Origin of the sequence: Bacillus sp. G1(2015b) (assembly GCF_001482475.1) — a bacterium.
In the GTDB taxonomy this organism is placed as follows: domain Bacteria; phylum Bacillota; class Bacilli; order Bacillales; family Bacillaceae; genus Bacillus; species Bacillus safensis.
This window is the reverse complement of the sequence record NZ_LKIC01000026.1, coordinates 1-57,671: the sequence shown is the minus strand read 5'-3', so window position 1 is coordinate 57,671 and position 57,671 is coordinate 1. Positions and strand designations below refer to the sequence as shown.

Annotated in this window: 51 protein-coding genes, 4 tRNA genes and 1 other annotated feature (1 of these 56 running past the window's edge); of the genes, 18 read left to right on the top strand and 37 right to left on the bottom strand. The window is 41.9% G+C overall.

Annotated features, from left to right (window positions below; translation table 11 throughout):
• From AMR95_RS11875 to AMR95_RS11850, 7 genes are all read right to left on the bottom strand, one after another.
• Nucleotides 1–2,024 carry the 5' portion of an ATP-binding protein gene (locus AMR95_RS11875; RefSeq protein WP_058838364.1) on the bottom strand. 103 nt of this gene lie to the left of the window's left edge, so the window shows 2,024 of its 2,127 coding nt (coding positions 1–2,024); it begins with the start codon at nucleotides 2,022–2,024; its stop codon lies beyond the left edge, outside the window.
• A 44-nt stretch (nucleotides 2,025–2,068) separates the two neighbouring features.
• On the bottom strand, nucleotides 2,069–2,548 hold the full coding sequence (rlmH, locus tag AMR95_RS11870) for a 23S rRNA (pseudouridine(1915)-N(3))-methyltransferase RlmH (protein WP_056766716.1): 480 nt from the start codon (nucleotides 2,546–2,548) through the stop codon (nucleotides 2,069–2,071).
• A gap of 80 nt (nucleotides 2,549–2,628) precedes the next feature.
• The gene (locus tag AMR95_RS18905; protein WP_008360116.1) at nucleotides 2,629–2,799 is read right to left on the bottom strand and encodes a CxxH/CxxC protein; all 171 of its coding nucleotides are present in this window, start codon (nucleotides 2,797–2,799) and stop codon (nucleotides 2,629–2,631) included.
• Between the two features lie 162 nt (nucleotides 2,800–2,961).
• Nucleotides 2,962–3,792: an energy-coupling factor transporter transmembrane component T family protein gene (locus tag AMR95_RS11865; protein ID WP_058838363.1), complete on the bottom strand. Its 831-nt coding sequence runs from the start codon at nucleotides 3,790–3,792 to the stop codon at nucleotides 2,962–2,964.
• A complete protein-coding gene (locus AMR95_RS11860) occupies nucleotides 3,783–5,498 on the bottom strand; it encodes an ABC transporter ATP-binding protein (protein WP_058838362.1) in 1,716 nt (571 codons plus the stop codon). The genes AMR95_RS11865 and AMR95_RS11860 overlap by 10 nt, the downstream gene beginning before the upstream one ends.
• Before the next feature lie 19 nt (nucleotides 5,499–5,517).
• A complete protein-coding gene (locus AMR95_RS11855; protein WP_024424020.1) occupies nucleotides 5,518–6,075 on the bottom strand; it encodes an ECF-type riboflavin transporter substrate-binding protein in 558 nt (185 codons plus the stop codon).
• A gap of 14 nt (nucleotides 6,076–6,089) precedes the next feature.
• Nucleotides 6,090–6,950, bottom strand: coding sequence for an SAM hydrolase/SAM-dependent halogenase family protein (locus tag AMR95_RS11850; RefSeq protein ID WP_024427616.1), 861 nt, complete (start codon nucleotides 6,948–6,950; stop codon nucleotides 6,090–6,092).
• A gap of 111 nt (nucleotides 6,951–7,061) precedes the next feature.
• Nucleotides 7,062–7,332: a binding site (T-box leader), on the bottom strand.
• A 192-nt stretch (nucleotides 7,333–7,524) separates the two neighbouring features.
• Here AMR95_RS11850 and AMR95_RS11845 point away from each other — a divergent pair.
• Both AMR95_RS11845 and AMR95_RS11840 read left to right on the top strand, forming a co-directional pair.
• Nucleotides 7,525–8,214 (top strand): ABC transporter permease subunit, encoded by a 690-nt coding sequence (locus AMR95_RS11845; RefSeq protein WP_058838361.1) that lies wholly within the window; start codon nucleotides 7,525–7,527, stop codon nucleotides 8,212–8,214.
• Nucleotides 8,215–9,096, top strand: a complete 882-nt coding sequence (locus AMR95_RS11840; protein WP_058838360.1) for an ABC transporter ATP-binding protein — start codon at nucleotides 8,215–8,217, stop codon at nucleotides 9,094–9,096. It begins immediately after the preceding gene.
• A 75-nt stretch (nucleotides 9,097–9,171) separates the two neighbouring features.
• Here the strand turns inward: AMR95_RS11840 and AMR95_RS11835 are convergent, their stop codons facing one another.
• The 12 genes from AMR95_RS11835 to AMR95_RS11780 all read right to left on the bottom strand — a co-directional run bounded on the left by AMR95_RS11835 (nucleotide 9,172) and on the right by AMR95_RS11780 (nucleotide 17,746).
• Nucleotides 9,172–9,480: a hypothetical protein gene (locus AMR95_RS11835; protein WP_052196541.1), complete on the bottom strand. Its 309-nt coding sequence runs from the start codon at nucleotides 9,478–9,480 to the stop codon at nucleotides 9,172–9,174.
• Nucleotides 9,481–9,610: 130 nt separating this feature from the next.
• Nucleotides 9,611–10,075, bottom strand: coding sequence for a GNAT family N-acetyltransferase (locus tag AMR95_RS11830; protein ID WP_058838359.1), 465 nt, complete (start codon nucleotides 10,073–10,075; stop codon nucleotides 9,611–9,613).
• Between the two features lie 68 nt (nucleotides 10,076–10,143).
• Nucleotides 10,144–11,334, bottom strand: a complete 1,191-nt coding sequence (locus AMR95_RS11825; protein WP_442854364.1) for a S1C family serine protease — start codon at nucleotides 11,332–11,334, stop codon at nucleotides 10,144–10,146.
• 78 nt (nucleotides 11,335–11,412) lie between these two features.
• Nucleotides 11,413–12,207, bottom strand: a complete 795-nt coding sequence (locus tag AMR95_RS11820) for an MBL fold metallo-hydrolase (protein WP_058838357.1) — start codon at nucleotides 12,205–12,207, stop codon at nucleotides 11,413–11,415.
• A 6-nt stretch (nucleotides 12,208–12,213) separates the two neighbouring features.
• Nucleotides 12,214–13,077: a two-component system regulatory protein YycI gene (locus AMR95_RS11815; RefSeq protein ID WP_058838356.1), complete on the bottom strand. Its 864-nt coding sequence runs from the start codon at nucleotides 13,075–13,077 to the stop codon at nucleotides 12,214–12,216.
• A complete protein-coding gene (yycH, locus tag AMR95_RS11810) occupies nucleotides 13,064–14,443 on the bottom strand; it encodes a two-component system activity regulator YycH (protein WP_058838355.1) in 1,380 nt (459 codons plus the stop codon). Before yycH ends, AMR95_RS11815 begins: the two co-directional genes overlap by 14 nt.
• Nucleotides 14,433–16,271: a cell wall metabolism sensor histidine kinase WalK gene (walK, locus tag AMR95_RS11805; protein WP_024424029.1), complete on the bottom strand. Its 1,839-nt coding sequence runs from the start codon at nucleotides 16,269–16,271 to the stop codon at nucleotides 14,433–14,435. The genes yycH and walK overlap by 11 nt, the downstream gene beginning before the upstream one ends.
• Before the next feature lie 7 nt (nucleotides 16,272–16,278).
• Nucleotides 16,279–16,986: a response regulator YycF gene (yycF, locus tag AMR95_RS11800; protein ID WP_024424030.1), complete on the bottom strand. Its 708-nt coding sequence runs from the start codon at nucleotides 16,984–16,986 to the stop codon at nucleotides 16,279–16,281.
• A 347-nt stretch (nucleotides 16,987–17,333) separates the two neighbouring features.
• Nucleotides 17,334–17,406, bottom strand: a tRNA-Phe gene (locus AMR95_RS11795).
• A gap of 27 nt (nucleotides 17,407–17,433) precedes the next feature.
• Nucleotides 17,434–17,510 (bottom strand) — tRNA-Asp (locus AMR95_RS11790).
• Between the two features lie 82 nt (nucleotides 17,511–17,592).
• Nucleotides 17,593–17,664: transfer RNA gene (locus tag AMR95_RS11785), tRNA-Glu, on the bottom strand.
• 6 nt (nucleotides 17,665–17,670) lie between these two features.
• A tRNA-Lys gene (locus AMR95_RS11780) sits at nucleotides 17,671–17,746 on the bottom strand.
• Nucleotides 17,747–18,088: 342 nt separating this feature from the next.
• Between AMR95_RS11780 and AMR95_RS11775 the strand changes: the two genes are divergently transcribed.
• The gene (locus AMR95_RS11775) at nucleotides 18,089–18,613 is read left to right on the top strand and encodes a peroxiredoxin family protein (protein WP_024424031.1); all 525 of its coding nucleotides are present in this window, start codon (nucleotides 18,089–18,091) and stop codon (nucleotides 18,611–18,613) included.
• A 29-nt stretch (nucleotides 18,614–18,642) separates the two neighbouring features.
• Here the strand turns inward: AMR95_RS11775 and AMR95_RS11770 are convergent, their stop codons facing one another.
• The 7 genes from AMR95_RS11770 to AMR95_RS11740 form a co-directional block, all read right to left on the bottom strand.
• Nucleotides 18,643–18,852: a hypothetical protein gene (locus tag AMR95_RS11770; protein WP_058838354.1), complete on the bottom strand. Its 210-nt coding sequence runs from the start codon at nucleotides 18,850–18,852 to the stop codon at nucleotides 18,643–18,645.
• 14 nt (nucleotides 18,853–18,866) lie between these two features.
• Complete coding sequence (locus tag AMR95_RS11765) at nucleotides 18,867–20,000, bottom strand: DUF418 domain-containing protein (RefSeq protein ID WP_058838353.1); 1,134 nt, start codon at nucleotides 19,998–20,000, stop codon at nucleotides 18,867–18,869.
• A gap of 136 nt (nucleotides 20,001–20,136) precedes the next feature.
• The gene (locus AMR95_RS11760) at nucleotides 20,137–21,426 is read right to left on the bottom strand and encodes an adenylosuccinate synthase (protein ID WP_024424032.1); all 1,290 of its coding nucleotides are present in this window, start codon (nucleotides 21,424–21,426) and stop codon (nucleotides 20,137–20,139) included.
• Between the two features lie 254 nt (nucleotides 21,427–21,680).
• Nucleotides 21,681–22,094 (bottom strand): VOC family protein, encoded by a 414-nt coding sequence (locus AMR95_RS11755; protein ID WP_047203210.1) that lies wholly within the window; start codon nucleotides 22,092–22,094, stop codon nucleotides 21,681–21,683.
• 131 nt (nucleotides 22,095–22,225) lie between these two features.
• Nucleotides 22,226–23,590 (bottom strand): replicative DNA helicase, encoded by a 1,365-nt coding sequence (dnaB, locus tag AMR95_RS11750; protein WP_024424034.1) that lies wholly within the window; start codon nucleotides 23,588–23,590, stop codon nucleotides 22,226–22,228.
• Nucleotides 23,591–23,995: 405 nt separating this feature from the next.
• Nucleotides 23,996–24,532: a hypothetical protein gene (locus AMR95_RS11745; protein ID WP_058838352.1), complete on the bottom strand. Its 537-nt coding sequence runs from the start codon at nucleotides 24,530–24,532 to the stop codon at nucleotides 23,996–23,998.
• Nucleotides 24,533–24,733: 201 nt separating this feature from the next.
• On the bottom strand, nucleotides 24,734–25,687 hold the full coding sequence (locus AMR95_RS11740; protein ID WP_058838351.1) for a DUF4885 family protein: 954 nt from the start codon (nucleotides 25,685–25,687) through the stop codon (nucleotides 24,734–24,736).
• 108 nt (nucleotides 25,688–25,795) lie between these two features.
• On the opposite strand from AMR95_RS11740, the gene AMR95_RS11735 reads away from it, so the two are divergent.
• Nucleotides 25,796–26,653 carry a hypothetical protein gene (locus AMR95_RS11735; RefSeq protein ID WP_058838350.1) on the top strand — a complete coding sequence of 286 codons (858 nt, stop codon included), beginning with the start codon at nucleotides 25,796–25,798 and terminating at the stop codon, nucleotides 26,651–26,653.
• A 144-nt stretch (nucleotides 26,654–26,797) separates the two neighbouring features.
• Here AMR95_RS11735 and AMR95_RS11730 read toward each other — a convergent pair whose 3' ends face one another.
• Nucleotides 26,798–27,016: a hypothetical protein gene (locus AMR95_RS11730; RefSeq protein WP_058838349.1), complete on the bottom strand. Its 219-nt coding sequence runs from the start codon at nucleotides 27,014–27,016 to the stop codon at nucleotides 26,798–26,800.
• Between the two features lie 524 nt (nucleotides 27,017–27,540).
• Here AMR95_RS11730 and AMR95_RS11725 point away from each other — a divergent pair.
• From AMR95_RS11725 to AMR95_RS11675, 12 genes are all read left to right on the top strand, one after another.
• Nucleotides 27,541–28,425 (top strand): alpha/beta hydrolase, encoded by an 885-nt coding sequence (locus tag AMR95_RS11725; RefSeq protein ID WP_058838348.1) that lies wholly within the window; start codon nucleotides 27,541–27,543, stop codon nucleotides 28,423–28,425.
• Between the two features lie 4 nt (nucleotides 28,426–28,429).
• Nucleotides 28,430–29,215: a 2,3-dihydro-2,3-dihydroxybenzoate dehydrogenase gene (locus AMR95_RS11720; RefSeq protein WP_058838347.1), complete on the top strand. Its 786-nt coding sequence runs from the start codon at nucleotides 28,430–28,432 to the stop codon at nucleotides 29,213–29,215.
• 26 nt (nucleotides 29,216–29,241) lie between these two features.
• The gene (gene dhbC / locus AMR95_RS11715) at nucleotides 29,242–30,423 is read left to right on the top strand and encodes an isochorismate synthase DhbC (protein WP_058838346.1); all 1,182 of its coding nucleotides are present in this window, start codon (nucleotides 29,242–29,244) and stop codon (nucleotides 30,421–30,423) included.
• 24 nt (nucleotides 30,424–30,447) lie between these two features.
• Complete coding sequence (locus AMR95_RS11710) at nucleotides 30,448–32,067, top strand: (2,3-dihydroxybenzoyl)adenylate synthase (RefSeq protein ID WP_058838345.1); 1,620 nt, start codon at nucleotides 30,448–30,450, stop codon at nucleotides 32,065–32,067.
• A gap of 18 nt (nucleotides 32,068–32,085) precedes the next feature.
• The gene (locus tag AMR95_RS11705) at nucleotides 32,086–32,994 is read left to right on the top strand and encodes an isochorismatase family protein (protein ID WP_039182873.1); all 909 of its coding nucleotides are present in this window, start codon (nucleotides 32,086–32,088) and stop codon (nucleotides 32,992–32,994) included.
• A 15-nt stretch (nucleotides 32,995–33,009) separates the two neighbouring features.
• Nucleotides 33,010–40,158 carry an amino acid adenylation domain-containing protein gene (locus tag AMR95_RS11700; protein WP_058838344.1) on the top strand — a complete coding sequence of 2,383 codons (7,149 nt, stop codon included), beginning with the start codon at nucleotides 33,010–33,012 and terminating at the stop codon, nucleotides 40,156–40,158.
• A gap of 20 nt (nucleotides 40,159–40,178) precedes the next feature.
• The gene (locus tag AMR95_RS11695; RefSeq protein WP_025093680.1) at nucleotides 40,179–40,406 is read left to right on the top strand and encodes an MbtH family protein; all 228 of its coding nucleotides are present in this window, start codon (nucleotides 40,179–40,181) and stop codon (nucleotides 40,404–40,406) included.
• A gap of 123 nt (nucleotides 40,407–40,529) precedes the next feature.
• Nucleotides 40,530–42,155, top strand: a complete 1,626-nt coding sequence (locus AMR95_RS11690) for an AraC family transcriptional regulator (RefSeq protein WP_058838343.1) — start codon at nucleotides 40,530–40,532, stop codon at nucleotides 42,153–42,155.
• Between the two features lie 98 nt (nucleotides 42,156–42,253).
• Nucleotides 42,254–43,219 (top strand): iron-hydroxamate ABC transporter substrate-binding protein, encoded by a 966-nt coding sequence (locus AMR95_RS11685; protein WP_058838342.1) that lies wholly within the window; start codon nucleotides 42,254–42,256, stop codon nucleotides 43,217–43,219.
• A 98-nt stretch (nucleotides 43,220–43,317) separates the two neighbouring features.
• On the top strand, nucleotides 43,318–44,052 hold the full coding sequence (locus tag AMR95_RS11680) for an alpha/beta hydrolase (protein ID WP_058838341.1): 735 nt from the start codon (nucleotides 43,318–43,320) through the stop codon (nucleotides 44,050–44,052).
• A gap of 72 nt (nucleotides 44,053–44,124) precedes the next feature.
• A complete protein-coding gene (locus tag AMR95_RS18900; protein WP_082672233.1) occupies nucleotides 44,125–44,271 on the top strand; it encodes a YycC family protein in 147 nt (48 codons plus the stop codon).
• 22 nt (nucleotides 44,272–44,293) lie between these two features.
• Nucleotides 44,294–45,508, top strand: a complete 1,215-nt coding sequence (locus tag AMR95_RS11675; protein WP_058838340.1) for a CynX/NimT family MFS transporter — start codon at nucleotides 44,294–44,296, stop codon at nucleotides 45,506–45,508.
• Nucleotides 45,509–45,547: 39 nt separating this feature from the next.
• Here the strand turns inward: AMR95_RS11675 and rplI are convergent, their stop codons facing one another.
• Genes rplI through AMR95_RS11660 form a run of 3 tightly spaced genes read right to left on the bottom strand, consistent with a single transcriptional unit; the run spans nucleotide 45,548 to nucleotide 48,942 of the window.
• Nucleotides 45,548–45,997, bottom strand: a complete 450-nt coding sequence (gene rplI / locus AMR95_RS11670; protein ID WP_008359128.1) for a 50S ribosomal protein L9 — start codon at nucleotides 45,995–45,997, stop codon at nucleotides 45,548–45,550.
• Nucleotides 45,994–47,973: a DHH family phosphoesterase gene (locus AMR95_RS11665; RefSeq protein ID WP_039182890.1), complete on the bottom strand. Its 1,980-nt coding sequence runs from the start codon at nucleotides 47,971–47,973 to the stop codon at nucleotides 45,994–45,996. The genes rplI and AMR95_RS11665 overlap by 4 nt, the downstream gene beginning before the upstream one ends.
• Nucleotides 47,974–48,003: 30 nt before the next feature.
• Complete coding sequence (locus AMR95_RS11660) at nucleotides 48,004–48,942, bottom strand: YybS family protein (protein WP_156414541.1); 939 nt, start codon at nucleotides 48,940–48,942, stop codon at nucleotides 48,004–48,006.
• A 303-nt stretch (nucleotides 48,943–49,245) separates the two neighbouring features.
• Between AMR95_RS11660 and AMR95_RS11655 the strand changes: the two genes are divergently transcribed.
• Nucleotides 49,246–50,172 carry a manganese-dependent inorganic pyrophosphatase gene (locus tag AMR95_RS11655; protein WP_024424048.1) on the top strand — a complete coding sequence of 309 codons (927 nt, stop codon included), beginning with the start codon at nucleotides 49,246–49,248 and terminating at the stop codon, nucleotides 50,170–50,172.
• A 55-nt stretch (nucleotides 50,173–50,227) separates the two neighbouring features.
• Here the strand turns inward: AMR95_RS11655 and AMR95_RS11650 are convergent, their stop codons facing one another.
• The 3 genes from AMR95_RS11650 to AMR95_RS11640 all read right to left on the bottom strand — a co-directional run bounded on the left by AMR95_RS11650 (nucleotide 50,228) and on the right by AMR95_RS11640 (nucleotide 52,389).
• Nucleotides 50,228–51,085, bottom strand: coding sequence for a DUF3298 and DUF4163 domain-containing protein (locus AMR95_RS11650; RefSeq protein WP_058838339.1), 858 nt, complete (start codon nucleotides 51,083–51,085; stop codon nucleotides 50,228–50,230).
• The gene (locus tag AMR95_RS11645) at nucleotides 51,086–51,580 is read right to left on the bottom strand and encodes an RNA polymerase sigma factor (protein WP_039182900.1); all 495 of its coding nucleotides are present in this window, start codon (nucleotides 51,578–51,580) and stop codon (nucleotides 51,086–51,088) included.
• 149 nt (nucleotides 51,581–51,729) lie between these two features.
• Nucleotides 51,730–52,389: an aspartate/glutamate racemase family protein gene (locus tag AMR95_RS11640; RefSeq protein WP_039182903.1), complete on the bottom strand. Its 660-nt coding sequence runs from the start codon at nucleotides 52,387–52,389 to the stop codon at nucleotides 51,730–51,732.
• Nucleotides 52,390–52,473: 84 nt separating this feature from the next.
• On the opposite strand from AMR95_RS11640, the gene katX reads away from it, so the two are divergent.
• Nucleotides 52,474–54,084: a catalase KatX gene (gene katX, locus AMR95_RS11635; protein WP_411264195.1), complete on the top strand. Its 1,611-nt coding sequence runs from the start codon at nucleotides 52,474–52,476 to the stop codon at nucleotides 54,082–54,084.
• 49 nt (nucleotides 54,085–54,133) lie between these two features.
• On the opposite strand, the gene wrbA is transcribed toward katX, so the two are convergent.
• The 4 genes from wrbA to AMR95_RS11615 all read right to left on the bottom strand — a co-directional run.
• On the bottom strand, nucleotides 54,134–54,748 hold the full coding sequence (gene wrbA / locus AMR95_RS11630; protein WP_034283654.1) for an NAD(P)H:quinone oxidoreductase: 615 nt from the start codon (nucleotides 54,746–54,748) through the stop codon (nucleotides 54,134–54,136).
• A gap of 72 nt (nucleotides 54,749–54,820) precedes the next feature.
• Nucleotides 54,821–55,429: an alpha/beta hydrolase gene (locus AMR95_RS11625; protein ID WP_039182909.1), complete on the bottom strand. Its 609-nt coding sequence runs from the start codon at nucleotides 55,427–55,429 to the stop codon at nucleotides 54,821–54,823.
• Nucleotides 55,426–56,397 (bottom strand): ring-cleaving dioxygenase, encoded by a 972-nt coding sequence (locus tag AMR95_RS11620; protein WP_058838337.1) that lies wholly within the window; start codon nucleotides 56,395–56,397, stop codon nucleotides 55,426–55,428. The genes AMR95_RS11625 and AMR95_RS11620 overlap by 4 nt, the downstream gene beginning before the upstream one ends.
• Nucleotides 56,398–56,589: 192 nt before the next feature.
• On the bottom strand, nucleotides 56,590–57,671 hold a 1,082-nt coding region (locus AMR95_RS11615), incomplete at its 5' end, for a glycine betaine ABC transporter substrate-binding protein (protein WP_058838336.1).

Below are 57,671 nucleotides of genomic sequence, written 5' to 3'. Positions count from 1 at the left end.
AATCCGTGTCCGTCAGCCCTAGAAGTTTCATGAACGTCTAAAATTCTTCTAGCATCTTCTTTATATTTAGGATGTAAACCAATTCCATTATCTTTGTATTCAACAATAATTTTTTCTCTTTCAATTTTAAAGACTATATTAATTTTAAGTTTACCCTCTAATTCATTATGCTGAATACTATTCAAGATCAGATTGTCTAGAATAACCTCAATTACATCCTCTGAAAATTTAAATTCCCTTTCATGATTATAAATTAAATCAAATTTAATTAAAACCCAGTCATATTGTTTATTCCATACTTTCACAGTGTTACTTATCGTCTCTTCAATATCCTCTACTTTGGATTTAAATTTTCTTTTTTCTATTTTATTTAGAATTATATCTAGAAATACTAATAATTTATGATTAATCTTATTTAAATTATTAAGTGTTAATGGGACATTTTTGTAAGATACTTTTGTATACTCATCTGATAGTAACTCTTCCCAAAATCCATATTCTTTTAGTGCGTCAACAATATCCCTGTATCCTGAACTTAAATTATTTCTATTGTTATGTAATTCATGAGCAATAGCACTTGCTCTTAACCCTTGGGTAGCAAGAACATTTAATATCCTAACATCATATTTATATTTTTGTTCACTTTCTTTGAAAACTTTAGATTTTTCATTTGCTTCCTTCTGAAACCCTTTAATTTCACTTGCCAAAGAGGTCACTTTTTCTTCCGACATTTCCTTTACACTTAACGGTTTATTAAGAAACTCCTTCAGAACCTCATTTTTAGCCGTCCTCTTTTCATCACCTCTATATTGTACTATTTTTCTAATGATGCTCTGTCGTTGCTTCTCAAATCTACCCAGACCAAAATGTATAATCTTGCAGAATATATCATAATAATCATCTTCTTCTATTCCTTGTCTATTAGCTAGATCTTTCAAATTCTTATTATTTATTTTATCAATTTGAACAAATCCAGATATCTGATTTAGCCTAACTCTCCAACTTCCTGTTAAATGGCTAGCAGCTGCTGGCGATTTCCTAGCTCTTGAAGAAATAGATAACCAATCTTTTTTTCCCTCTAGAGATGATATACTGAAATCATTTCTATATAAAGCGATATCCACATCTATTAATTCGAGTCCGTTATACTTATACATATAATGTTTAGCCATATCTTTTTGTTGTTTTGACAAGCCAAAATAAAACTCAGCACTAAAATCTCCTAAATAAGTCAGCAAATTTTCTAAATCTTCATTAGAATCGAATATATTTACTTCATATTGCATATTAAATGTCTCTTGATATACCTTAATTTTGTTAATATCTATAATACTTGCAATTTCATCTGTAAATTCGTCAGATTCAATTAGTACTACTAATTTCATTTCATCACTTTTATAATCTAGAGTGATTTTACTTGAACAGTTAACACCTAACTTAATGTTTTTGAAAATTGGTGTTATTTGTATTGGATTTTCCTGTTTATAATGAATAATAACTTTCATTTCCTCATTTTTGTAGGCTCTCATAAGAAAATTTTCTAGCTTCTTTATATCATTGGGACGCCACGTATCTCTAAGATCTGTTATCTCTATATTTGTCCCTTGTAATAAATCATCTTGTATCTTTTTAAAACTTGAAAACTCCCAATTTGTCTCCCACAGTATTGGGTCATTATTTTCTTTCTTCGAAAGAATTTTGACACTATTCCCAAGTCGTGCTGTTGCAAATCTACCTACACCCTTAGAGCCTGTCAGAACTCGATTACTTTTATTATCAATATACCCTTTACTACTTTTTCCGACATGCATCCAATCCTTTTTAATATTTTCATAATTCATTCCTATTCCATCGTCAAATATTCTAATAGAGTCATTGTCGATATATATATTACAGAATTTTGCCCCTGCATCATAACAGTTCTTTATTAATTCATAGATTGCAGAGTCCTTTGTCGTGAAGTTTTGCCTACCTAATAATTCCGCGATTTCACTATCTTCAATCGTAAATTTTCCGCTTTCCATATTATCACTATCACTCCATTATATATTAATAAATATCAACCTTTTCACTTATGGTACGGCTCCCCCCGAACAATCCGAAACGCCCGATAAACCTGCTCCACCAACACCAACCTCATCAACTGATGCGGAAACGTCATCCTCGAAAACGATAACTTCTCATTCGCACGCTGCATGACAGCATCGCTTAAGCCAAGAGATCCGCCTATGACGAAACATACTTTGCTTTTTCCGTATGTTGCCAGCTTATCTATTGTATCGGCTAATTCTTCGGAAGTTTTCATTTTTCCTTCGATGGCGAGGGCGATGACGTGGGCGTCTGGGTTGATTTTGCTTAGGATGCGTTCGCCTTCTTTGTCTTTGATGATTTTCATGTCTTGATCGCTGAGATTCTCTGGCGCTTTTTCGTCCGCGAGCTCAATGATTTCGATTTTTGCATAGGCTTGTAATCGTTTTGTGTATTCGGCTATGCCTTGCTTTAAATATTTCTCTTTTAATTTTCCTACTGTGATAATTGATATATTCACAGGTCATCCCCACCTTAAGAACAAGTTATTCATATAAGTTATCAACAATTGTGGATAAAATTTGTGTATTTTGTGTCCGATCATTCGTTCCCCACTATATATATTGCAGGTTCATCGCACAATTCACAGGTTGTGGATAAGCTGTGTGTATGTTCGATTTTTCTGAATTCTGGTGGCGTTTCATGGTCATCTATGTACATGTCTAATACGGTTTCTATGTGTTCTGCACAAGCATAAAGTGATTTGTTCATAAGTTTCTGATTCCTCCAATATATTGTCTCGTTATTCACAAGTGTTTCGCTCATTGTTCAATATAACCGATTTATTCACATGTTAATAGTCTTTTACCATTTCCTCCACCTTTTATCCACAAACCAAACAAAAAAAGCCTCCACTCCTGTGAAGGCTTCTTTCTATAAAAACGGATTATAAAATCTCGTTCCTCTAACAAATGTAATCACTAACGAAACAATCAGTACCACACCAACAAATATGAACGCCACATAATCTGCTTTTTGAAAGTCTTTTGCCGTAAACCATGTACGCTTTTTATGTTTCCCAAAACCACGCAGCTCCATTGCATTGCTGATCGTTTCAATCCGCTCCAAGCTGGAGAAAATCAGCGGCATGACAATAGACAACGCATTTTTGATTCGTTTCCCCAGTTTTTCATTCTTCGATAAATCAATCCCTCTTGCTTGCTGAGAAATCGCGATCGTGCGAAAATCCCGCTGAATATCTGGAATATAGCGCAAGGCAATCGCTACCGCATAGGAAATCCTGTAGCTGACCCCAATTCTGCTGAGCGATGAGGCGAATTCACTTGGATTTGTTGTCACAATAAATAAAAGCGCTGCTGGCATCACGGTCACGTATTTTAGCGTAATGTTCAACTGATAGAAAAGCTGTTCAAGTGTGACGTTGTACCAGCCGGCAATATGAAACAGCTCATGCTTTGCTCCGTAGATGGCGACACCTTGCTGAGGCGCAAAGATGTAAATGGCGATGTTATTAATCACTAGGAAAATCGCCAGGACGATCACCACGAAGGAAATATCACGAAATCGTACGTTTGATAGCTGAAAGAATACGATACTGGCGGCTAACATAAACACTAAAACGCCTGTATCATACGTGAGCATCGCTGCGGATGACCAGAGGATAAAGCAAATGAGTTTGGTTGCACCTGTCAGCCGGTGAATCGGCGACGGGCGGTCGATATAGGACAGCATGTCTACAGCCATGTCATTCGTTCCTTTCTGTCAACCTCAATGAAGCGATCTACGAGTTCATTTGGATTCGGCCAATCAGCTTTCAGCGCCAGTTCATACAGCGATGTTTCCTTTAAACTCGCCTTTTGGACAAGCAGCTGATCTGTCAGTACTTTGGCCGGGGTATCATCTGCGATTTTTTCTCCATCTGAAATGACAATGGTTCTTGTTGTGTATTCGAGCATCAAGTGCATATCATGAGTAATCATGAAAATCGTGACACCCTGCTGATTTAATTGTTCTAAAAACGTCATCATCTCTGTGTAATGTTTAAAGTCCTGTCCTGCGGTTGGTTCATCTAGGATGAGGATTTCTGGCTCTAATACAAGAATTGACGCAATGGTGACGCGTTTTTTCTGTCCAAAGCTGAGCGCTGAGACCGGCCAGTTCCGAAATGGATACAGCCCACACACTTTCAGGACCCGCTCCACCCGTTCTTTGATCTCTTCTTCCTTTACCCCTCTTAAAACGAGACCGAGTGCGACTTCATCAAAGATCATTTGTTTTGAAATCATTTGATTGGGGTTTTGCATGACGACGCCGATTCGTTCGGAGCGCTGTTTGATCGTATCTCCTGTGATGTCATCACCATTTAAAAGAATTGAGCCTTTCGTTGGCTTTTCAAACGCACAGAGCACCTTAGATAATGTTGTCTTGCCTGCGCCATTGGCTCCTGCGATGCTGATCATTTCTCCCTTTTTGACGGTAAAAGAGATGTTGCTCAGCGTGTTTGGTCTTGTTGGATAATCAAAGCTCAGATCGCGCACTTCTAGTAAATCCTGTGCTGCAATCTGATCTACTGATGGCTCAGATGCTTCCATCCATTGCTCGATTTTCTCTTTTGCTTCGTCGTTTAGAGTGAGACGCTGTAAATCAGCGATCTGATCCCCCGGTGCAACCGGAATGCCTGCGTATTTCATCGCCTTTACATATAAAGGCTCACGCAAATACGCCGCTTCTAATACGTTTGAGGCGAGCAATTCATCTGGTGTCATATCTGCTACAATCGTTCCTTCATTGACAACGATGATGCGGTCCACATGACGGAAGAGGACGTCTTCTAATCGGTGCTCAACCATCACAATGGTTTTTTTCGTTTGTTTTTGCAGCCGGTCAATGAGGTCGATGACTTCTTTACCTGTTGCGGGATCAAGGCTTGCAAGTGGTTCATCAAACAGTAAAATATCGACATCGTTGACCAGTACGCCTGCAATGGCGACACGTTGTTTTTGTCCGCCTGACAGCTCATGCACGGACGATGCCAGCTTGCCGTCTACCTCTGTTAATCTTGCCGCTTCCTCGACACGTGTTTTCATTTCTTCGCGTATGACTTGATCATTTTCAAGTGTAAATGCAATGTCTTCTCCAACGGTCAACCCTATGAATTGTCCATCAGGGTCCTGAAGCACCGTTCCGACAAGCTGGGAGAGGGTGAAAATGTTCTCTTTCTCTGCATTTTTCCCGCCGATGTGAAGACTTCCTTCCATAGAACCTTTATAAGACGCAGGAACTAGCCCATTGATACAATGGGCTAGTGTGCTTTTTCCCGATCCAGACGGGCCTGCGATGAGAACTTTTTCTCCTTCATAGATGGTCAGGTTGATATCCTTTAATGTTGGTTCTGCCTGACTGCGATACTTGAATCCGAAATGTTCGAATTGAATCATCGGTTTCTTCATTTATGTGTTCCACCTTGCTTCATGATGTTTCTTTCGATAGACTGCCGCTTTTGCTTCTCGTTTTTGCATAGGCTGCAATGATGATGGTTCCTAGTACACCAACTGTGATGATGTTCGAAATCCCTGCCACGATGCCTTGAACAAATACTTTGTTCGCAGGTTCTGCATAGATCACAATGTCGAGCACAGGAGCAATGATAAACCAGCCTAATGCCTGTGCGCCTGCTTGTACGGCGTTGAAGAGCGTGATTTTCTTCCAGCCGAAGTCTCCCTCTTCTACTTTTAAACGGTTAGAAATAAAGCCGATCAATAAACCAACGACACCCGAAACAATAATCCAGCTCCACCAAGGGCCAAATGTGGTCGCATCTTTAATGAGATGGCCAATAAAACCAATCAATGCGCCTGCAACAGGACCAAATAGCACGGCCATTAATGCAAGGAATGCGTATGAGGTTTCAATTTGTGTATTCGGAATTCCAGTTGGAATGGAGACAAATCGTCCTAAAATCACAAAGACGGCTGCGCCAATTCCAATAGCAACGACAGTTTTCGTTGAAAGTTGTTTTCCTGCCATGATGTATCCTCCTCTTATTCGTATATAATGCGCGGAGCTTTGCGAATCGAAAGGCGCCAGCCTGTGCCTGTACCGATGTTATAAGCCTTTGCAAATGACCCTTGATTGATCGCCACGCCTAAATGGTCGAGTGAATTGACATATACGAGTGGTTCGCCTACCTTTAAGTCGGCAAAAGATCGTCCATAGGTCATGATATTTTTATACACATTTTTCGGCCCGTTGGCAATGGTAACTTCTATTGCATCCCCATAATTAATTGAAAGCTGTTCAAATAGCGTGTGATGAATGTTTGTCCATAGGTTTCCGAATCTCACATCTAAAATATCAATCGTCCCTGTGATCACATCTTCTTCTGCATATGCCTGTACGACTGGAAGATGGATAATATCATCAATATTCGCCTTTGGCCCAACCTCTTCAAAAGAAATGACACCTGATGCAATTCTTGCTCCTGTATAAGCGTAAATATCTCTCCCATGGAATGTATGTGATTTTCCCGACTTTGGCAGCCGGTTAATGGTTTCATCTAAATAACGGGCTTCCACAATGCCAATATCCTGCGCGACGTGCGTGAGTGTCCCGTTATCTGGGGTAATGATATAGTGTGAGCTTGTCGTTTTGACAACAAGACTTTTTCTCTCTGACCCAACTCCTGGGTCAACGACGGAAACGAATACCGTCTCTTCCGGCCAGTATGTGACGGTTTGAAGCAGACGATAAGAAGCTTCCCAAATGTCATACTGCGGAATATTGTGTGTTAAATCAAAAATGCGGATGCTGCTGCTGACCGTATTTGCCACTCCGTACATCGCACTGACAGCTCCATCATCAATGCCGAAATCTGATTGTAAAACCAATGCATGTTCACTCATGTCAATCTCCCTTTCATGTGAAAAAATGGATGTGGTGTTTCACGTGGAACATTTGAACAATTGTATGAAAAAAAGTGGACAATAAAAAATACCCCATCCTTATCTTTGAATCATAAGGACGAGGTATTTGTCTCGTGGTACCACCTTTATTTACTGTTTGCTCGCGCTAAACAGCCTCTACAAGTACAAAGCTCCAATCTGGCTCATATACTGTGGTTTTGATAACGAGTACCAACTCTCGTCGTCACCTACTAATATCATAGATATGTTCAGCACGAGGCTCAGAGACCATTTTTCGAATCATTATTTTTGCTTCTTTTCAGCTGCCGAAGCTCTCTGTGGAAAAATTGATGATTGTACTTTCTCTCGTCATTGCCTGTATAATTATCTTGAATTAAAGCTATCATACATGATGTTTTTTCATAAATCAAGATATTTTTCTGAACATTTTTAAAAATGAGTCAACTGGTGCTGGAAGAGTCTTCTTTTTATGAAATTTAAACAAATGTTAAAGAGCAAGATATGGTGTCTTTCTATTCTAGGGGTATAATAAAGGTGAAGGGAGGTACAGCGTGTGTGGACCATCTGTATGAATGAGTTTAAGCAGCTCTTCAAAAGCACAAAATCTATTTTAACAATTGTTATTATTTTCATTTTATCTACTTTTGTTTCAAGTCTTCCATTTATCGCTGCTCATCAGGAACAATGGGAACTGGCAAAGGATCCTTATTCTATTGGGAATGAACTGGTGATTTCTTTATTTGGTTTTTTCCTTATTTTTTTGTTGTCTCATGATATTTTAAGCCGCGAAATTCATTTGAAAACCATTCGTTTTCTCGTCAGTAAAACAACCCGTTTGAACATCATCATCGGGAAATATCTTGGACTGATGCTGTTTTGGCTTAGCTGTATTATGACGACATATGTCCTGAATATGATGATTTCACACCGTTTTTTGTTCTCTGATGCGTTAAAAATCTTAACCTTTATCAGTGTCGGTATCTCATGTGCTTTATTTTTATCCATGCTCTTTCCAACACCGCAGAAATCAATGTTTGTCGGCATGTTATTTTCCTTTCTTTTCCCAATCGTCAGTATGATTTCTGTTCTTTCTTCAGAACGAATGATTCATTGGTTCCAATATATGACGCCTTATTATTATGCGCGCTGGAGTGAACCGCTGACCTACGTCCTAATGAACACGGCATTGACCGTTATCTTACTCATTGGAACTGCACTGCTGTTTCAAAGGAGGGATGTGTAGATGCTTCATACAAAAGGGCTTACAAAAAAATATCGTACAAAAGTCGCAATAGATGATATTAATCTTGATGTCAATCAAGGCGATATCTTCGGACTCATTGGACCAAAGGGATCTGGTAAGACGACGTTTTTCAATATTATTACCGGAATCTCCCGCCCTACCTCTGGTACGTTTACAGTGATGAATAAGCCTTCGCTAAAAAAAGTGAGGCAGCATATCGGTGTTCTGCCTGAATATACGGATTTATATGAAGGTCTTACGGCTCTTGAGCATATTGCCTATTTATCAAAAATCACCGGAACACGCCAGAAAACGAGTGATTATGAAGAACTGCTCGAATTTGTCGGCTTACATCATGATCATCAGGAGAAGGTCGGTGCCTTCACACCTGGTATGAAAAAGCGGCTTGGAATGGCGCAGGCCATCGCCCATCAGCCGGAATTTATTTTACTCGACGAGCCTTTTGCCGATATTGATGCAGATTCGATCTTGCACATCCAGCGGGTCATTGAAGCATTAAAGGATGAAGGAAAAACCGTCTTTTTAACAGCTGACCGCCCAAGGTTCACCAATAGTATTTGTACCAAAACTGCATTCATTTCTGAAGGAAAATTAGTGTCCCCACATACTCATCCTCAAGAGAAAACCATCACATCCTCAAACATACGTGCAACCTTCAAGCATGCATGGATTGATGATGAGGTGAAACCTGTTCTCACGCAGTACCTACAAACTGTCGGAACAGATCTTGTGATCAGTGATGACGAGACCTCATTGTTAATTCGTTCAGAAGCTCAAGTTCCAGCGATCATTCGCGCTTTCGTGAAGTGTAAAGTCGATTTATACAGAGTCACGGCTCAGGATGCCATGATGTCCTCATAAAAAAGTACCGTACGCTTTCTGCACGGTACTTCTTCTTTTTTTTGGCTCTGTTTAGTGTTGATCATTAACACATATTTAGTAAAACTCGGATACATTTTTACAATGTTCCTCCAATTCAACTATTGTAAGTAACTGTGTTTTTGGATATTGGCTTGTGTTTTCTGCGGAATACGTTAAATGAACTAAGGCGAATTTTTTTAGTTCACTTATCCAATAAACTACATCGTCGTTATCTTCCCTTTTCGCAACTGCGATAGCCTTTTTTCCGTAGAGAATGTGATTTGGATGAACTTCTTTCTTTAATTCCGCATTTAAAAATTCCGACATAATATCATTGATTATCCACCAAGGTTCATCCATAAATTTTTCAAGAACACTTATCATATCATGAATCACTTCCCTAAAATACCGTTTCCGATCCTTATACTTTCCGAACCGAACAACGTGTTCCGATGAACAATGAGGGCTCTCGAATCCGTCCTTGAGTGGTATTAGGAATTCAAAAAGCTCTTTTTTATAAAGGTTTACTCATATAGATCCCAGTTTCTTCAAATCCTGTTTTTTCGTACAGCGAACGGGCGATTTGATTGTGAGCAAAGACATGGAGCGAGAGTTTTTGCACACCTAATGACTTTGCCTCCTCTTCTAATGCAGCAATAGCCTGCTTTGCAAAGCCTTTTCCTCGATAAGCTTCAAACAAAATAAAGTTATAAATAAATCCTTCGTGCTGCGGGTGATTCGGGTCATAGCAAAGCCAAACCCAGCCAATCGCTTCATCTCCGTTTAAGAAATTCCACAGCTCATGATGCTCTGTCTGAAGTCCTTCTGGAAGGAGTCTGTCAAATTGTTCTTCTGCGTTCGCAAGTGATTCTTCCTTTTCCCATGTCCCTGCGAGTACCTTTTCTTCCGCGTACCGCTGAATGGCCTTCTTTATCAATACATCGTAATCGGTTTGTGACATCCGTTGTAGTGTAACCAATCGTACAACCCCCTTTTCTTCATCATATGTCAGTCATGCCAAAAAAACCAGTCCCTTACTGGAACTGGTTAGCTGCCATATCGGTCGGTTTGAGAAAGTTTAATCTCTGCTGATTTTTTCTTCCCGCTTCGGTAAAATTGCATTCTTACCTTGTCGCCGACCTTCTTTTGATATAAGTATTTACGAAGATCTACGATATTCTGTACACTTTTGCCATCAAAGGAGGTCACGACATCCAGCTCTTTTAGTCCTGCTTTTCCTGCTGGAGATAAAGGCTCAACACTCATGACAACAACCCCAGATGTGACCTTGGATGGCAGCTTCAATGTTTCCTGCCAGTGGTAACTCGCAATATCCGCTAATGATTTCATGCCGACGCCAAGATACGGACGCTTCACCTCTCCATAGCGCTCTAAATCCTCTATGACAGGGATAACCAAATTCGCTGGAATAGATAGCCCGATTCCTTCTACCTCTGATTCAGCAACCTTCATTGAGTTGATGCCGATCACTTTTCCGTCCATATTGATCAAGGCACCACCGCTGTTTCCAGGATTGATGGCGGCGTCTGTTTGCAGTACTTCTGCATTCCAATCCGTTTGTCCGTCTCCATTTGAGTCGACAGGGATCGCTCGCTCCGTGCCCGAAATGACCCCTTGTGTGACAGAGCCTGCGAATTCAAGCCCTAATGGATTTCCAATGGCGATGACTGGCTCACCCGGCTTCACATGATCTGAGTTACCGAAGGCTGCCGTTTTCTTGATTTTATCACTTTTGACAGTGAGAACCGCTAAATCCATGAGCTGATCACTGCCGACAAGATTGGCACCAATTCTTGTCCCATCATGAAGGCTCACTTCAAGCTGGTTGGCGCCTTTGATGACGTGATGGTTTGTGACAATATAAAACGTGTCACCCTTTTTTTTATAGATCACACCTGACCCGCTGCCTGCTTCTCCGCCTTCCTCCCAAAAGCTCGACTTTTGAATATTAATGACGCCGACTACCGTATCTGACATATTAGACACCACTTTCGTGACAGCATCATTGACGTTTACATTCACAGTTTTTAAAGGGCCCTGAGATGTTTGTCCATCACCGTTTTGCTGCCATCCAAAGGGACTGCCGCTCTGTCCAGATACATAGGGGAAAAAGAATCCCATTAAAAAAGCTCCTACCAATACACCGATCAAACCAGAAAGAAAATATCCTTTTCTGCTTCGTCTCGGCTTCCACTCTACATCGCGATAATCCACTATGTTTCCTTCCTTTCAGTGAATAGATGATGTATATAGTGTTGGTAAGAAGCTCTTATCTTAATCATACGATTGTAAAAATCATACGGCGCAAAGCGGGGTTGCTTTTTTCGGGTCCGTATCAAATAAATCAAAGCCGTCCCCGACAACAAAGCCCTTCATTTCAAGCGTCTGCTGGACCGCCATACGGGCTAAATCCTTCATGTTGTTGTCTTGACTCAAGTGAGCCAAATAAATGCGTGAGGTGGCATCTCCAATGACATCTGTCATCGCAAGAGCAGCATCTTCATTTGATACATGTCCGACATCGCTCAGAATTCTACGCTTAATGCTCCATGGGTATCGGCCCATTTGCAGCATACCGACATCATGATTGCTCTCAAACACAAACGTATTGGCTGACTTAATAATGCCTTTCATGCGGTCACTCACATAGCCGGTATCTGTCATGAGCGCAAGTTTGCGCCCTCCATAATGGAATACGTAAAACATAGGCTCTGCCGCATCGTGTGAGACGCCAAATGACTCGACATCAAGACCGCCAAAGGATTGAATGGTCTCCATATCAAAATGGAATTTCTGCTCTGTATCGATTTTTCCGATATGAGATTCCATCGCCTTCCATGTTTTCGCATTTGCATAGACAGGAAGCTTGTACTTTCTTGCCATGACACCAAGCCCTTTAATATGATCGGAGTGCTCGTGTGTCACAAAAATGCCGTCCAAGTCTTCAGGCTTGCGGTCGATTTGGCCAAGCAGCTCGACCATCTGTTTGCCGCTTAAACCAGCATCGACCAAAAAGGCATGCTCGTCTGTTTCTAAATAAAAAGCGTTCCCCGTACTTCCGCTCGCTAGTACACTGAACTGCAAGCTCATGTTCTCTCACTCCATTGAAGATTTGTCATCTTTCTCTATATGATCAAGTGTTGAGCCATCGATGGCATTGATCAAATATTCTTCCTCTGTCTTTTTCTTTGAACCTGCTGATACGCCTTCAAGCTCCACACGCCATACAGGAACCATGACTTGCGTGCTTGCCCCCGGGTATTGCGTATAGTAACCAAGCTCTACCTTTTTCACGGTCGTGTTTTGGCTCAGCAAATTTTGCGTATATAAGTCCTTCACGGTTTCAAGTGCTGGGACAAGTGTTTCTTTTCTCACTTCATTAATCGACGTCACCATTGACTGCTGATAAGAGACAACTTCGTTTTGATCGTTAAGATCTAAGGTGATTTTCCCGATGGTTTCGGTGTCATCAAGGCCTTCTTGGAAGATGTATTTCCCTTTATACGTTTGAAAAAAGACGATTTCCCCTGTCTCTTCATCTATATTCCACAGCTTATAATTCTTCCCATCCAGCAAACGCTGGTTCACAAGGTTCGTCGCCGCTGTTTTGATATCCTTTTTCGGCAAGGCAACTGGTTTGTTGAAGGTCATTTCAAGCAGCGTGACAGGATCATCTTTGTCTGTTTTCGGGAATGTGCTTTTCGCCTTTTGATCAGCTAATCCGTCGACATCCTTTTTCGTATATTGTTTCTTTTCAGCTGTAATGCGGTATCCAATCTTCGCTTCATCTGATAGATTGCCATATTTGATCCCGTCTGCCTTCATTTCTTCCAGCGTATCCGTTTTTTCGATAATCGCAAAATGATCGGTTGACCGTTTTTCAAAGTATTGAAAACCTAGAAAGATATCGAGAACGAGAAAGGCTAGGATAAAGATCGTTTTGGTCTTATTCCACTCCATGATTCTCGCTCCCCTCTGTCAAAAGATCATTCGATAGAATCACGGTTTTGCCGTTATACTTCATACACCATACAGGCTCCAGCCAGACAAACATCCCTTGATCTTGGTCTGATGGAGTTGAAGCAGCTTGATATGCCGGGAAAATCTGTTCAATTTTCTCCAGATCATCATATTTCGTCTGCTTGATGATCAAGTCCTTCAGCTCTGTCCCGTTCATCAGCTTGACCTGTTCACTTTGACTCGCTTTATTGCCAAGAATATAATTTGGACGCTTGTAATTCAAAATGTCATCATTCGCCCATTGGACTTCAAGGGAGGTCATCCCAAATGGATGCTTTGTACTGTTCACAATCGGCAGACCGTCCATAAACATATTGAAGGACAGCTGCTGGTTGCTGTTGATGCCAAAGTATTGGTAGTCATCAGTAAAGCTTCCCGTATCATTGAAATATTTCACGCTTCGCTTGATCAAATCCCCCGTTTGGAAAACAGTGCTGGAATTGATATTGCGATGCTGATATTGAATGCGGTGGTCTTTTTGATTGGCTTCAAGGCGGCTTGTGCCATCTGTGTATACCGTCCGGTTTAAATTAGATTCCTCACCGACAAGACTCGGGTCCGTAAACAAAGCGTCTTTGAACTTGTTTGTCTTAATCGTTTCGATAAAGAACATTTTCGCTTCAAGCTGCTTTTGCTTTCTCGGAAGAAGGAAATCTCGTTTAGAATTCGTAGAGAATGTATAAAGATCATAGCGCGGCATCTCGTTTTGAGCGGCAGCGATACTGTCCATTAGATTACGGTAGTTGGCGGACTCAATTGTCAGCTCAAGCACCGTTTCCTTGCTGTATGAGACCAAGTACACTTTCTTATTGGCCTTATCCTGCTGAGCGAACGGCACGATCATCCGATCAAACGAGTTGTATTCAATGGACTTGTTCGGCCATTTAAAAAGCGCTTGGAAAATATCAATCGGAATCGGATCATTGAACACAAGATCCAATGTCTTTCCTTGCCCTTCGCGTCCATAGAAGAAATTCTTAAATTTCTGCTCGGAATATTGATCCGACACATCATTAATCTCTTTGACATCCCAAAGGCTCACATCATTCCAAAAGTTTTGAAAGAGTTCCTTTTGATCTACTTTAAAATGCTCCCCATTTGAATGGATAAACATCTCGCGCGGCTTCACGACATCAATGAGACTTCTAGGCTCGTCGCTTGAAATCTTCTTCGTTTCCACGACTTTTGTGCCTGTATCTGCCTGATCCTGCATGACGGGCTGGAACATCCAGATATTCCACGTAAATACTAGACTGATCGCAATTAGGATTGTCAATATTATGGTTTTAAAGGTCTCACGCTTCATCCCAATCATCCTCTTGTTCTTCATTGTACGGAAGGGTAAAGGTCACCGTTGTCCCTTTTCCTTCAATGCTGTCAGCCCAAATATCTCCGCCATGAGCCTGAACCATTTCTTTTGCAATCGCAAGACCTAGGCCGGTTCCGCCCAGCTTCCTTGTTCTTGCTTTATCCACTCGATAAAAACGTTCAAAGATTTTATCCATATCCTTCTTCGGAATACCGATTCCTTCATCTTTCACGCTGAATAACACAAGGCCTTTCTCTTCATCCAGATCAACGGTAAACGTGATGTGTCCACCCTCTGGCGAGTATTTCATGGCATTGGAAATGATATTATCGAGCACCTGTGTAATTTTATCTTGATCGATTTCCACATATACTTCACGCTGCGGCAGGTTGCGGATAAAATCGACATGCTGCTCCTTCGTCATTTCAAAACGATCAATGACGAGCGAGATAAACCTGATAAAGTTCGTCCACTCACGGTTGAATTGATAATCCTTGCTGTCGAACTTAGACAGCTGCAGCAGGTCATTGACAAGCCGGATCATGCGCTCAGTTTCATTTTGTGTGACACTAAGGAATCTTGGCGCAAGCTCCTTATCACCAATCGCACCTTCAGCCAGCGCCTCAAGGTAGCTTCGCATCGTCGTCAGCGGTGTGCGCAGCTCATGCGATACGTTCGCGACGAATTCACGACGTTCCGCATCAATTTTCTCCTGCTCAGTGACATCATAAATGACCGCAATTAAGCCATCAATTTTCCCATGCTCTTTCTGAATAACGGAGAAATTTACACGCAATACAGACAGCTGGTCTTCGCGTTCAATTTCGATCAGCATGGAATCTTGATTTTCGACTAAATCTTCAAATGTATGAGTTTCCTCTAAGCCAAGTAAAGACGTAATCGGCATCTCTAATGCTGTTTCACGTGAAACATTCAACAGCTCTAATGCGGGGCTGTTTAATAGAATAATTGCACCGTTTTGATTCGTTGCGATGACGCCGTCCGTCATATAGGCAATAACAGAAGAAAGCTTTTTCCGCTCACCCTCCGTCATCAGCTGAGCTTCCTCCAGCTCTCTCGTCAGATGGTTAAAGGTTGTCGCAAGCTGCCCAATCTCATCATGCCCATACTTCCGGACCTTCCTGGAGAAGTTCCCTTTGGCAAGCTCGATCGCTTGCTTTCTCATATCTGAAATAGGATGAGTGATCGTTCTGAAGATGAAGATACCAAGTAGAGCAGTCGTCCCAAGTGCAATCAGTGTTCCAGTCGCCAAAATGGTGTTAATGGTTCGCATTTGGTTAAACACACTTTCCATTGAAGACACAACATAAATCACACCAACGGTCTCTTGGTTCTCATTTTTTACGGCTGTCGCAGAAATACGCACCCTTTTATTTGATTCAGGGTCATAGAATTTTTTCTCATAGTCTTTGCCAACCGCGAAAATACGGCTAATGATTTGATCAGTGATTTTCTTGCCGGCAATCTCTTGGCTGCCGTTATTGACAGAGGCAATGACCTCTCTGCTTTCGTCAATATAGCTGACTTCAGAGATTTCATTAGACTCATCTTTGTTGTTAAAATCGTTTAATATCTTTTGAGCATCCTCTTTTAATTCTGCCTTGCTTTTCGATGAATCTTGTTCTAGGTAATACGATAACGAGTAGATTCGCTGATTCAAGGAATTATCATATGAATTAATTAAGGACTGCTCTAGCTGCTTCACAAAGTACACGCCAATGATCTGCATGGCGACGATGATCAGCAGCACGTAAATCAAGGTCAATTTGAAGTGAATCGAGCGAAAAAAACCTACTTTACTCATAAGAATCTTAGTCCTGCTCTGGGTTTCTTAAATAGTAGCCGACGCCTCGTCTTGTCACGATCCAGCTCGGATGGCTAGGGTTGTCTTCAATCTTTTCACGAAGACGGCGGACTGTAACGTCTACTGTACGGACATCTCCGAAGTAATCGTAGCCCCATACGGTTTGCAGCAAGTGCTCACGTGTCATGACTTGTCCGATATGTTTCGCTAAGTAATGAAGCAGTTCGAACTCACGGTGCGTCAATTCAATCGTTTCCTCACGCTTAGACACCACATACGCATCTGGATAAATGACGAGTGATCCAACCTCAATATCATTTGATTCAGATTCTTCCTCCGTCTGCGGAGCAGCGGTTTGTCTTCTCAAATTCGCTTTCACGCGGGCAAGCAGCTCACGCGTACTGAAAGGCTTTGTCACATAATCATCTGCGCCAAGCTCAAGGCCGATGACTTTATCAATTTCAGAGTCTTTTGCTGTCAGCATGATAATGGGCATGTCGTATTTCTTTCTCACTTCACGGCATACTTCAACACCATCTTTATTCGGCAGCATAATGTCGAGCAGAATAATGTCCGGCTTAATTTCTTCTACCATTTCAAGGGCTTCGTTTCCATCATATGCACAATGAACCTCATAGCCCTCTTTCCTTAAATTAAATTCCAATATATCAGCAATCGGTTTTTCATCATCTACGACAAGAATCTTTTTTTCCATTGTGATTTCCTCCTGCATTTTTAGCATCTATGTCATTCCATTTTGCATGTATCATTACGCCTTTTCCGTTTACGAAAAAAAGGCTCACTGTCTATTATAACGTTTTACGAGGCAAAGATAAAAATAATAACGGCTTTCTTTTCTAGTAAACGTTGGATAGGAAGGCGCCGCTCAAAAAAATTGATGACTTTTTCCTTTTTTATTGAAACTTTTCCAATCACCAGCCGTCTATATAGATGTAACGTCTTCTTCTTATGGAGCCGGGCCCTACCTAGGTCCGGCTTCTCCCTTTTTATGCCTTCTTTTCATAATAAAAACGCACCTGCGATTGCAGATGCGTTTGGAAGTGGCTCGGGACGGAATCGAACCGCCGACACACGGATTTTCAGTCCGTTGCTCTACCAACTGAGCTACCGAGCCATCATCAAAAAGATGAATATGTATAAATGGCGGTCCGGACGGGACTCGAACCCGCGACCTCCTGCGTGACAGGCAGGCATTCTAACCAACTGAACTACCGGACCTCAGTAACTTGCCCGAAAAAGCAATCGTGGTGCTCCTTCAAGCAAGTGAGGAAAAAATTAGCTTAACGCTAAAGTAAATCAATGACCCGTACGGGATTCGAACCCGTGTTACCGCCGTGAAAGGGCGGTGTCTTAACCGCTTGACCAACGGGCCAATACATGGTGAGCCATGAAGGACTCGAACCTTCGACCCTCTGATTAAAAGTCAGATGCTCTACCAACTGAGCTAATGGCTCTCGGTTTATGAAAAGTAAATCTGAAGAAGTTGTATTGCGTCAAACCAATCGCTTTAAAAAAGCTGGAACATCGCATCCTAACAAGTTTCAGAGACCTTTGCAACAACGAGATTTATAATATCATAGAATAATTACATATGGCAATACGTTTTTCGACATTTTTTTAAAAAAAGTGTCGGATGTCAAATCTACTTTCAAAGCCTCCACTTCTGCAACCGCCTTCATTTTACACGTCTTTTCGGATGATTTCTGCCTATTCAAACACATAGACACGTTTCAGGCCGCTCAAAAATGGCTATACATGAAACAAGTGACATTGTCATTGAAAAAGGAGGAAGCAGTATGAGTTCATTCAAATTAGGAGATAAAATGCCCAACTTTTCACTTCCAACAATACAGGGCGATCACATTGATTTCGACAAACATTTAGAGGAGCATCAAAGCTGGCACCTGATCGTTTTCTTTAGAGGATCTTGGTGTCCGGTATGTGTAGAAGAATTAAAAGAGCTCGAACAGCAGCAGTCCTATTTTCAGGACAAGGATATTCACTTGATGGCGATTTCAACCGATAACCCTGATGATTTGAAGGCATTTGCGGATAAAGAGGGACTGTCCTTCCCGATCATGTATGACCATGACCTCACGTCTTTAAAAGCATATGAAGTCCACTATCACGGGGAAGATGCCCCATATGAAGACCACGGGGTGCATGGTGAACCCGCCTATTTCTTATTAAATGAAAAAGGGCAAGTGCTCTATCAGCAAAGACAAACAAGTCCGTTTGGCAGACCGCATGCCAACGAATTACGCAAAATCATTCAGTACATCCGTAAAAATTTAAAAGGCCAATATAAAAGCCTGAAGTAAGAAAAAAGCCCTCGTGATGAGGGCTTTTTTTATGAATGTTTTTTGTTAAATAACCAGTCGGCGGAGAAAAAAACAAGGAGTCCCGCCATTAAAATGACAAAAGTAACCGGTGGCCTTTCACCTTGGAAAAACGCGTACAACGCATGCCCTCCTAATGCCAGAAGATAAAAGACAAATGCCGGCACAGCCGCTTGATGTGCATTCGCTTGTTCTCTTTTCGTCATTTTTTTAAAAAACATATTGTCTATCCCCTTTATGATGCTTTTTTCATCGTCACCCTGCGAAGGGCCCGTGAACGGATATATTCCATTGGTCCAATTCTCCAAACCTTTAGGCAAACTGCTGAAATCGCGATTTGCAGAAGTGAAATTAACAGCCATGCCAATACAATAAGGGGCGCATTGATTTGACCGCCAAGACCCAATCCCCAACTATAAAAAAGAATGGAGCAGATGACATTTTGCAGGATGTAGCAGCTAAGCGCCATTTTCCCTACATATTCAAACCAATTCCACATGAACCATGTCTCCGTGCGTGCGAGGAGTTTCGCAATGAGAGCTATATAGAAAATAGAGAGGAATGGTGAAAAGGCGTAGCGCACCGCAAATTCTACTAGATCGTTTGGAACGAAGACTAGTGCATTCAGCGGCAGACCAATCCACAGTCCGATTCGGAACAATATTTTCCGGAGAGATTGTCCGCGTTCATTTGCATAAAATACACCGGCTCTCATCATCCGCACACCTAATAAAAACAGAAATGTGTTCATTGGAATGATAAAGATCGCTTCTTCTCGATACATGAAAAAGTATTGTAACCGTTCTTGAACCTGCGAGATCCATGTCTCTGGCAGCTGCTCTTCCAGCACCGGTTCACCGTTTTGATCATCGGCCGCTGACTCCATTTCAGAGAGGGAGTACACCATCAAACATGACATGACGAGCAGATGAATCACACCTGAGACCATCATGCCTTTTTTGATACGCCTGCTGCCTCCCCGTACAATGTAAGCCACAAGCAGCCCAGTAACGGCATAACTCATAAGCACATCATATTCCATTACGAGTGCAAAATGGACAAAGCCTTCGATAAATAAAAATAAAAGAATCCATAAATAAGTGCCCGGCCAAGGCGTGTTTTTCCTTTTTGCCTGCTGGTATTTCAGCTCCAATCCAACACCAAACATGATCGTGAGCAGCGAGAGCATTTTTCCATAAACGAACATGGAGACAAGGCTTTCAAGAAAACTGCCATTTTCATATTCATCCGCAATCTGATCTGTCGCAAAGGTATCCCCTGTGTACGCAAAAAACCAGACGTTCGTTCCCAATGTGCCTAGTATGGCAAAACCTCGTAAAATATCTAATAATCGTATTCTTTCTTTCACTAGAACGCTCCTTCCCTCTATACAGTTATCATATTTTGGTAATGATCGGAAGTCCGCTCTACTGAAATTAAGGAATATTTAAACAAAAAAACACCAGTAAAATGCGAGATTTTACTGGTGCCTCATCAATCTATTCTTATGGACGGTACACGCTGCGGACAACGTTCGTTTGTGAACGATCTGGTCCGACTGAGAAAATGGAAAGTGGAATACCTGTTAATTGTGAAATGCGTTCTAAATAATGGCGGGCATTTGCAGGCAGTTCACTTAAGTTCTTCACACCTGTAATATCCTCTGTCCATCCAGGCATTTCTTCGTAGACAGGCTCACATTTCGCTAATTCATTTAGGCTTGCTGGGAATTCCTCTGTGATTTCTCCGTTCAATTTATAAGCAACACAGATTTTCAACTTTTCAATCCCTGTTAGTACATCAATTGAGTTAAGAGATAAATCTGTAATTCCGCTCACACGGCGTGCATGACGGACAACAACGCTGTCAAACCAACCGACACGGCGCGGACGTCCAGTTGTCGTACCGTATTCACGGCCAACCTCACGAATTTGATCGCCAATTTCATCATGGAGTTCTGTCGGGAATGGGCCATCTCCAACACGTGTTGTGTACGCTTTTGACACGCCGACCACATGTTGAATTTTTGTTGGTCCTACACCAGAACCAATCGTCACTCCTCCAGCTACTGGGTTAGATGACGTCACAAATGGGTATGTCCCTTGATCGATATCAAGCATGACCCCTTGTGCTCCTTCAAATAGCACGCGGCGGCCTTCATCTAGTGCATCATTCAGAACAACAGATGTGTCCACGACATATTTTTTCACTTGCTGGCCATATTCATAATACTCGTCTAAAATATCTTCAATCTTGAAGCCTTCTGTGTCGTACATTTTCTCTAAAAGACGATTTTTCTCTTCTAGATTACGTGCAAGCTTCTCTTCAAATACTTCACGATCTAATAGATCTGCGACACGGATACCGACGCGAGCTGCTTTGTCCATATAAGCTGGTCCGATTCCTTTTTTCGTCGTGCCGATCTTGTTAGCCCCTTTCCGCTCTTCTTCTACCTCGTCCAATTTTAAATGGTAAGGCAGAATAACATGGGCTCTATTGCTGATTCTGAGGTTATCTGTACTCACATTCCGTTCGTGAAGATACGCAAGCTCAGTGACCAACGCTTTAGGATCAACCACCATTCCATTACCGATGACACAAGTTTTCTCTTTATAAAAAATACCGGATGGAATGAGGTGTAGCTTGTATGTCACTCCATCAAATTTGATCGTGTGACCTGCATTGTTTCCCCCTTGATAACGGGCAATCACCTCTGCATTTTCTGAAAGGAAATCGGTAATTTTCCCTTTCCCTTCGTCACCCCACTGCGTACCTACTACGACTACTGAAGACATATCGTGCACCTCCGTTAACCTTTCAAAACGTTATCTCTTTCAAACACATTTATTTTATCAATGCACACCGAAAAAGTCAACGCGAAATCCGAACATTAATATCTCGAAATCAAATTTTGTTCGCTTTAAATATATAGAAAAGCGCTTTAATCACTTCTTTAGCGCTTAGAAATGGGGATTTTGAGAAAAAACAACTTTTTATCGTGTCCACTGTTCATCAACATAAAAAAGACCCCCAGCAATGGGAGTCTTTTTTAAACCGGTGTAATACCATCTGTATTCATCAGCACAACCCGATACCCATCTGGATCTTCAATGGTTGCTCCTCCCCGGTCCCAGTATGGATTTGTTGAGGTGACATGCCGTCCGCCAAATGAAATCAATCTCTCTTTCATTTGCTGAAATTCCTCTTCATCCGGAATATAGAAAACAAGCAGCTGTTCTGGATGCGGGACGGGCAGACTTTCTTCTTCTTCATGTTTGGTGATTTCTAAATGAACATGCTGGTGAGGCAGCCCGAGCATCACACCATCGTACCCTTCATGCTGATCAAATGAGCCTATTCGTTTGAGCCCTAAGCCTTCTTCATAAAAGGAAACAACCTCTTTCATGTTGACGGTTGGGCGTGCAATACGTAATTGAGCGGCTTCAAACTGTTGAAATTTCATCAGTCTTCACTCCTTTTCTCTTTTTAGTATACGCTTTCTCTTTTTCTCTCTCCTCCTCATATTGACTGTTTTTTCAATCATTCTTTCGATGTAGGTCAATCAAAAAAAAGCCCAGCTTCTTGAGCTGGGCTTTAAGCACCGGGCGGAACACCCGCATCATCAAATCTTCTTTCCAGGTTGACGAATTTGTTATATTCTTTGACGAACGCCAGTGATACTGTACCAACTGGACCGTTACGCTGTTTGGCAATGATAATTTCGATAATGTTCTTATTCTCTGATTCTTTGTCATAGTAATCATCACGATAAAGGAATGCCACGATATCGGCATCCTGCTCAATACTTCCTGATTCACGAATATCAGACATCATCGGACGTTTGTCCTGACGCTGTTCAACACCACGTGAAAGCTGAGACAAGGCAATAACCGGAACTTCAAGCTCCCTTGCCAGCGATTTTAATGCCCTAGAGATTTCAGAAACCTCCTGCTGACGGTTATCACTTGATCGTCCGCTCCCTTGAATGAGCTGCAAGTAGTCTATCAGGATCATGCCAAGACCATTTTCTTGCTTCAAGCGGCGGCATTTCGAGCGAATTTCACTTACTCTGATTCCAGGTGTATCATCAATGAAAATCCCGCTGTTTGACAGCGAGCCCATCGCCATTGTCAGCTTGCCCCAGTCCTCTTCTGTCAGATTACCGGTTCTTAAGTTCTGTGCATTGATATTCCCCTCTGCACACAGCATTCGCATAACGAGCTGCTCCGCACCCATCTCTAAACTAAAGATGGCGACACTTTCGTCCGTTTTGGTCGCGACATTTTGGGCAATGTTCAATGCGAAGGCGGTCTTCCCTACTGATGGACGAGCCGCTACAATGATTAAATCATTTCGCTGGAATCCAGCTGTCATCCGGTCAAGCTCAGAGAAACCCGTTGGAATCCCTGTGATATCGCCTTTGCGGTTATGAAGCTGTTCAATATTATCGTATGTTTGAACAAGAACGTCCTTAATGTTTTGAAAGGCTCCTGAGTTTTTACGCTGAGCCACTTCCATGATGGTCTTTTCAGCATCACTCAACAGGTCTTCTACTTCATCCTCACGCGTGTACCCATCCTGTGCAATGGTTGTCGCCGTACGGATCAGACGTCTTAAAATGGATTTCTCTTCTACAATTTTTGCATAGTATTCAATGTTTGCGGCCGTTGGGACCGAGTTCGCAATATCGGTTAAATACGAAATCCCGCCTACCTCTTCTAGTAAATCTGTATTGGCAAGCTCAGATGTCACCGTGACAAGATCGACCGGTTCTCCTCTATCGCCAAGTATAAGCATCGCATTGTAAATCTTTTGATGCGACATTCTATAGAAATCCTCTGGAATTAATACCTCAGAAGCGAGCGTTAGCGCAGATGGTTCTAAAAAAACAGCACCTAATACGGCCTGCTCGGCTTCTATATTTTGCGGCGGCAGCCGGTCATCGAGAAGTTCCGTCATGCCAAGCACCGTCCTTTCATAAAAAAATACGCTACTCATCATTTTAACATTTTCATCAATAAAAAAGTGAAAAACATCGACTATAGTCAAAATTACCATGAGGATGTTTCGTTGAACAGAGTGATTTTGCTGGAACTTCTTCAAATTGAATACCTTCACTAAATGCAATAGCTAAATAAAATAGTAAAAAACAATATATTCTTTCATAAACTCATTTTCCATAAAATTTATTTGAAATAAAATTTAAAAATCGAATAACATGGTATTGGAAAATTCATTTATTAGGTGCAAAAAATCACCTATCATCTTGACACAAAAAAGGCAGACCCCTGAGGATCTGCTCTTCTATGTGATTATGTAATTCTTGATGCCAACATTGAAAGAATCAGTAAACGCATTTTAGTTCTACCACTTATAGTTATATTCTAATGAACCCTGTTTAATATTTATTTTACCAGAATTTTTAGCACTAACTAATTTAAATTTATAAGATTTACCCTTTTTTGCGAGTGGTTTCCAATTAAACGTAACCCAATGGGTAGCATTCTTAGCAACACCTTTTCCATGATACTTACCATTAGCAGTATACATCCATACCTCAAGCTGTTTTGCACTACCCATTACTTCTAAAGCCATTGAATCAGGATTTTTAAATGCAGCACCTTTCTTTACCCAAAGATAATTTGAAAAGCTAGCTCTACCAAAATCATAAAATGAAAACCTGCCATTTACTGATGTTGATTTAGCTGATACTACATTAGTAGAACCCTTATAAAAACTTTCAATGTCAACTAATTTGTTATCTGCATTATAGTATTGAATATCAGCACTATTTTGCTCAACAGAATCTTTTTTTGTAGTTTCCTTAGCACTAATTATATTAGGTGAAACAAAAGAAATAAGTAAGATACACATTAATGGTAAAAATAATACCTTTTTCATAAATAAACCCCCATATGTTTTTTATAGGTAATATTATAACATACTTTTGTATTTATTTTTTATCATTCTTTAAAAAATAAATACATTAGAAAATGACTCTATAATATAAATTGTTATAGAGTCCTTCTTATAGCTAGCGAGATTAGTAACTGTTGTAGTTCTAACATGTAATCGACACTCCAAGATGGCTTGATCATTTTTTTAATCTATCAATTTCTTAACCCCATAATTCTCTTTTTGTCCAATGTCTTGTAAAGAGCCATTTTGATAACCAATAGATAACACCAAATCTGGAATAGAATCAAACCCGTTTTTCGCTAGGTCAAATAGTTGTGCACCATAATGTGAAGCAGCAATACGTGCATTTTCAGCTGTGTATGGATTTTTTAGGAGTTCTTCTTTGTATAGATCAAAAATATTCGCTCCGTTATCCGTTACAAATTGACCGTTTACAATGCTTAAATCTTTTAAATTGTAGCCTGTCACCGTTTTGATTTGATTGACAAGATGGAACTTTGCCAGAGAATCAGGTGTGAATTGAGTAGAATCATCATTTCTGCTTTTCATAATATGGAAAAATAGTTCTCTTGTATTGTTGGTTGTATTTAATAGGTCTTCTATTTGTTTCATCAGCGATTCGTCTGTTGATCCACTCACCACTAATTTGAAATTATTTGGATCAATGGTAAAAGTTAAATTTGTGTTTTTAGGAATGGTTATACCGTTTTTAGAGAATAAATCTTGTAATTGTTCGTTGACCTTTTGACGATTGAGTATTTTCTTTTCTACACTTTCTTGTGTAGGATCGTACCGTTTTTCATTACGGAAGATGGCGTCATTAAAGTCATATTGACCTCCTTTATTATTCCTTGCCCAACTCATTTCCATAATGTAAGCAGCTTCTCTTTCCGTTTTTGTTAAATCACTTCTGAAATAAGAAGAATAAGGGTTTCTATACTTATTATATATATGGTCTTGAGGATCTTTGAATCGTTTATTTTGTTCATTTATTTTTTCGTATTTTTCATCTAATATTTTCATCCGTCTATCAGATTCGGTCATCACCTCATTTGTACTTTTAATAGCTGATTGATCTTTAGAGTCGATTCGGTTCTGATTGTTTGAAGGTATCGTATATGACGTATTGATATTCATTTTGATTCTCCTTTTAAAAAAAATAGTGATTATTAAATATATCGGCAATTCAGTTAAAATTTGTTAGTTTTGATCCGATATAGTAATTATTACAAGGAGGGTTAAAATATGACAAATACTATTTTCAAACGTTTTTTATTACCTGCATTATTATTAGTGCTTATTACTAGTTTTTTTGCACCTCATTCAGCAGAAGCAGCGATTACGGGGAATAACAGTCCTAACACAGCAAGCTCAATGGGATATTGGAAATATAGTCGTCCAGATACGACAATCTTACCTGAAGGTGAAAATGAAGCGTATTATCAGTTTACGATCAATAAAGGTGAAAGAGTTTATGTCAGAAGTTCGTATAATAAGCAATATACAGGGATGAATATCGAGGTGTATAATTCTAAATATTCTAGGACAGGGTCCGAAGTTATTAATCCTGATTCAGTAACGCCTTTTATTTTTGCTAATACTGGTGACGTGACTTCAACTTCAGAAACTTATTTTGTGAAAGTGACCCGTGGTACATATACAGGGAATATGTACTTTACTGTTTCCATTCAAGATCGTATTAAATCTGGGAATGGGACATTCAATTTTTCGGGGACTGCTACTAACTTGGGGAATTCTTCTTTAAATTTTTTAGGAGTTGATTCTTCAGTCATTACAATGGATTTAACTAATAATTCCACAGTTCCTAAACGTGCTGTAGTTAAATCGATTTCGACAACTAGTACCCAAACACCCAACCAAGGGAATGTCACTCACAAACTGATGGCTAGTGAAAGTAATATTTGGTACACATCACTTGTTTCATCTGCAACAAGTGGTTCTTACCGTATTTCTCTGGATGATCAATTAAAAGTCGCACAAAAATGGAGCTTTAAGTACAACGCAAAGGCTACAGCGAGATCTACTATGAGCAATGTCAAAGCCGATATTCGTTACGAATATGATGTCACAGATGGATTCTAATTGAATGGTGGTTGCAGAAAAAAAGTAAGGGGACATCCCTTACTTTTTTAATTGCCGCATTTTTAATGCTATATGATCTTTTGCCACTCTTAAGACAGCACCGTCCTTTCATAAGAAATACGCTGCTCATAAAAAGTGAAGGTGTTAATGGTGGTTTTGCTTGAGGGCGTGTTGAAAGAGGAGGATGGTGATCATATCGGTGGCCCGCTGGTATAAATCCCATTGTTCATAGGCCGCAAATGACATCCGTATTTCATGTAATGACTGTTTCATTTCATGATATTCTTCCACTGTAAACGTATTTGTCAGTTTGAGCTGATTTTCATGCAGTTTTAGCCTCAGCTTTCCTAATGAAGTTTTCATTCTGCCTACATTCCCTTCGATCTTGTCTCCCTTAGAAAATTGTATATGAATTTACGTATAATATTGAATAAGTTGTGAGATATGATCACCAGCTTTTCGAAAAATTCTCCTCTTTTTTCCTAAAAATACAAGAAGGTCTATAGACTTATTTTTCCTCAAAATGATTTCAAGAAGAAACACCTATATATATTCCTGAATCAAACAGAAGAAAATGGTAAATATCCCGAGACGGTCAAGGTCTTTTGGCATTTCTCCTCTTTTTAAATGACTCAGTCCGGCATTCCCTATTTCCATTCATTTGGTAGTTATTTAGTCCTTTATTTTCATAATATTTAGATTAAATGATCAACTACACGACTTAATGAACATTTGACTTCATAATTGATAACCATTATCATTTGATTTGCTTGCGTGATAATTGAGAATCATTTTCATTTCAATTCTATTACTACACTCATCCTATATCCGCAAGCCTGCTTTTATCATCGTATGAGGCTCAATTTGAGGAAGGGGATTTTTTACATATGTCCAAACGCCCTGATGGAATGGGTGCTGAGGATTCAATTTTCGGAGAAAGCCGTCCTTTTTTTATACCTGGGACGGAGCAACTGGATATCACAGCACACCCATATAGACTTTTTATATTTAAACCGAATACTACTCCTCCAGCGGCTGGTTTTCCAGTCATGTACGTACTTGATGGAAATTCACTTTTTGGCACAATGGTCGAAGCACTTCGTTTACAGTCAAGAAGACCTGAAAAAACAGGTGTCGTACCTGCCATCATTGTTGGAATTGGCTATCAGACAGAAGCGCCCTATCATCCGCTCAGGCATTATGATCTCACTCTAACCGGCCCTGACGCTTCCATTGGCGGCAAAAGAAAGGACTTCTCCACCCATACATATGGCGGCGCCTCTTCGTTCTTTTCTTTTTTAGAAAAGATTGTAAAGCCTTATATCGAGCAGCGCTTTCCGATCAACCAGAGTCGTCAAACACTGTTTGGGCACTCTCTTGGCGGTCTTTTTGTATTACACACACTATTTGAGCACCCTGATGCTTATCAGACATATATTGCGGGCAGTCCTTCTATCCACTGGAACAAAGATTTATTTCTAGAAAAAGAACACCAATTCACCAATCATATACGTCAGATGTCTATGGATGCCAGGCTGCTTGTAGGTGTAGGTGAATTAGAAAAACATCATCCATGTCAAATGAATGATCATGCACATGCACTAGCAAATCGGATGCTGCCTTTATCTTCAAATGGCTTGCATACGGCCTATCACGAGTTCCCTGAAGAAGGACATACGTCCGTTTTACCAGTGCTAATGAATTACGCTTTTCGTTTTGCACTCTATCATGATGATCCTTTCACAACCACAGACATGAAGGAAAGGCAGTGAACACATGAAACATAGTGGTCTATCTCAAAAAATTGCCCTTATTACAGGCGCAGGACAAGGTATTGGACAAGCAGTCGCTAAAAGACTAGCCGAGGAAGGTGCGATTATTGCAGCAGTTGACGCAAATGAAAAGCAGCTGCAAAGCACCGTCAGACAAATGAATGATGAAGGCATACGTGCCTTTGCCTATCCAGGTGACATCACCGATCAAGCTTCTGTTCAGCACATTGTTGATCAAATTGAAAAGCAGCTTGGACCCATTTATTTACTGGTCAATGTAGCAGGCATTCTTCGAATCAGTTCTATTGACCAGCTTAGTGCAGATGACTGGCAACAAACTTTCGCAGTCAACACACACGGTGTCTTTTACGTATCTCAAGCTGTCTCCAAATACATGATGAAAAGATCAGAAGGGGTCATTGTGACTGTCAGCTCTAACGCAGGTGCCATTCCTAGAATGAATATGGCTGCCTATGCCGCTTCAAAAGCAGCAGCTACTTCCTTTACAAAAACGCTTGGATTAGAGCTGGCAGCCTACGGGATCAGATGCAACGTCGTCTCTCCCGGCTCTACCGCAACACCTATGCAATGGGCTTTATGGGCTGATGAACAAGGAGAAAATCAGGTGATTAAAGGCTCATTAGAGACGTATAAAACCGGTATTCCTTTACAAAAAATCGCTGATCCTCAAAACATCGCTGATGCAGTCATTTTCTTTGCATCTGAGCAATCCAATCATATTACGATGCAGAATCTCACAATTGATGGTGGCGCAACACTCGGAATCTAGCATTTCAATCAAAAGGAGGCCTTTTCATGAAACATTCATTATTGTCGTCAGAAGAAAAAGTACAGTTGCTTCAAGACTATCAGCCAGGCGCTTTTTTTCTTGCTTCACCTAAACGCACGATACTTGCCGAAGGGATTTTCCAGCATATTGAAACCAATCAGCTAAATGAACTATCCACAAGGGTTGCGCATGTATTTGACGCTGCCAAACAAGCTGGTATTCAAGCACCGATTGTGGCTGGTGCTGTCCCGTTTGATCCGGTGCAGCCCGTTCGTTTAAATGTGCCAGTCCATGTACAGTTTAGTGATCCACTCGAATTTCAACAAGGTGATGAGGAGTCAGAAGCGGTATCGCCATCCTATGAGGTGACACCTGTCCCTGCTCCAGATGTCTACATGGAAGGTGTGAACGAAGGATTAGCTAAAATTGAGAACGGAGAGCTTAGCAAAATCGTACTCTCTCGATCTCTCCATCTCAAAGCAAATCGAGATATTCATACGAAAACAATACTCGAACGACTGGCTCGTCATAATACGACTGGCTATACGTTTGCTGCAAATATAGGTGACCCGAAGGCTTCCCAAAAGCGCACACTTCTTGGGGCAAGCCCTGAGCTGCTACTTTCAAAAACTGGTTCATCTGTGATTTCCAATCCACTCGCTGGTTCTCGGCCGCGCAGTTCAGATCCAGTAGAAGACCAGCGCCGCCGCGATGAACTTCTTACTTCAGCGAAGGATTTACACGAGCACGCAGTGGTTGTCGAAGCTGTCACTAAAGCGCTTACTCCTTACTGTCACACATTAGATGTGCCTGCATCACCATCCGTCATACAAACAGAAACGATGTGGCATTTGTCTACTGTGGTCAAAGGTGAATTAACAGATTCTAGTGTGTCCTCAATTGATTTAGCGCTTAGCCTTCATCCAACACCTGCAGTATGCGGAACACCTACAGCAGATGCACGTGAAGCCATTCAAGCGATTGAACCCTTCGATCGAGGATTTTTTACAGGAATGATCGGCTGGGCAGATACAAATGGTGATGGTGATTGGATTGTCACCATTCGTTGTGCAGAAGCTGAGGGTCACTCCCTTCGCCTCTTTGCTGGTGCAGGAGTGGTCAAAGGATCAAAAGCAGAGGATGAGCTAGCTGAAACATCTGCAAAATTCAACACGATGCTTCATGCGATGGGCATCCATCAGCTATAAAAGTAAATAGGAGATGACAAAAACATGTTCGTTCAACCACCTACATGGCCAGAAGAATTTGCAAAACGCTACCGTGAAAACGGCTGTTGGCGTGGGGAAACCTTTGGCGGTATGCTTCGTGCACGCGCCGCATCGTTAGGAAATAAAACAGCGATTACATACGCTGATACGCATATGAGCTACCAAGAACTTGATGAGCGCGTCAGCAGTCTTGCCGCCGGTTTTCATCAGCTTGGCATTCAAAAAGGAAGTCGAGTTGTCGTGCAGCTTCCTAACATTCCTGCTTTTTTTGAGGTCATTTTCGCTTTATTTCGAATCGGTGCTTTACCCGTCTTCTCTCTGCCGTCTCATAGAAGCAGTGAAATCACTTATTTTATTGAGTTTGCCGAAGCAGACGCATATGTCATACCAGATATCGATGGCGGCTTTGATTATCGAACACTCGCACGTCAAGTGAAAGAAAAGCTTCCCTCATTACCTCATGTCATTGTTGCAGGGGAAGCTGAGGAATTCCTTGGCTTAGATGATCTGCGCAAGGACCCAGCACTTGATCCCCAAATTCATGTAGAGGCAAGCGATATTGCATTTCTTCAGTTATCTGGAGGCAGCACAGGCCTTTCTAAGCTTATTCCTCGCACGCATGATGACTATATTTATAGTCTTTGGAAAAGCAATGAGGTGTGCGAGCTCACACAAGAAAGTGTGTATCTAGCTGCACTTCCAGTTGCGCACAACTATCCATTAAGCTCGCCTGGAGTCCTTGGGACGTTATACGCAGGCGGAAGAGTCGTTCTTGCACCTGGATCAAGCCCTGATGTCGTCTTTCCACTCATTGAAAAAGAACGGGCGACCATTACCGCTGTCGTTCCACCTATCGCATTGATTTGGCTAGAGGCCGCTCCTCATCGATCAGATGACTTATCGAGTCTTGAAGTCTTACAAGTCGGCGGTGCTAAATTCAGTGCTGAGGCAGCAAAACGAGTGATGCCTGCCCTTGGATGTAAGTTACAGCAAGTTTTTGGCATGGCAGAAGGTCTGGTCAACTATACCAGATTAGATGATCCTGAACATGTCATTATTCATACACAAGGACGCCCGATGTCTGAATATGATGAGGTACTAGTGGTTGATGATGAGGACAAGCCCGTCCCGCATGAAGTGGCTGGACATCTTTTAACAAGAGGACCTTATACGATTCGTGGCTACTATAAAGCCGATGAACAAAACAAAAAAGCATTTACACCCGATGGCTTTTACAGAACAGGTGACATCGTGCGATTAACCAAAGAAGGAAATGTTGTTGTAGAAGGCAGAGACAAGGATCAAATCAATCGTGGCGGTGAAAAGGTTGCCGCTGAAGAAGTTGAAAACCATTTACTTGCGCATGCTGACATTCATGATGCCGCCATGGTATCCATGCCGGATCCATTTCTTGGCGAACGCTCATGTGCCTTTGTCATTGCAAAAGGAGACAACAAACCAGCACCGCACGTCTTAAAATCATTTCTAAGAGAACGCGGGCTCGCAGCCTATAAAATTCCTGACCGCATTGAATGGATCGATGCGTTCCCACAAACAGGTGTAGGCAAAGTCAGTAAAAAAGCATTAAGAGAACTAGCTGCAACCCATACTGCCAACGTATAAAAAAGAGGAGTGAAAACCATGGCAATCCCTACTATTCCTGCATATCCAATGCCAAGCACACAAGATTTACCCGAAAATAAAGTGAACTGGATACCAGATCCGAAACGTGCTGTTCTGCTGATACATGACATGCAGCAATATTTTTTAAATGCATTTCAACAAGATACATCACCGATCACAGAGTTAGTTCAGCATATTGAACAATTACGTGACACATGCAATGAACTTGGCATTCCAGTCGTCTATACAGCACAGCCTGGTGACCAAGACCCGAAGGATCGTGCCCTATTAACAGATTTTTGGGGACCTGGACTTGGTGATGATGAAGCATTGACAAAAATCATTGATCAGCTTGCTCCATCTGAAACAGATACAATGCTGACAAAATGGCGTTATAGCGCATTCAAAAAATCTAATTTTTTGGATATTCTTCAAGAAGGCGGGCGTGATCAACTGATCATTACTGGCGTATATGCACATATTGGCTGTATGCTGACAGCCGCAGAAGCATTCATGCTCGATATTGAAACCTTCTTTGTCGCAGATGCCGTCGCTGACTTTTCATTGAAACATCACAAAATGGCCATGACCTATGCAGCTGAACGCTGTGCGGTCACCACAACAACAAATCAAATCATTGGTCGTTTAACAGGACAGGAAGCAGAAAGTGATGACCTATCTTTTGAGGCCATTCTTCAGCAAGTAGCTGAGTATCTCCAAATGGAGCCGAATGAAATACCGCTTGACGAGAATCTCGTCTACCTTGGACTTGATTCTATTAGAATGATGAGCCTAGCGGAAAAGTGGAGACAGCAAGGAGCGACAGTCAATTTCGTTGAGCTTGCAGCAAATCCAACACTCGCTCATTGGCGGACTCTTCTTTTCCCAGACAAACAGCCATCTATTCCAAATATCGATTACTTGTAAAGGAGGTATAGACCCTTGTCGATCCAGTCAGTCGATTCATTTCCACTAACCGGTGCCCAATCAGGCATTTGGTATGCGCAGCAGCTTGATCCATCTAATCCTATTTTCAATACAGCTGAGTATATAGATATTAAAGGTCCTATTGACCCCATACACTTTGAAGCAGCCATTAGAAAAACTGTCTTAGAAGCAGATTCTTTGTATATGCGATTCGTTGAGGATACTGACGGTCCAAAGCAATGGTTCTCATCTAAGAAAGAGATTCCATTCCAATTAATCAATTTACAAAATGAAAAACAGCCGCTTGATGCGGCTAAAGCATGGATGAAGGCAGATCTTTCAACGCCAGTCTCTTTAGAGAAAGATGTATTATTCCGTGAAGTACTTTTTCAACTTGCTGACGATCGATTTATCTGGTATCAGCGCATTCATCATATTGCCATTGATGGATTCGCCTTTTCGCTCATTGCGCGTCGTGTTGCTGAGGTCTATACAGCCCTATCGAAAGGGACACCTATGCCCCCTCAAACATTTGGATCCTTACATGACGTAGTCCAAGAGGAGCTCACCTATCAACAGTCCAATCGATATGAAGATGATCAAGCGTTTTGGAAAAATCGCTTTGCTGATCAACCTGAAATTGTCAGCCTTGCTGAGCTTGCCCCAAGAACGTCGAATCATTTTATCCGAAAAACGGCTAGCTACGATGCCGCAAAGGTAAGCAAAATGAAAAAAAATGCTCCAGCCTTCGGTGGTACGTGGCATGAAATGATCCTTGCTGCATCCGCTTTATATATGCATCGTATGACTGGTGCACATGATATTGTTTTAGGATTACCTGTGATGATGCGCCTTGGATCGTGCGCCTTACAAACACCCGGAATGGTCATGAACCTGGTACCGCTTCGTTTAACATGCAAACCAGAAATGACGCTCTCAGCACTTGTTCGCCAAGTATCTGATGAACTAAAAGCCATTCGCCCTCATCAAAGATATCGCCACGAGGACATGCGGAGAGACTTTAAACTTATCGGAAGAAATCAGCGATTATTCGGCCCGCAGATCAATATCATGCCATTTGATTATGATCTCATGTTCGATCAGAGCATGGGTCAAGCACATAACCTCTCAGCAGGACCCGTGGATGATATATCAATCAACATATACGACCGCGCGGATGGGAACGGATTTCAAATCGACTTTGATGCAAACCCTGCCGTTTACAAAGAGCAAGCAGTTGACGCTCATCAGCAGCGTTTTCTTCAATTGCTGGAGGAAATAACCGGACTAGAGCAAGAGCAAACGATCAGTCAATTCAACCTTCTTTTGTCTGAAGAGAAAGAGACCATTCTCAAGCACTGGAATGATACAAAACGAGAATTACCAAAGGAATCTTTACGGGAACTGTTTGAAAAACAGGTGAGCAAAACGCCTCAAGCAAAAGCATTACAGTTTGAAGGAATTACTTTGACCTATGAAGAGTTGAATCAGCGGGCTAATCAATTAGCTCATTATTTGAAAAAACATGGCATTGGACCGGAACAATTTGTCGCCATTGCTCTGCCTCGATCCATCGATATGGTCGTAAGTCTATTAGCCGTCGTCAAAACGGGAGCTGCATATCTGCCATTAGACCCTGATTACCCTAACGATCGAGTCGCCTATATGCTAGAAGATGCCAAACCGGCGTGCTTGCTCACAGTCAAAGAGACAGCAAACGGTTTGGACCATCCGCACATCGTTCAACTGGATGATTCAACTGTTCATCAGGAGATAGCAGGCAGTCCAAATCTCAATCCGACATGGAGCGAGGGCTCTCCACATCACCCGGCCTACATACTCTATACATCAGGATCGACAGGCAAACCAAAGGGTGTTGTTGTAACAAAACGAAATGTGATCAACTTTATATTGTCCATGCAAGATTCATTTTTATTAGATCAAGAAGACCAGCTTTTAGCGGTAACGACCATTGCCTTTGATATTTCCGGGCTGGAAATGTTCCTCCCGCTTTTACATGGGGCTGCTATTTTATTGGCAAAAAAAGAAATCATACAAGAACCAGCAAAGCTTTCAGACATGATTCGTTCTCATCATGTCACAATCATGCAGGCAACACCAACGTTGTGGCATGCGTTGGCAGATGAATACCCTGACGTGATAACAGGTATGCGTGTTCTTGTTGGAGGAGAAGCACTCCCTGCCTCCCTTTTGCACACATTGCAATCTCTTCAATGCGACATTACCAATTTGTACGGACCTACAGAAACGACGATCTGGTCTACGATGGAAAATGTCACAGCACATCGAGAGAATAGCGGGCCGGCAATCGGTAAACCCATTTGGAATACGAGCATTTACATTTTAGATGAAGGACTAAACCCAGTCCCAGCAGGATCAATCGGTGAACTTTATATTGCAGGTGAAGGAGTATCCAGAGGATATCTTGGACGATACGATTTAACGGCTGAACGTTTTGTCGCTGATCCATTCGGCACAAAAGGCACGAGAATGTATCGTACCGGTGATTTAGCCAGATGGCGTGAAGATGGTTCGATTGATTATATCAGCCGTGCCGATCATCAAATTAAAATCCGCGGCTTCCGTATTGAACTAGGTGAAATCGAAACCGTGATGATGCAGCACCAAGCCATTAAGCATACATCTGTTATCGTTCGTGAGGATCAACCTGGGCAGCAGCTACTTTGTGCATATGTTGTGCTGACAGACGGCTCGTCTCTACACCCTTCAGAGCTCAGACAGTTTGTGGCTTCATTACTACCTGATTACATGGTACCTTCTGCTGTTGTCGTTTTGCCAGAACTTCCACTTACGCCAAACGGCAAAATCGATCGCAAAGCATTACCAATACCAAATATGTCTTTAGTTAGTTCTGAGCGGACACCTAGAACACCACAAGAAGACATGTTATGTAGTTTGTTTGCAGAAACCCTTGGCCTATCTCAAATTGGCATAGATGATAGCTTCTTTGACTTAGGAGGACATTCCTTACTCGCCGCTCGTCTGCTTAGACGTATACGCGATACACTTGGTGCAGACCTAAGCATGAGTACCATTTTTGAATCGCCTCGGGTTGCTGAGCTTGCGCAGCACATTGACAAAGCGAAGGACATTCGGCCGCCGCTTCAGGTTGAAGACAAGCCAGATGAAATTCCATTATCCTTTGCCCAAAAACGGCTCTGGTTCCTTCATTGCCTTGAAGGGCCAAGTCCAACTTACAATATTCCACTTGTCATTCAACTGACAGGTACACTAGATCAAACAGCTCTAATTGGTGCACTGGCAGATATCACTGAAAAACATGAAACCCTTAGAACCATTTTTCCAGATAAGAACGGCATGCCAAGACAGGTCATTTTACATCCGAAAAGTGTCCAGCCTGAACTCCATGTCACAGCTTCAACCGATCAACAAATTGAGAGTCAGTTAAACGAAGCCATTCGCTATAGCTTTAAAATTGAAGAAGAACCTGCACTGCGAGCAGAGTTATTCACGCTTGATGCAAACCGATCCGTGCTGCTTCTATTGCTGCATCATATCGCTGGTGATGGCTGGTCACTTGCACCATTGACGCGAGACTTAGCTGCTGCTTACGAAGCCCGTATACAAGGAAAATCCATCTCCTTGCCAGCAGAACCTGTTCAATATGCTGACTATGCTATTTGGCAGCAGAAGCTGTTGGGCAGTGAAGAAGAGACGAATAGTCTATTTGCCAAGCAGCTCAGCTATTGGAAAAGTGCCTTACATGACTTGCCTGAAGAACTTGAGCTGCCTTATGACTTCCCGCGTCCACAGGAAGGAAGCTTCAACGGTGCGACGATAGACTTTACGATTGAACCCGCTTTACATCAGAATCTCCTTGAGCTTGCCAAGCAGCATCAAGTGAGTTTGTTCATGGTGCTTCAAGCATCACTTGCAGCATTAATGACACGCCTTGGAGCGGGGACAGATATCCCAATCGGCAGTCCGATTGCTGGACGGAATGACGATGCACTTGACGACATTGTGGGCTTGTTTGTGAACACATTAGTATTACGTACAAATACAGATGGTAATCCAACCTTTAGTGAGCTATTGAAGCGAGTGCGAGACGTTGACTTAGCTGCCTATGAGCATCAGGATCTGCCATTTGAACGGCTAGTCGAAATCCTAAATCCAACCAGATCCAGATCACGAAATCCATTGTTCCAAGTCATGCTTGCCTTCCAAAATACACCGAAGGCAGAAATGAAGCTGACACAGCTTGACTCAGATCTTTACGTGAAACCAGTAGGGTCAGCTAAATTTGATCTAACCATCGAATTGACAGAACAAAGAACTGAAACTGGATCAGCAGCAGGATTAACAGGTTTGTTTGAATTCAGTACAGATGTATTTAAAGAAAGCACCATTCGAGCAATTGCTGACAGAATGAAGCGCTTTTTAACTGAAGTGACTGAGCGCCCACACGTGCCTATTGGTCAAGTGAACATTTTATCAGATAAAGAACGGCAAACATTTCTCCCTGATAAAAAGACATTCGCTCAGTTAGATCAAGCACATAGTCTCCCAGCCTTATTTGAAAAAACGGCGCAGCAATATCCTGATCGAGTGGCTGTAACGTATGGCAATAAGCAGCTTACCTATGGTGAGTTAAACAACAAAGCCAATCGTCTTGCTCATTTATTAATACAAAGGGGCGTTGGACCAGAACAGTTCGTTGCACTTGCCCTGCCTAGATCAATCGACATGCTCGTAAGCTTGTTAGCCGTTCATAAAGCAGGCGCAGCCTATGTTCCGCTTGATCCTGACTATCCAGCAGACAGGCTGGCATACATGATACAAGATGCCAAACCAGTTTGCAGCATCACAACAAAAGCAGATGCAGTGCATCTCCCTGCTGATTGCGATTTGATTTTGTTAGACGAAAAAGAAACGAGCGATCAATTGCTGACTATGCCAAATCATAATCCGGCTGATATAGACAGAATTGAACCGCTATCTTCTCTGCATCCGGCCTATATTATTTATACATCCGGTTCTACAGGGAAACCAAAAGGAGTGGTCATCCCACATCAAAATGTCATCCGTCTTCTGACATCTACTGAACATTGGTTCCATTTTGATGAAGAGGATGTTTGGACAATGTTCCATTCATATGCCTTTGATTTTTCAGTATGGGAAATATGGGGACCACTTTTATATGGCGGCAGGCTTGTCATTGTACCTCATACCATCTCTCGCTCTCCTGAAGAGATGCTGCAGCTTCTAGTCGAGGAAGGGGTAACTGTGCTTAATCAAACACCTTCTGCCTTCTATCAGCTCATGCAGATAGACAAGGAACAACAAACACTAGGCCAAGCATTATCACTCCGCTATGTCATCTTTGGCGGTGAAGCATTAGAGCTTAGCAGATTAGAAGATTGGTACAGCCGTCACTCAGACTGTAAGCCAAAGCTAATTAACATGTACGGCATTACAGAAACCACCGTACACGTTACGTACAATGAACTCAATCGAGACATAATCACAAAGAACTCCAGCAGTTTAATCGGCGAACCGATTCCTGATTTACACGTTTACGTACTTGATGAATACCTGCAGCCTGTTCCCCCTGGGACAACAGGTGAAATGTATGTAGCTGGAGCTGGCCTTGCAAGAGGTTATCTAGGCAGACCTGACCTGACATCAGATCGATTCCCTGCTGATCCTTATGGAGCACCTGGCACAAGGATGTATCGTACAGGCGACCTTGCGCGCTGGACAGAAGAAGGGGCTCTTGATTACATTGGCAGAGCTGATCATCAAATTAAAATACGCGGATTCCGTATTGAACTTGGAGAAATCGAAGCCGTTCTGGCACGCCATGATGCAGTTGCACAAGTGGCCGTCATGGTGCGAGAGGATCAGCCTGGCGACAAGCGCTTAGTTGCATATATCGTCACAACGGAAGAAGACCATTTCGATACTGAAGCCCTTCGTCATTTTGCAGCTGCCAGTCTTCCTGATTACATGGTGCCCGCAGCATATGTACAGATTGACGCCATGCCGCTTACAGCAAACGGGAAGCTTGATCAAAAATCACTGCCGGCCCCTCAATTGCATTTACAGCAAGCGGATGGGCGCGGCCCAAGAAATCCGAAAGAGGAAATCCTATGTCATCTCTTTGAAGAGGTGCTTGATTTGCCTAAAATCAGCATAGACGATCGCTTTTTTGACATTGGCGGGCATTCACTGCTTGCAGTTCGTTTAATCAGCCGCATTCGTGATGCACTTGGTGTCAAACTAAGTATCGGAACATTGTTTGAAGCACCAAATGTGGCAAGTTTGGCAGAGAAACTAGAAACAGGAAGTGATGAAAACGCACTAGAAATCTTGCTGCCGCTGCGAACAAATGGAGAAAGGTATCCTCTCTTCTGTGTTCACCCAGCAGGTGGTCTTAGCTGGTGCTATGCCGGTCTCTTGAATACATTAGAGAAAGACATCCCTATTTATGGATTACAGGCACGAGGAATTGCAAGAAAAGATGACTACCCGCACACACTAGATGATATGGCTGCGGATTACATCAAGCACATCCAAACAATTCAGCCAAAAGGCCCTTATCATCTTCTTGGCTGGTCATTAGGTGGAAACGTTGTACAAGCAATGGCTACACAGCTCCAGCAGCAAGGTGAAGAAATTGCACTCGTTGCGATGCTGGATGCCTATCCGAACCATTTCTTACCGATTAAAGAAGCACCTGATGAAGAAGAAGCACTAATTGCTCTTCTTGCGCTCGGCGGTTATGATCCAGATACCTTAACAGGTGAACCGCTCACGATGAAAAGTGCCGTCGACATTTTGAAAAAAGATGGCAGTGCACTAGCAAGCTTAAGTGAAGATGCCATTAGAAATCTAAAAGAAACCTATGTGAATTCAGTTCGATTGCTCGGAGAATATCAGCCAAAAACTTATCAGGGAGACATATTATTCTTTAGATCTACCATTATCCCAGATTGGTTTACACCAATTGATCCCGAAGCATGGGCACCTTATATCAACGGAACAATCGAACAGCACGACATTCATTGCCGGCACAAAGACATGTGCCAGCCTAAACCCCTAGCAGAAATTGGTGTCATCTTAGACAACGCACTGCATCGGGTCAAACAAAAGCACTAAGAATAAAGGAGAGATGACAAATGACAAATCCCTTTGATCGTGAAGACGGTGTATTTCTTGTGCTTGTCAATGAACAAGGACAGCATTCACTTTGGCCATCATTTGCACCAGTACCAGATGGATGGGAAAAAGTCTTTGGTGAAGACACTAGAAATGCCTGCATCGATTATATCCAAACACACTGGCAGGACTTGCGGCCATTAAGCTTAACAAAAGAACCTGCACTAGCACATGGAAAAACGGAATAAATCATTGCACCCTGATCTCACTCAGGGTGCTTTTTTGACAGAATAAACATCACCATCTTTCAGCTCTTTCTGCTACAATTTAATTGAGAATGTTTATCAATCAATAAGAGATCAGGTGGTTTTATGGGAAACAACAATCAATTACGTACATTGGCAAATGCCGAACAATTCATCTATCGATTAACATATACTGAAAAAATAAATAATGCAGAGCTTCCACATACAGAGCAGCAGCTATCAGATACATTCTGCCTCCTCTTCAGCATAAGCGGCAGCGGTTTACTCACATTGAACGATCAAAAATGGCGATTGAAACATCTGACACTCTATACGATCATGCCTGGGGAAACATTTATGTTGAAAACAGAGCCTTATCAAAAACACGAGCTCTATCTGTTTCGCTTTCAGCTCTACACGCTGCAAGATCAAAACATAGGAGAAGTATCAACGGAACATGCCCGTTCTTTACTGAATAAATGGCAATTTATCGATATTAGTTCGATTGAACAAATTCATTCTTTACTGTCCGATATGACAGAGGAATGGCAAAGACCTGAATCCATTAGCTTTTTTAGAAGCCAAACTCTTTTTCAGCAGCTCATTATGCAGCTTTTCACACTGCATAAAGAAGATATTTGTGACACGGCACATGCCCTTTTCAAAACAAAACAATATATCGATCAACATTCCGAAGAACCCCTCAGCCTGACAAGTCTATCTCATATGGCTGGCATCAGCTCTAATCATTACAGTGAGCTATTTAAAAAGCATTTTGATGTGAGTGTCACTGATTATATCACCAAGAAAAGGATGGCTAGAGCGAAACAATTAATGGCAAAAGGCAACGCAAAGCTCAAAGACATTGCACTGGAGATCGGCTATCAAGATCCGTATTACTTCAGCCGCATCTTTAAGAAAAAAACGGGCATGACCCCTTCTACTTATATGAAAAGCCGGCAGCGGAAAATTGCAGCCTATGGCCATTCCATACTCGGCCAGCTCACACCCATTCATATCATCCCATATGCTGCCCCTCTCCACCCTAAATGGACAGCACATGATTTTGAGCATTATGCAGAAGAAATTCCGATTCACCTGAGTGCACATCGGATCAACGAGCACGCTGAAGCCAATTTACAGCTATTAAAGGAAACAAATCCTGAGCTGATCATTGCCAATGATCATGTGACAGAAGAAGAAAAACAAGTGTTAAAAACCATCTGTCCTGTTCACTTTGTTCCATTCACACAATTGGATTGGCGCACTCAATTCAGACAAACAGCTATGTTCCTAAACGAAGCGAAGGAAGCAGAAGAATGGCTGATTCATTACGAGGAACTCGTCATTCAAGCGAAAAAGGCATGCCTTTTTGATCATCCACCAAAAACCGTCCTGCCTCTTCGTATCTTTCAAGATCAGCTCTATTTGTCTGTGAATCGCACCATGTCAGAAGTGATTTTTCAAGACATTGGTCTTCAGCCAGCTTTTCAGAATGACGGCCAGCTAATAGAAAAAGAAATCAGCATTCGATCTATACAACAGCTAGATCCAGATACCATCTTCCTTTTCCTGCATAAGGAACCAAAAACCATTGCTTTTTATCAAAAATTAAAGCAGCAGGAGGCTTGGCAAAATCTCAAAGCTGTTACGCAGCAAGCAGTCTATCCACTTACGTCTGACCCTTGGCGTGAATACACAGCAGCCAGTCATCAACGAGTCATTCAGGACCTTTTATCTTTTTTTCCGTAAAAAGTCCATCATTTGACAGATCATTGTCTATGGATAAAAGGACGAAAGACTACTACAATCTTTAATTGAGAACAATTATCAGTTAAAGGAGAAAACAAATGAAAAAATGGTTCGCATTGCTTATCCTTTGTATCATGACGATCATCGCAGCAGCCTGTGGTGCTTCAGAAAATAAACCTGCTTCAAACACAACCAAAGGCAAGTCAGCTGAAGCAGCTGAAACAAACATCAAATACTTAGAACAAACGTACAAACTCAAAACACCAGTGAAACGAATCGTCATTGCTGGAAGCCTAGAATCAATGGAAGATGCAAAATTACTTGGTATCGAGCCTATTGGTGCTTCTACTGTAGGCGGCACTTTCCCTGAATTATTTAAAGACATCACAGCAAAAACTGAAGGCATCGGGGAAAAAACAGAACCGAACCTAGAAAAAATCCTAAAACTAAAACCAGATGTGATACTTGGATCAACCAAGTTCCCGCCTGCAACAATTAAAAAACTAGATAAAGTCCAAACGACGATCCCAGTATCACATGTCTCTTCCGACTGGGAAAGCAATCTTTTATTACTCGGTGAACTGACTGGAAAAAGTAAAGAAGCCAAAACCATCATCTCTGATTATCAGAAAGATCTTAAACACGCGAAAGAAACCCTGAAAGACAAAAGCAGCAACAAAACAGCTGTCATTTTACGCATTAGACAGGGCGACCTGTACGTATACCCTGAAGACGTATACTTCAACTCTACTTTATATGGAGACTTAGGTTTTACAGCACCAAGTGATATCAAAAAAGCCAAAGCACAAGCATTGATTTCATTGGAGCGCCTAGGAGAACTCAATCCTGACTATATTTTTGTTCAGTTCTCTAAAGAGGAAAACTCATCGAATCCGAACGCATTGAAGGACTTAGAGAAAAATAAAATTTGGACAAGCCTAAAAGCTGTGAAAAATGGGCACATCAATGAAAATGCCGTTGACCCTATGCTTCAAGGAGGAACAGCACTAAGCAAGACAACCTTCCTTGATAAGGCCGTGAAATGGTTAGATCAAAACAACTAAAAAAGATGTGACGAATGACAAAGGGCTAAAATGATCTTTATTTTTAGCCCTTTGTCTTCTTTTCAGCGGAGCTTGAAAACTTGGAGGAGAGATGACACATGAACGGAACGTTTCTATATGACGAGTTTAACGGGCGTCAGCTTGATATTTACCTACCACCGGACACCTCTATTCATGTTCCAGCTGTCTTTGTACAAGATGGCTCTTCTTTGTTTAGAACACACCTGCTAGAAATCGAAAGAATGATCGAAGCCAAAACCATCTCGCCAATCATCATTGTCGGCATACATCCCTTCAATCGTCTTGACGAATATACCCCATGGAAGGCGTCATCACTGCGATCTGGGTTCCCTGACTTTAAAGGCGAGGCACAGACGTATGTGTCATTTTTAACGAATGACTTGCTCCCATATATCAAAAGAGAATACCCAGTTCAAGAGACCTGTCATGAGCATAGCCACGTAGGTGCTTCATTAGGCGGGCTATTTGCTATTTATACTTTATTCATGCACCCTGATCTTTTTAAAAATATCGCATCGATCTCCGGGTCATTTTGGTATGAAGATTTTCTACCGTTTGCTAAACAACAAAGCATTCAGTTTGTGGATCACCTTGTCTATTTGTCTGTAGGCAGTGAAGAAGGGAAAGGCAAAACATCGGTTCAACAGCACATGCCGTTATTCACCAAACAACTGCATGATCTTGTATTACAGAAAGGGATGCAGGAATCGCAGCTGCACTATTACATTGAACAAGGAGAGGGCCATCATCTGAAACAATTTCAAAAAAATTTCTTATCGGCCCTAAAGTGGTTTTATAAAAGAGAATGCTAATTTTTTATCAGCATGACACAAAGCCGATATGATATATTGGAACGTATAGATTGAAAGAGGAGGGATTTGCGCATGAGACCTTTACAAATCTCAGCCGATACCGCACAAAAGCTTGCTGCATCACTCAATGTACCATTAGAACAAATTATGCATATGCCGGAGCATATCTTATTAGCTAAATTAGCGGAGCTTGAACAGAAGAAAGATCGTTCTTCTTAAAGAAATAAAGGAGTTTACATTCATGGAACAACAACTAGAAAAATCAACATTACATCCTCGCAGTACAGGACAAACCATCCTGCTGATTGCTGGGATTTTGCTCATTGCATTTAATCTGCGGCCTGCCATTACGTCCGTTGGCCCTGTTATCGGCGCGATTCGTTCCGATTTACAGCTTTCAAATGGACTGGCAGGTTTTCTTACGACATTACCACTGCTTTCATTCGCATTGCTTTCTCCAATTGCACCTAAAATCGGAAAACGCCTTGGCAATGAACGAACCCTCTGGCTTGGACTTGCTGTCCTTCTCTTTGGGATTGTGATTCGCTCGTTTGGCACCATCACCTTCTTAATGATTGGAACGGCGCTAGTCGGCGTCGGAATTGCGATTTGTAATGTGCTCTTACCGGGGCTTGTGAAGCATAAATTTCCTGCACATGCAGGTTTGATGACAAGTGTATACACGACTTCAATGTCCGTCTTCGCTGCACTTGCATCAGGTATCAGTGTTCCGCTCAGTCATACGATGCCTGGCGGCTGGAATACATCATTCCTTGTATGGGCTGGACTTGCCCTTCTCGCCATGATGGTTTGGGCGCCGCAGCTTCTTCATCAGAATACAGCCGCCGTCAAAACCATTTCTCTTACAGAGCAGCCAATATGGCGCTCACGTGTCGCATGGCAAGTGACCTTTTTTATGGGCTTGCAATCATTCCTTTTCTATAGCAGCATCGCTTGGTTTCCTGATATTTTAACATCACATGGAATGAATCTGGCGACAGCTGGATGGATGCTGTCCATTATGCAGTTCGCTGGTCTGCCATCCACCTTCTTAACGCCCGTTCTTGCAGAAAAATTAAAAACGCAAAGACCGCTTGTCGCCGGCCTTGTCCTTGTGTATTTAATAGGCATGATTGGACTTCTTCTCGGAGGATCGACACCTATTCTTGTCATCTCTGTCCTATTGATCGGCATTGGACAAGGTGCTAGTATCAGTCTAGCGCTCACCTTCATTGGATTGCGGACAAGACATATGGAACAAGCAGCTGCCCTCTCTGGAATGGCGCAGTCACTCGGTTATTTATTAGCCGCTGTTGGTCCATTCATGATCGGTATCCTTTTTGATTTCACACATACATGGACACCAGCAATTATCATCTTTATCATCATCCTATTTTTCATGTTTTTATCCGGTATGCGTGCCGGACGCAGCGTCTATATTTCAGATCCTTCATAAAAAAGAACCCGCCTCCTCGTGAGACGGGTTCTTTTCTGCTTATGCCTGCTCTGTCACATGTACCTTTAACGTTGCTTGTACCTCTGGATGAAGCTTTACCGGTACATTTGTGTAACCTAATGCACGGATGGCATCATTCAGCTCGATTTTGCGCTTATCGAGTTTAATTTGATGATCTTTTTGCAATTTATCAGCGATTTGTTTGCTTGTAATGGATCCAAACAAACGGCCGCCTTCACCTGATTTTGCAGTGAGTTCCACTGTTAACGCCTCAAGTGTTTCTTTTAATTGTTTTGCTTGTTCAAGCTCTTGGATGGCATTCTTTTTCTCTTTGTTTTTCTGCCCTTCCAATGCACTTAGGTTCGTTGGAGTTGCTTCAACAGCTAACCCTTGTTTGATGAGAAAGTTGTGAGCGTATCCGTCAGCTACATTCTTGACTTCGCCTTTTTTCCCTTTGCCTTTTACGTCTTTTAGAAAGATGACTTTCATCTTTGAACCCCTCCTTCGAAATATTCGTCTATGGCAGCCTTTAACTTCCCTACCGCTTCTTCAATGGTTATACCATAAATCTGGGTAGCAGCGTTAGTCAAATGACCGCCGCCGTCTAGTGCTTCCATAATAATTTGAACGTTGATATCCCCTAATGATCTGGCACTAATGCATACCGTATCGTCATCTCGTCTAGCGACAGCAAATGACGCTTCTACCTCACTCATTGACAACAGGGAATCAGCCGTCTGGGCAATCGTAATTTGATCATAATACTCCGACCTATCAGATGGTAATGAAGCAATGGCCACCTGATTTTGATACAGCTCAGTATGCTGAATGAGTTTTGCCCGTTTGATATAATGATCGACTGTTTCTTTTAAAAACTTTTGCACAAGGACAGGATCTGCTCCCTTTGCACGAAGGTAGGATGCTGCATCGAACGTTCTTGACCCCGTTCTCAGAGAGAAACTCTTCGTATCCACGATGATCCCAGCAAGAAGCGCAGTCGCCTCAATCATGTTAATCCGCAATTTCTTCGGCTGATACTCTAAGAGCTCTGTCACAAGCTCTGCTGTAGATGAAGCATACGGCTCCATATAAACAAGTAAAGGATCACGGATAAATTCCTCGCCTCGTCTATGATGGTCAATGACCACGACGTTTTCAATCTTATTCAGCAGCCGTTCCTCCATGACGAGAGACGGTTTATGTGTATCCACGACAACAAGCAACGTATCATCCTTTGCAAGCTCCATCGCTTCCTCTGGCGTGATAAAACGTGACCAAAGCTCTTCGTAATTTTTAATTTCACTAATTAAGCGTTGAACACTGTCGCCAATCTGGTTGGCATCAATGACAATATAGCCTTCTTTTCCATTGGCCTGGGCGACCTTTAAAATCCCGATGGAAGCACCGATTGAGTCCATGTCTGGGAACTTATGACCCATGATCATGACATTACCGCTTTCAGATACAATTTCTTTTAAAGCATGAGAAATGACCCGTGCGCGTACGCGTGTCCGTTTCTCCATTGGGTTCGTTTTTCCACCGTAGAACTTCACTTTTCCATTCGGCTGTTTAATGGCGACCTGATCCCCGCCTCGTCCGAGGGCAAGGTCAAGACTCGACTGTGCTAGTGCTCCAAGCTCTTTCAAAGAAGGAACGGACGCACCAATCCCGATACTCAAAGTAAGCGTCGCACTATGTGCCCCTGTTTTCTCACGGACCTCGTCTAAAATGGAGAATTTCGACGCCTCAAGCTCAGCTAAAATGCTCTCATTTAGGACCGCCATAAATCGTTCAGACGAAATTCTCTTCAGGAAAATTCCGTATTCTTGTGCCCAATTGTTGAGCAGAGACGTCACTTCACTATTAATCGCGCTGCGCACTTGATCATCAAGGCCCTGCGTGACATCGTCGTAGTTGTCTAAAAAGATATAAGATAACACCGTTCGTTCATTTTCGTACTGTCGTTCAATCTGCACCTGTTCCGTGACATCAAAGAAATATAAAAGGCGCTCTGATCGTTTAATAATGACTTTGAATTTCCGGTCATTTAGCGTTACATTTTCGGTCTCGACCTCTTGTTTAATAAGAGGCACAATGGACTCGAATGTATCGTACAAGGATCTGCCGACAAGTGTGCTTTCATGAAAGCACGAAGCGAGAAATGGATTCGTCCATTCGATATAATACTGGTCATTAAACAGCATAATACCAATTGGCATCTCCATTAATGCTTCTTCTCCAACCTTTTTGACTCGATAGGATAATGTTGAAATATATGAATCAATCTCTTTCTGCACTTGCGTATCTGCCCACTTTAAGAAGTAGAGCACACCTGCAAGGACGAAAAGACCAACCGCTCCTATGATCCAATTAAAATAAAGGTTGAGGAGGACTGTGACCACCGCAAGGACAATTAACGCGATGATCGGATACTTGATGACAGGTTTTCTATAGAAGCTTGGCACTGATATCAACTCCTCAACATTCAGAGTGAATTATTTGTTTTTTACTTTTTCTCTTAAATCAAAGCCTATGTCAGCAATCCCTATAATTCGCACAATCACACCGATCGGCGGAAAGAAAACCGTTAACACGACAGCGAAAATGGGTACCGCTTTTGAGATGTTTTTTTCGTGGCAATAATAGAAGAGAAAAGAAAATCCCTGAATAAGCACCAGTATAAATAAAATTTGAAACGCACTCGTTTGAACGAGCCATAAAAAGCTGCCTTTTTCCGTCTGAATCAGCATCAAAAGCAATGTGAGTAAATAATACCATACCATGCTTTTTGGCAGCCGCATATCCTTAAATTTCTTCAAAGCCGGCATGTCTGAAACAAACCGTTTGAGCAAAGGCCGCACGAACCAATGATTCACAAAAGCCATCAAAGTAACAGCGATCAAAAGCGCTACAGGTAAAGCACTTAATGCCATATCCTGCATCTCTTTAAACTGTTTGAGCTGTTTGGCTATGTCCTTTTCAGAAGCCCCGGATTGCTTCAAAACACTCTCTACCATCGGCATCATTTGCTCAATCGACTCTTTCGCCATATTCATGATATCGATTTGAAAGAGCTGAACACTGACAACAAAGGAGATGAGAAAACTGAATAAATAAATCAGCGCACCTGTAATGATGGCATTCCCAGGCTGCCTTCTGCTGTAGAAAGCACCCATGCCTAATCCGACAGCAATCAGAATAGGTGCACTCATGAGTCCAGCCATAGACCCAATTAAAAAGCTGATCACTATGCCAATAGCGCCAGCAGCAATTCCTTTTTTCAAGCCGTGTCTGATTGTATAGAGGATGATAGGAATCGGAGCAGCTAGAAAGAAAATAATGGATAATAGCGGCACATACAAATAAAACAGCATCATGACCGCGAAAATACTCATCATGATTGCGCCCTCTACTAACGCTTTTGTTTGTTTCACACCTTCACCTCTATCCAATCCTTTTGTCTATATCTTGCTCAATGTGTACTTCTATGTATACGTATGATGTCAGCTCCATCATGTCTTGCCCCAACCTTTATTTTACCATAGCGGCAAATCTCAAGTAAAATGCAGGCTATTCTGGGAGCGTTTCACGTGGAACACCGATATGGAATCGTACATGCAAGTTTTCAAACAGCATGTTACAATTTTTAAGATAATTCTTAGCTATAAACCCTGAATTCAAGGTCAAAAGCTGTTAGAATAGAAACATCATCAATAAAAGTAAGAAGGAGAATTCACATGGGAAAAACACTCGTATTCGGACACAAAAATCCTGACACAGACACGATTTGTTCTGCTATTGCTTACGCTGATCTGAAAAACAAAATCGGCGTTCAGGCAGAAGCCGTCAGACTTGGAGAAATCAATGGAGAAACACAATACGCATTAGATTTCTTTAAACAAGAAGCACCTCGTTTCATTGAAACGGCTGCAAATGAAACAAAGCAAGTCATTCTTGTTGATCACAACGAATTCCAGCAAAGTGTAAGCGACATTGATCAAGTACAAGTAACTGAGGTCATTGACCATCACCGTATTGCCAACTTTGAAACAAGTGAACCTCTTTACTATCGTGCTGAGCCTGTAGGCTGTACAGCAACGATCTTAAACAAAATGTATAAAGAAAACCAAGTGACGATTGAAAAGGAAATCGCTGGTTTGCTTTTATCTGCGATCATTTCTGATTCCTTACTATTCAAATCCCCAACATGCACACAGCAAGATATTGATGCTGCGCATGAGCTTGCAAAAATCGCAGGGGTAGATCCAGAAGTTTATGGCCTAGACATGCTGAAAGCAGGCGCTGATTTAAGCCAAAAAACGGTTCAAGAATTAATTACACTTGATGCAAAAGAATTCGCACTAGGCAAAAGCAAAGTGGAAATTGCGCAAGTCAATACAGTAGATATCGCTGAAGTGACAGCAAGACAGGCTGACATTGAAGCGAAAATCAATGAAGTCATTGCAGCAAAAGGTCTTGATCTATTTGTTTTAGTCATCACAGACATTTTAGAAAATGACTCCCTTGCTCTTGCACTCGGTGCAGAAGCAGCAAAAGTAGAAAAAGCATTTAACGTCACGCTTGAAAACAACACAGCTTTACTAAAAGGTGTTGTATCAAGAAAGAAACAAGTCGTACCTGCATTAACAGACGCACTTTCTTAATAAAACAAGACAAGACTGCTGAATCATTCAGCAGTCTTTTTTGTCTGTCTTCTTTTTAATGAATGTACGTATCACTCACGAGAATATCCTTTAACACACTTGTTGGAATCGTGAATTCAACTACGCCCATGTAACCAGGTGCCACATCATATTCATTAAAGGAAATCACCAGTTTGCCTTTTGAATTGATATAGAAATTTTGATCCGGCTTAATTTTCTTAAATGGATCCGTCATATCTTGCTTGCCAATCCAATATATTTTGTTTGAATCCTCTTTCATCTGTTTCTTCATCTGCTCTTTAATATTTTCACTAATCACATCTATATACCGGTTATCTTTAAACAGACTTGGTAATGTAATGAGGACATGATTTTTCTTATCCACCGTATCATATGTCATTTCCTCTGCCGCAGAAGCCTGAGTCGTAACCTTGTATCGACCTAGTGAAAGAATTTGATCATTGTCCGTTCTCACTTCATATCCGCTCTCTACACTCAAATGACCATTTTTATAACCCTTTGTTTCCTTTTCAAAATCTTGATACAGCTTTTTGTTTTCAGCTAAATATTTTTCATTCAGGCTGTCTTGTAATGTTCCGTCCCCAAGTCCTGAAACGTGTGGTGTTTTAAGATCAATATTCGTTCCTTGATCGCTCTTTTTAAATTCTGTAAACGTCACGACTTTCACCAGCTCGCCAATGATAGGTACTTCTGAAATCGCTCTTGCTGCCTGTGGACTAACATTAACAGTTGTGACAAAAAGAGCAGCCGCTGCAACAAGTCCGATGGTCCATTGCTGAAAATGAGGTTTTTTGTTTTTTCTTTTTAACGTTCGTTCAATCATCGCATCATATTCCGGTGGTATAGGGATTTCTAAATATTCATCTTTTAAATGTTCCAAATACTTATCCATTTATATTTCCTCCTGTGATAATTCTACTTTTAAAAGCCGCAGCGCCTTATATAATCTTGTTTTAATGGTGTTTTCATTTTCATCGAGAATCTGGGCGATGTCCTCTAATTTTAGATCTTCAAAGAATCTCAAAATAATGATGACTCGATACATCTCAGGCAAATCTTCTATAGCCCGTTTGACGTCTTGATCCTCGTATACATCTGATTCGCCCTGTGATAAGAATTCAAGCGTATCATCATCTGTCACCTGCACCCGCTTCTTCTTTCGTAAAAAGTCTAGGGCAGCGTTCACCACGATTTTATAAAACCAGCTATGCATCTTGCTCGTATCCTCTAATCGATGAACAGATTTAAGTGCTTTATGAATAGCCTCCTGAACAACATCCATAGCATCTTCCGGGTTTTTGACATAACTATAGGACAACCGATAAAAACTGTGTTTATGCTCCATGACGTAATCCGCAAATTGATCGTCTATTTTTCGTTTCTTCATTTTACAAAGAGCTCCTTTATCTTAAATGCGCATCTGTTATTTCTTACATTGGATAGACGCGCGCCTTTTAAAAATAGTTTGCGCTCGGTTATTTTTTTAACATGTCATCGCATTTGCATTCCTATACAAAAAGAGCGAACCTGATGGGTTCACTCTTTCCAGACGGATAGTGTTTGATGGACAAACTGTTTTAGTGGAGAAAGCGGATGAATGATAGGAACGCCTGTCTCGCGCTCCATCTGCTGTGCCGCATGAACCATCGAAAGCTGCATCACACAAATATCTCTGCCTTTTTGCTTCATACATTTTCTCAGCTGCTCCTTGATTTGTTCATCATAGGCTTGCATATCACCGTTTAGGCAAAGATGAAAAACATCCTCCATTACTACCATTTCTACTTCAACCTGTTTGCCCCGCTCTGTTGCATATGATTCAAGCCGCTGCATCGTTCCCTCCACTGTATTTGGGTTGGAAAACACAAGCTGAAGAGGCCCTTTTTTCTCACAAATCAGCTCAAATAACGGTTCATCGATCGGAACAATCGGTTGTTTAAAAAGGTGCTGCTGATCACCTAGAGCAGCAATGTATTGTGTACACGTGAGCAGAATGAGATCGGCTTCACTTTCTTGCTTTAATCTGTTGATAGCATACGTTTGCTGCTTGTGTTGATCAAACGAGGGATCTTGAGTGGCGCGTTCTATAAATGATGAATCGACTGTGTGATGCAAATCAACATCTGTATCACCAAAAACATCTTCTATATATGACTGATTGGACGGATGGGCGTGAAGGCAGTGTAATCGAATCATCAGGCTCTCTCCTCATGAAAGTTTTCAATCATTATATCAATCCTTGTATGAAATAGGGAGCAGCATGACCATATTGTTAAGGAGATATTGAAGGAGGGATTTGAATTGAAAGAAGATCAACAGCCTAAACCATCTTCAGAGTCAGAAGAAACCTTAACGAATCGGCAAGGTCATCCCGTCACAGACAATCAAAATATGAGAACTGTTGGGAATAGAGGACCCACTACACTTGAAAACTACGATTTCCTAGAGAAAATCAGTCATTTTGATCGTGAACGCATCCCTGAACGTGTTGTGCATGCACGTGGTGCCGGAGCTCACGGTTATTTTGAAGCCTATGGAACATTCGGCGATGAACCGATCTCCACCTATACGAGAGCGAAATTGTTTCAGGAGAAAGGAAAAAAAACGCCTGTTTTCGTTCGTTTTTCTTCTGTGATTCACGGCGGGCATTCGCCAGAAACATTACGCGATCCGAGAGGGTTTGCAATTAAATTTTATACAGAAGAAGGCAACTGGGATCTCGTGGGGAACAACCTGAAAATTTTCTTTATCCGTGATGCTTTAAAATTCCCTGATTTGGTTCATGCCTTTAAGCCAGACCCCGTCACCAATCGTCAGGACGGCGAGCGTATCTTTGATTTTGTCTCACAATCACCTGAAGCGACGCATATGGTGACATTTCTCTTTTCACCGTGGGGCATCCCAGCAACATACCGGCATATGCAAGGCTCAGGTGTCCATGCGTACAAATGGGTGAATCATGAAGGAAAAGCGGTGCTGGTTAAATATCATTTTGAACCGAAACAAGGCATTCGCAATCTGACCCAAGAACAGGCGCAAGCGATTCAGGGAGAAAATTTTAACCATGCCACACAGGATTTATATGAAGCCATTGAGCAAGGAGATTATCCTGAATGGGAGGTATATGCACAGATCATGGAAGATGATGCCCACCCTCACCTCGACTTTGACCCGCTTGATCCGACAAAGCTTTGGTACAAGGATGACTATCCATGGAAACCAATCGGACGGATGGTATTAAACAAAAATCCAGAAAACTATTTCGCAGAAGTCGAGCAGGTTGCCTTTGGGACTGGTGTACTCGTAGATGGTTTGGATTTCTCAGATGATAAATTGCTTCAAGGCCGTACCTTCTCCTACTCTGACACGCAGCGATATCGTGTAGGACCAAACTATTTACAGCTGCCGATCAATGCACCGAAAAAGCATGTCGCCACCAATCAGAGAGACGGCCAAATGGAGTACCATGTCGATCAAGGCAAAGGGCAAAATCCCCATGTGAATTATGAACCATCGATCCTCGGGGGATTAAAAGAAGCCAAACAGGACGGAAAGGATCATACCCCTTTTGTAGAGGGTGAAGTCAAACGAGAAGCCATTGACCGCCCAAACAACTTCGGACAAGCGGGAGAAACATATCGCCGTTTTAATGATTGGGAGCGAGAGGAACTGATTAAGAACTTAGTCAACACCCTTGCGACATGTCAAAAGGACATTCAAGACCAAATGATCGAAAACTTTACAAAAGCAGACCCTGATTACGGCAAGCGTGTCGCTGACGGTTTAAAAGCCTTTAAACAAGAGCAGTCAAGCGGACCTATCGGCTCTACCGGCGCTGCTCAAGCCGTGGACGAAGCCATCAACAACAGCACACCATCAGATCCTTATTAATGAAAAAAAGAATGCAGCGGCGAGGCTGCATTCTTTTTGTATACATCTATTAAGCGTTTTGACCTTTTTTGATCCATTCTGCCACATTCACTGTACGTTTTGCCTGATGTTTCACAGCTGCTTCTGCATCCTCTTGGATTTTTCCATTTTGGTCAACAGTCACACTCACACCGTAAGGGTTGCCCCCTGCACCGTATAAGGAATCATCTGTGTATCCTGGAGCGGCAATAATTGCTCCCCAGTGGAACATTGTCGTATAAAGGCTGAGAACCGTCTGCTCCTGTCCGCCATTTGCATTTTGAGCTGAAGTCATCGCACTGACTGCTTTGTTTGCCAATTTACCTTGGAACCACAAGCCGCCTGTCGTATCTAAGAACTGCTTCATTTGAGCTGGCAGGTTACCGAAACGTGTCGGCATGCTAAAGATGATGGCATCTGCCCACTCTAAATCACTTAATTGAACCTCTGGCACATCCTTTGTTTCGTCTAAATGTGCTTTCCATGCTGGATTTGAAGCTACAACTGCTTCTGGTGCCAATTCAGCAACTTTTAATACTTTGACTTCTGCGCCAGCTTCTTTTGCTCCAGCTTCAGCCCATTTCGCCATCTGATAGTTTGTACCTGTTGAACTATAATAAATAATCGCTAATTTTACGTTTTCCATTTGATCCATCTCCTTTTGTTTGTTTTGCCCAAAAAGCTTCTGTAAAAATCCCACCTGTATTCCCCACCTTATTTAAAATTGACGACGATACCATAAAGCCGCAGCATCGACTTCTTCTCTCGTTAACTGATGTCCGCGATTTTCCCAATGAAGTGTAACCGATGCGCCTGCACCCTGCAGCAATTGCTCCAGCTCCTGCGATTCCTCTGGACGGCACATTGGGTCATTTTCACCAGCTGCTATAAAGACTTGTTTCCCCGCTAATGAAGGCAATGAAACCCCGCGTCTTGGAACCATTGGATGATGCAGGATGGCTCCTTTTAAAGCATCCCCATAATGGAATAACAAGCTTCCAGCAATGTTTGCCCCATTGGAATATCCGATAGCCACCACATTGTGACGATCAAACCCATATTCATCGGCTGCTTCTCCGATAAATGTATACAGCTCCTCTGTACGAGCAATCAAATCCTGCTCATCAAATACGCCCTCTGCCAAACGTCTGAAAAACCGCGGCATGCCGTTTTCTAATACATTCCCTCTCACACTAAGAACAGATGCGTCAGGATCTACTATCTGTGCAAGCGGCAATAAATCTTCTTCCGTCCCGCCAGTTCCATGCAGTAATAGCAGAACAGGTCTTTGTTCATTCTTTCCTTTTCGAAAAAGATGCTTCATCATGAATCTCCTTTCCCTTTAACTTCTCTCACTTCAATTGGCAGTACAATTTGTTCAATCTGACTGCGCTGCGCCTCATATTGCGGTGGCAGTTTCAATGCTTCACCCATTGTTTCCACTGATTCGTCATGTGCAAACCCTGGAGGATCAGTGGCAATCTCAAATAATATGCCCCCAAGTTCTCTAAAATAAATGGCATTGAAGTAATTTCGGTCTTGCACAGGTGTCACTTGATACCCACTTTGTGCAATATGCCTTTGCCAATCTAATTGGTCTTGATCATCTGTTGCTCTCCATGCAATATGGTGCACAACTCCAACACCCATACGTCCTCGTGGAACAGGTGTGATGTTCACATCAATGACATTGCCTATTTCGCCAAACGAACGGAATCTCACATAGTCTCCTTCTGCTCCGACTCTTTCAAGTCCCATCGTTTGCTCTAGCAGCTGCATCGTTTGTTCCGGCTGCGAAGTTAATAAAACAGCTCCGCCAAAACCTTTAATCGCTACATCTGGTGTGACACCGTTAAATGTCCAATCGTTTTGCTTTCCTTCCGCACGCTCTACTAGCTCAATCAATAAGCCGTGTGGATCTTCAAATGAGAGAAAAGCTTCACCAAAACGTTCAACCATTTCATAAGAAACATTAAACTGCTCAAGACGATCCTTCCAGAAAGAGAAAGCGCCTGTCGGTACGACATATGTCGTCACGCCCACTTGACCTGCACCAATTTGACCTTTTTGTGCTCCCGGCCAAGGGAAAAATGTAATAATGGTCCCTGGAGAGCCGCCTTCATTTCCAAAATATAAATGATATGTGCCCGGATCATCAAAATTCACGGTCTTCTTCACGAGACGAAGCCCTAAAACACCTGCATAAAAATCAACGTTCTCCTGAGGATGACCCACAATAGCTGTAATATGGTGAATTCCTTCTGTTTTTTTCACTTCTAATGACCTCCTAATCATGAAGTAATAAACCTCTATTCATTATGTCTTTACTGACGTCTTTATATTATCTCGAATTCGAGATATTAAATCAAAAAAATATATTTATCTCGAATTAAGGATATGATGTTTTTAAGTAAATGTCAATGATTTTTGTTTTTTCTTTTAAAAAAGCAGAGCTGCTTTGCCATAAACAGCCCTGCTTTGCCTTGATTATTGCAGCAATTTTTTCTTTTTTAAATAGGCTTTCGCTACCTGAAATGCATCCTTCCCCTTCACATTGACTTCATAATTCATTTCTCTCATCTCATCGTCTGTGATTTGACCCGCAAGTTTATTGAGAGAGGTCTCAATCTCAGGGAATTCAGTTAATGTCTCCTGCCTGAGCAGCGGTGCTCCTTGATATGGCGGGAAAACATGCTGATCATCATCAAGCACCTTTAATTTGTATTGTCTCAATTCACTATCTGTCGAATACGCATCGACCAAATTGATATCTCCTTTCCGAATTGCTCGATAACGAAGCTTTGGCTCCATCGTCACGACATCATCAAAAGAAAATTGATAGGCTTTTTGAATGCCGCGATACCCATCCTGACGATCAGAAAACTCTAAGGTGAATCCAGCTTTTATACGGTTTTTGATCTTACCTAGATCTGAAATGTTGGACACCTTATATTGATCAGCCAGTGACTGCGGCACGGCTAAAGCATATGTATTGTTGTATGACATGGGCTCAAGAAGGCGGAGCTGAAAGGATGTTTCCAATCCGCGTCGAGCTTGCTCATACACTTTTCTTTTATCTGTGCTTTTTGCTGTTTCCTTGAGGAATTCAGAAATCGCTGTACCCGTAAACTCAGGATAAATGTCAATATCACCAGAGCGTAAAGCCTGGAAAACAAAGGACGTCTTACCAAGACCGGGCTTCAGGTTCACTTGAATATCTGTATCCTGTTCAATTAAAAGCTTATACATCGAGATCAAAATCTCAGGCTCTGAACCTAACTTTCCGCCAATGGTGATTTCTTTCTTTTCTTGCTGAAACAGCACGGGGGAAGCGACAACTGCTCCTGCAATCAGAGCAAAAACAGTCACAGAGATCACCGTCTTTTTAAAGGAAATCTTCTCAAAGGTTCGCAGCACCACATCAAATAAGAGTGCGAGTAAGGCAGCTGGTATCGCGCCAATGACAATGAGCGACATATCATTTCGATCAATTCCCAGCAGGATTAAGCTTCCTAATCCCCCAGCCCCGATCAGTGCTGCCAGAGTGGCGGTTCCCACAATGAGAACCA

Coding starts and splice junctions, on each gene's coding strand:
- AMR95_RS11710 (WP_058838345.1), top strand. CDS start 30,448: ATGTTCGTTCAACCACCTACATGGCCAGAAGAATTTGCAAAACGCTAC.
- AMR95_RS11740 (WP_058838351.1), bottom strand. CDS start 25,687: ATGAATATCAATACGTCATATACGATACCTTCAAACAATCAGAACCGA.
- AMR95_RS11650 (WP_058838339.1), bottom strand. CDS start 51,085: ATGGATAAGTATTTGGAACATTTAAAAGATGAATATTTAGAAATCCCT.
- AMR95_RS11705 (WP_039182873.1), top strand. CDS start 32,086: ATGGCAATCCCTACTATTCCTGCATATCCAATGCCAAGCACACAAGAT.
- AMR95_RS11755 (WP_047203210.1), bottom strand. CDS start 22,094: ATGAAATTTCAACAGTTTGAAGCCGCTCAATTACGTATTGCACGCCCA.
- AMR95_RS11745 (WP_058838352.1), bottom strand. CDS start 24,532: ATGAAAAAGGTATTATTTTTACCATTAATGTGTATCTTACTTATTTCT.
- dhbC (WP_058838346.1), top strand. CDS start 29,242: ATGAAACATTCATTATTGTCGTCAGAAGAAAAAGTACAGTTGCTTCAA.
- AMR95_RS11855 (WP_024424020.1), bottom strand. CDS start 6,075: ATGGCAGGAAAACAACTTTCAACGAAAACTGTCGTTGCTATTGGAATT.
- walK (WP_024424029.1), bottom strand. CDS start 16,271: ATGAGTAAAGTAGGTTTTTTTCGCTCGATTCACTTCAAATTGACCTTG.
- AMR95_RS11645 (WP_039182900.1), bottom strand. CDS start 51,580: ATGAAGAAACGAAAAATAGACGATCAATTTGCGGATTACGTCATGGAG.
- AMR95_RS11655 (WP_024424048.1), top strand. CDS start 49,246: ATGGGAAAAACACTCGTATTCGGACACAAAAATCCTGACACAGACACG.
- AMR95_RS11680 (WP_058838341.1), top strand. CDS start 43,318: ATGAACGGAACGTTTCTATATGACGAGTTTAACGGGCGTCAGCTTGAT.
- AMR95_RS11675 (WP_058838340.1), top strand. CDS start 44,294: ATGGAACAACAACTAGAAAAATCAACATTACATCCTCGCAGTACAGGA.
- yycF (WP_024424030.1), bottom strand. CDS start 16,986: ATGGAAAAAAAGATTCTTGTCGTAGATGATGAAAAACCGATTGCTGAT.
- wrbA (WP_034283654.1), bottom strand. CDS start 54,748: ATGGAAAACGTAAAATTAGCGATTATTTATTATAGTTCAACAGGTACA.
- AMR95_RS18900 (WP_082672233.1), top strand. CDS start 44,125: ATGAGACCTTTACAAATCTCAGCCGATACCGCACAAAAGCTTGCTGCA.
- AMR95_RS11695 (WP_025093680.1), top strand. CDS start 40,179: ATGACAAATCCCTTTGATCGTGAAGACGGTGTATTTCTTGTGCTTGTC.
- AMR95_RS11725 (WP_058838348.1), top strand. CDS start 27,541: ATGTCCAAACGCCCTGATGGAATGGGTGCTGAGGATTCAATTTTCGGA.
- AMR95_RS11620 (WP_058838337.1), bottom strand. CDS start 56,397: ATGATTAGGAGGTCATTAGAAGTGAAAAAAACAGAAGGAATTCACCAT.
- dnaB (WP_024424034.1), bottom strand. CDS start 23,590: ATGACGGAACTTCTCGATGACCGGCTGCCGCCGCAAAATATAGAAGCC.
- AMR95_RS11690 (WP_058838343.1), top strand. CDS start 40,530: ATGGGAAACAACAATCAATTACGTACATTGGCAAATGCCGAACAATTC.
- AMR95_RS11685 (WP_058838342.1), top strand. CDS start 42,254: ATGAAAAAATGGTTCGCATTGCTTATCCTTTGTATCATGACGATCATC.
- rplI (WP_008359128.1), bottom strand. CDS start 45,997: ATGAAAGTCATCTTTCTAAAAGACGTAAAAGGCAAAGGGAAAAAAGGC.
- AMR95_RS11860 (WP_058838362.1), bottom strand. CDS start 5,498: ATGAAGAAACCGATGATTCAATTCGAACATTTCGGATTCAAGTATCGC.
- AMR95_RS11850 (WP_024427616.1), bottom strand. CDS start 6,950: ATGAGTGAACATGCATTGGTTTTACAATCAGATTTCGGCATTGATGAT.
- AMR95_RS11735 (WP_058838350.1), top strand. CDS start 25,796: ATGACAAATACTATTTTCAAACGTTTTTTATTACCTGCATTATTATTA.
- AMR95_RS11775 (WP_024424031.1), top strand. CDS start 18,089: ATGAGTTCATTCAAATTAGGAGATAAAATGCCCAACTTTTCACTTCCA.
- AMR95_RS11865 (WP_058838363.1), bottom strand. CDS start 3,792: ATGGCTGTAGACATGCTGTCCTATATCGACCGCCCGTCGCCGATTCAC.
- AMR95_RS11625 (WP_039182909.1), bottom strand. CDS start 55,429: ATGATGAAGCATCTTTTTCGAAAAGGAAAGAATGAACAAAGACCTGTT.
- AMR95_RS11720 (WP_058838347.1), top strand. CDS start 28,430: ATGAAACATAGTGGTCTATCTCAAAAAATTGCCCTTATTACAGGCGCA.
- AMR95_RS11770 (WP_058838354.1), bottom strand. CDS start 18,852: ATGTTTTTTAAAAAAATGACGAAAAGAGAACAAGCGAATGCACATCAA.
- yycH (WP_058838355.1), bottom strand. CDS start 14,443: ATGAAGCGTGAGACCTTTAAAACCATAATATTGACAATCCTAATTGCG.
- AMR95_RS11640 (WP_039182903.1), bottom strand. CDS start 52,389: ATGATTCGATTACACTGCCTTCACGCCCATCCGTCCAATCAGTCATAT.
- AMR95_RS11840 (WP_058838360.1), top strand. CDS start 8,215: ATGCTTCATACAAAAGGGCTTACAAAAAAATATCGTACAAAAGTCGCA.
- AMR95_RS11835 (WP_052196541.1), bottom strand. CDS start 9,480: ATGATAAGTGTTCTTGAAAAATTTATGGATGAACCTTGGTGGATAATC.
- AMR95_RS11820 (WP_058838357.1), bottom strand. CDS start 12,207: ATGAGCTTGCAGTTCAGTGTACTAGCGAGCGGAAGTACGGGGAACGCT.
- AMR95_RS11815 (WP_058838356.1), bottom strand. CDS start 13,077: ATGGAGTGGAATAAGACCAAAACGATCTTTATCCTAGCCTTTCTCGTT.
- AMR95_RS11760 (WP_024424032.1), bottom strand. CDS start 21,426: ATGTCTTCAGTAGTCGTAGTAGGTACGCAGTGGGGTGACGAAGGGAAA.
- AMR95_RS11730 (WP_058838349.1), bottom strand. CDS start 27,016: ATGAAAACTTCATTAGGAAAGCTGAGGCTAAAACTGCATGAAAATCAG.
- AMR95_RS18905 (WP_008360116.1), bottom strand. CDS start 2,799: ATGAACAAATCACTTTATGCTTGTGCAGAACACATAGAAACCGTATTA.